Origin of the sequence: Janibacter sp. GXQ6167, assembly GCF_041365945.1 — a bacterium.
In the GTDB taxonomy this organism is placed as follows: Bacteria; Actinomycetota; Actinomycetes; order Actinomycetales; family Dermatophilaceae; genus JBGFSK01.
In genome coordinates, this window is record NZ_JBGFSK010000002.1 from 349,321 (window position 1) to 406,591 (window position 57,271).

The 57,271-nt window shown below is 68.2% G+C and carries 54 protein-coding genes and 1 tRNA gene (2 of these 55 running past the window's edge); 42 read left to right on the forward strand and 13 right to left on the reverse strand.

Annotation, left to right across the window (positions count from 1 at the left end; genetic code table 11):
• The 4 genes in view from AB8K43_RS04490 to AB8K43_RS04505 are tightly spaced (at most 33 nt apart) and all read left to right on the forward strand, a layout consistent with a single transcriptional unit that may run on beyond the window.
• Positions 1-1,086, forward strand: the 3' portion of a protein-coding gene (locus tag AB8K43_RS04490; protein ID WP_370891898.1) for a cation:proton antiporter. Its footprint begins 231 nt before the window's first position; the window shows 1,086 of its 1,317 coding nt (coding positions 232-1,317); its start codon lies off the left edge, out of view; the stop codon is at positions 1,084-1,086.
• 30 nt (positions 1,087-1,116) lie between these two features.
• Positions 1,117-2,370, forward strand: coding sequence for a DUF445 domain-containing protein (locus AB8K43_RS04495; protein WP_370891900.1), 1,254 nt, complete (start codon positions 1,117-1,119; stop codon positions 2,368-2,370).
• A 33-nt stretch (positions 2,371-2,403) separates the two neighbouring features.
• Positions 2,404-4,101 carry a SulP family inorganic anion transporter gene (locus AB8K43_RS04500; RefSeq protein ID WP_370891902.1) on the forward strand — a complete coding sequence of 566 codons (1,698 nt, stop codon included), beginning with the start codon at positions 2,404-2,406 and terminating at the stop codon, positions 4,099-4,101.
• 23 nt (positions 4,102-4,124) lie between these two features.
• Positions 4,125-5,435 (forward strand): alpha-amylase family glycosyl hydrolase, encoded by a 1,311-nt coding sequence (locus tag AB8K43_RS04505; protein WP_370891905.1) that lies wholly within the window; start codon positions 4,125-4,127, stop codon positions 5,433-5,435.
• 38 nt (positions 5,436-5,473) lie between these two features.
• On the opposite strand, the gene AB8K43_RS04510 is transcribed toward AB8K43_RS04505, so the two are convergent.
• A tRNA-Lys gene (locus AB8K43_RS04510) sits at positions 5,474-5,549 on the reverse strand.
• 108 nt (positions 5,550-5,657) lie between these two features.
• Positions 5,658-6,701, reverse strand: coding sequence for an Lrp/AsnC family transcriptional regulator (locus AB8K43_RS04515; protein ID WP_370891907.1), 1,044 nt, complete (start codon positions 6,699-6,701; stop codon positions 5,658-5,660).
• 105 nt (positions 6,702-6,806) lie between these two features.
• Here AB8K43_RS04515 and AB8K43_RS04520 point away from each other — a divergent pair, with 105 nt between their 5' ends.
• From AB8K43_RS04520 to AB8K43_RS04540, 5 genes are all read left to right on the forward strand, one after another.
• Positions 6,807-8,072 carry a M20 family metallopeptidase gene (locus AB8K43_RS04520; RefSeq protein ID WP_370891909.1) on the forward strand — a complete coding sequence of 422 codons (1,266 nt, stop codon included), beginning with the start codon at positions 6,807-6,809 and terminating at the stop codon, positions 8,070-8,072.
• Positions 8,073-8,074: 2 nt separating this feature from the next.
• Positions 8,075-9,409, forward strand: coding sequence for an MFS transporter (locus AB8K43_RS04525; RefSeq protein WP_370891911.1), 1,335 nt, complete (start codon positions 8,075-8,077; stop codon positions 9,407-9,409).
• Positions 9,406-10,878: an amidohydrolase gene (locus AB8K43_RS04530; RefSeq protein WP_370891912.1), complete on the forward strand. Its 1,473-nt coding sequence runs from the start codon at positions 9,406-9,408 to the stop codon at positions 10,876-10,878. Before AB8K43_RS04525 ends, AB8K43_RS04530 begins: the two co-directional genes overlap by 4 nt.
• Positions 10,875-11,900 carry an ornithine cyclodeaminase gene (locus AB8K43_RS04535; RefSeq protein ID WP_370891914.1) on the forward strand — a complete coding sequence of 342 codons (1,026 nt, stop codon included), beginning with the start codon at positions 10,875-10,877 and terminating at the stop codon, positions 11,898-11,900. The genes AB8K43_RS04530 and AB8K43_RS04535 overlap by 4 nt, the downstream gene beginning before the upstream one ends.
• A gap of 148 nt (positions 11,901-12,048) precedes the next feature.
• Positions 12,049-13,509 carry an alanine/glycine:cation symporter family protein gene (locus AB8K43_RS04540; protein ID WP_370891916.1) on the forward strand — a complete coding sequence of 487 codons (1,461 nt, stop codon included), beginning with the start codon at positions 12,049-12,051 and terminating at the stop codon, positions 13,507-13,509.
• Positions 13,510-13,964: 455 nt separating this feature from the next.
• Here AB8K43_RS04540 and lysX read toward each other — a convergent pair whose 3' ends face one another.
• Complete coding sequence (lysX, locus tag AB8K43_RS04545) at positions 13,965-17,324, reverse strand: bifunctional lysylphosphatidylglycerol synthetase/lysine--tRNA ligase LysX (protein ID WP_370891918.1); 3,360 nt, start codon at positions 17,322-17,324, stop codon at positions 13,965-13,967.
• Between the two features lie 127 nt (positions 17,325-17,451).
• Between lysX and AB8K43_RS04550 the strand changes: the two genes are divergently transcribed.
• From AB8K43_RS04550 to pstB, 6 genes are all read left to right on the forward strand, one after another.
• Positions 17,452-18,174, forward strand: a complete 723-nt coding sequence (locus tag AB8K43_RS04550; RefSeq protein ID WP_370891920.1) for an enoyl-CoA hydratase/isomerase family protein — start codon at positions 17,452-17,454, stop codon at positions 18,172-18,174.
• A 1-nt stretch (position 18,175) separates the two neighbouring features.
• A complete protein-coding gene (locus tag AB8K43_RS04555; protein ID WP_370891922.1) occupies positions 18,176-18,778 on the forward strand; it encodes a hypothetical protein in 603 nt (200 codons plus the stop codon).
• A gap of 264 nt (positions 18,779-19,042) precedes the next feature.
• The gene (gene pstS, locus AB8K43_RS04560) at positions 19,043-20,116 is read left to right on the forward strand and encodes a phosphate ABC transporter substrate-binding protein PstS (protein WP_370891924.1); all 1,074 of its coding nucleotides are present in this window, start codon (positions 19,043-19,045) and stop codon (positions 20,114-20,116) included.
• 109 nt (positions 20,117-20,225) lie between these two features.
• Positions 20,226-21,176 (forward strand): phosphate ABC transporter permease subunit PstC, encoded by a 951-nt coding sequence (gene pstC, locus AB8K43_RS04565; protein ID WP_370891925.1) that lies wholly within the window; start codon positions 20,226-20,228, stop codon positions 21,174-21,176.
• Positions 21,176-22,270: a phosphate ABC transporter permease PstA gene (gene pstA / locus AB8K43_RS04570; protein ID WP_370891927.1), complete on the forward strand. Its 1,095-nt coding sequence runs from the start codon at positions 21,176-21,178 to the stop codon at positions 22,268-22,270. The genes pstC and pstA overlap by 1 nt, the downstream gene beginning before the upstream one ends.
• Positions 22,271-22,295: 25 nt before the next feature.
• Positions 22,296-23,075: a phosphate ABC transporter ATP-binding protein PstB gene (pstB, locus tag AB8K43_RS04575; RefSeq protein ID WP_370891929.1), complete on the forward strand. Its 780-nt coding sequence runs from the start codon at positions 22,296-22,298 to the stop codon at positions 23,073-23,075.
• A gap of 112 nt (positions 23,076-23,187) precedes the next feature.
• Here the strand turns inward: pstB and AB8K43_RS04580 are convergent, their stop codons facing one another.
• The 5 genes from AB8K43_RS04580 to AB8K43_RS04600 all read right to left on the reverse strand — a co-directional run bounded on the left by AB8K43_RS04580 (position 23,188) and on the right by AB8K43_RS04600 (position 27,577).
• A complete protein-coding gene (locus AB8K43_RS04580; RefSeq protein WP_370891931.1) occupies positions 23,188-24,186 on the reverse strand; it encodes an anion permease in 999 nt (332 codons plus the stop codon).
• A 6-nt stretch (positions 24,187-24,192) separates the two neighbouring features.
• A complete protein-coding gene (locus AB8K43_RS04585; protein WP_370891933.1) occupies positions 24,193-24,816 on the reverse strand; it encodes a DUF47 domain-containing protein in 624 nt (207 codons plus the stop codon).
• 185 nt (positions 24,817-25,001) lie between these two features.
• On the reverse strand, positions 25,002-25,961 hold the full coding sequence (locus AB8K43_RS04590) for an NUDIX domain-containing protein (protein ID WP_370891935.1): 960 nt from the start codon (positions 25,959-25,961) through the stop codon (positions 25,002-25,004).
• 57 nt (positions 25,962-26,018) lie between these two features.
• Entirely contained in the window at positions 26,019-26,885 is an 867-nt protein-coding gene (gene mshD, locus AB8K43_RS04595) for a mycothiol synthase (RefSeq protein ID WP_370891937.1), read from the reverse strand.
• The gene (locus AB8K43_RS04600) at positions 26,882-27,577 is read right to left on the reverse strand and encodes a DNA-binding response regulator (RefSeq protein ID WP_370891939.1); all 696 of its coding nucleotides are present in this window, start codon (positions 27,575-27,577) and stop codon (positions 26,882-26,884) included. The genes mshD and AB8K43_RS04600 overlap by 4 nt, the downstream gene beginning before the upstream one ends.
• A gap of 121 nt (positions 27,578-27,698) precedes the next feature.
• Here AB8K43_RS04600 and AB8K43_RS04605 point away from each other — a divergent pair, with 121 nt between their 5' ends.
• Both AB8K43_RS04605 and AB8K43_RS04610 read left to right on the forward strand, forming a co-directional pair.
• A complete protein-coding gene (locus tag AB8K43_RS04605; protein WP_370891941.1) occupies positions 27,699-28,550 on the forward strand; it encodes a hypothetical protein in 852 nt (283 codons plus the stop codon).
• Between the two features lie 40 nt (positions 28,551-28,590).
• The gene (locus AB8K43_RS04610; protein ID WP_370891942.1) at positions 28,591-29,085 is read left to right on the forward strand and encodes an FABP family protein; all 495 of its coding nucleotides are present in this window, start codon (positions 28,591-28,593) and stop codon (positions 29,083-29,085) included.
• A 22-nt stretch (positions 29,086-29,107) separates the two neighbouring features.
• On the opposite strand, the gene AB8K43_RS04615 is transcribed toward AB8K43_RS04610, so the two are convergent.
• On the reverse strand, positions 29,108-30,118 hold the full coding sequence (locus AB8K43_RS04615; RefSeq protein WP_370891944.1) for an LCP family protein: 1,011 nt from the start codon (positions 30,116-30,118) through the stop codon (positions 29,108-29,110).
• A 61-nt stretch (positions 30,119-30,179) separates the two neighbouring features.
• Here AB8K43_RS04615 and AB8K43_RS04620 point away from each other — a divergent pair, with 61 nt between their 5' ends.
• The 8 genes from AB8K43_RS04620 to AB8K43_RS04655 all read left to right on the forward strand — a co-directional run bounded on the left by AB8K43_RS04620 (position 30,180) and on the right by AB8K43_RS04655 (position 35,391).
• Complete coding sequence (locus AB8K43_RS04620) at positions 30,180-30,617, forward strand: Fur family transcriptional regulator (protein ID WP_370891946.1); 438 nt, start codon at positions 30,180-30,182, stop codon at positions 30,615-30,617.
• On the forward strand, positions 30,614-31,654 hold the full coding sequence (locus AB8K43_RS04625; protein ID WP_370891948.1) for a folate-binding protein YgfZ: 1,041 nt from the start codon (positions 30,614-30,616) through the stop codon (positions 31,652-31,654). Before AB8K43_RS04620 ends, AB8K43_RS04625 begins: the two co-directional genes overlap by 4 nt.
• 187 nt (positions 31,655-31,841) lie before the next feature.
• Positions 31,842-32,291 carry a helix-turn-helix domain-containing protein gene (locus tag AB8K43_RS04630; RefSeq protein WP_370891950.1) on the forward strand — a complete coding sequence of 150 codons (450 nt, stop codon included), beginning with the start codon at positions 31,842-31,844 and terminating at the stop codon, positions 32,289-32,291.
• Positions 32,288-32,920 (forward strand): hypothetical protein, encoded by a 633-nt coding sequence (locus tag AB8K43_RS04635; RefSeq protein ID WP_370891952.1) that lies wholly within the window; start codon positions 32,288-32,290, stop codon positions 32,918-32,920. The genes AB8K43_RS04630 and AB8K43_RS04635 overlap by 4 nt, the downstream gene beginning before the upstream one ends.
• 154 nt (positions 32,921-33,074) lie before the next feature.
• Entirely contained in the window at positions 33,075-34,073 is a 999-nt protein-coding gene (locus tag AB8K43_RS04640; RefSeq protein WP_370891954.1) for an asparaginase, read from the forward strand.
• A gap of 15 nt (positions 34,074-34,088) precedes the next feature.
• Entirely contained in the window at positions 34,089-34,523 is a 435-nt protein-coding gene (gene dtd / locus AB8K43_RS04645; protein WP_370891955.1) for a D-aminoacyl-tRNA deacylase, read from the forward strand.
• A gap of 93 nt (positions 34,524-34,616) precedes the next feature.
• The gene (locus tag AB8K43_RS04650; RefSeq protein WP_370891957.1) at positions 34,617-34,937 is read left to right on the forward strand and encodes a DUF2516 family protein; all 321 of its coding nucleotides are present in this window, start codon (positions 34,617-34,619) and stop codon (positions 34,935-34,937) included.
• 79 nt (positions 34,938-35,016) lie between these two features.
• Positions 35,017-35,391, forward strand: a complete 375-nt coding sequence (locus AB8K43_RS04655; RefSeq protein WP_370891959.1) for a phosphomannose isomerase type II C-terminal cupin domain — start codon at positions 35,017-35,019, stop codon at positions 35,389-35,391.
• On the opposite strand, the gene AB8K43_RS04660 is transcribed toward AB8K43_RS04655, so the two are convergent.
• Positions 35,379-36,191, reverse strand: coding sequence for a class I SAM-dependent methyltransferase (locus AB8K43_RS04660; RefSeq protein WP_370891961.1), 813 nt, complete (start codon positions 36,189-36,191; stop codon positions 35,379-35,381). The two genes, AB8K43_RS04655 and AB8K43_RS04660, sit on opposite strands and share 13 nt — an antisense overlap.
• Before the next feature lie 47 nt (positions 36,192-36,238).
• Here AB8K43_RS04660 and AB8K43_RS04665 point away from each other — a divergent pair, with 47 nt between their 5' ends.
• Genes AB8K43_RS04665 through AB8K43_RS04680 form a run of 4 tightly spaced genes read left to right on the forward strand, consistent with a single transcriptional unit; the run spans position 36,239 to position 39,588 of the window.
• Entirely contained in the window at positions 36,239-37,015 is a 777-nt protein-coding gene (locus tag AB8K43_RS04665) for a hypothetical protein (protein ID WP_370891962.1), read from the forward strand.
• Positions 37,012-38,283 (forward strand): D-inositol-3-phosphate glycosyltransferase, encoded by a 1,272-nt coding sequence (gene mshA / locus AB8K43_RS04670; protein WP_370891964.1) that lies wholly within the window; start codon positions 37,012-37,014, stop codon positions 38,281-38,283. Before AB8K43_RS04665 ends, mshA begins: the two co-directional genes overlap by 4 nt.
• Before the next feature lie 38 nt (positions 38,284-38,321).
• On the forward strand, positions 38,322-38,801 hold the full coding sequence (locus AB8K43_RS04675; protein ID WP_370892095.1) for a YbjN domain-containing protein: 480 nt from the start codon (positions 38,322-38,324) through the stop codon (positions 38,799-38,801).
• Between the two features lie 55 nt (positions 38,802-38,856).
• Positions 38,857-39,588: a phosphoglyceromutase gene (locus tag AB8K43_RS04680; RefSeq protein WP_370891967.1), complete on the forward strand. Its 732-nt coding sequence runs from the start codon at positions 38,857-38,859 to the stop codon at positions 39,586-39,588.
• Between the two features lie 222 nt (positions 39,589-39,810).
• Here the strand turns inward: AB8K43_RS04680 and phoU are convergent, their stop codons facing one another.
• The gene (phoU, locus tag AB8K43_RS04685) at positions 39,811-40,500 is read right to left on the reverse strand and encodes a phosphate signaling complex protein PhoU (RefSeq protein ID WP_370891969.1); all 690 of its coding nucleotides are present in this window, start codon (positions 40,498-40,500) and stop codon (positions 39,811-39,813) included.
• Positions 40,501-40,704: 204 nt separating this feature from the next.
• Between phoU and AB8K43_RS04690 the strand changes: the two genes are divergently transcribed.
• On the forward strand, positions 40,705-42,054 hold the full coding sequence (locus AB8K43_RS04690) for a sensor histidine kinase (RefSeq protein ID WP_370891971.1): 1,350 nt from the start codon (positions 40,705-40,707) through the stop codon (positions 42,052-42,054).
• A complete protein-coding gene (locus AB8K43_RS04695; RefSeq protein ID WP_370891973.1) occupies positions 42,051-42,731 on the forward strand; it encodes a response regulator in 681 nt (226 codons plus the stop codon). Before AB8K43_RS04690 ends, AB8K43_RS04695 begins: the two co-directional genes overlap by 4 nt.
• A gap of 159 nt (positions 42,732-42,890) precedes the next feature.
• Here the strand turns inward: AB8K43_RS04695 and AB8K43_RS04700 are convergent, their stop codons facing one another.
• Entirely contained in the window at positions 42,891-43,406 is a 516-nt protein-coding gene (locus tag AB8K43_RS04700) for a hypothetical protein (RefSeq protein ID WP_370891975.1), read from the reverse strand.
• 123 nt (positions 43,407-43,529) lie between these two features.
• Here AB8K43_RS04700 and AB8K43_RS04705 point away from each other — a divergent pair, with 123 nt between their 5' ends.
• From AB8K43_RS04705 to ispF, 10 genes are all read left to right on the forward strand, one after another.
• Positions 43,530-44,012 (forward strand): CarD family transcriptional regulator, encoded by a 483-nt coding sequence (locus tag AB8K43_RS04705; RefSeq protein WP_370891977.1) that lies wholly within the window; start codon positions 43,530-43,532, stop codon positions 44,010-44,012.
• Between the two features lie 66 nt (positions 44,013-44,078).
• Entirely contained in the window at positions 44,079-44,741 is a 663-nt protein-coding gene (gene ispD / locus AB8K43_RS04710; protein ID WP_370891979.1) for a 2-C-methyl-D-erythritol 4-phosphate cytidylyltransferase, read from the forward strand.
• A gap of 154 nt (positions 44,742-44,895) precedes the next feature.
• Positions 44,896-46,266 carry an MFS transporter gene (locus tag AB8K43_RS04715; RefSeq protein WP_370891981.1) on the forward strand — a complete coding sequence of 457 codons (1,371 nt, stop codon included), beginning with the start codon at positions 44,896-44,898 and terminating at the stop codon, positions 46,264-46,266.
• A complete protein-coding gene (locus AB8K43_RS04720; RefSeq protein WP_370891983.1) occupies positions 46,266-48,473 on the forward strand; it encodes a molybdopterin oxidoreductase family protein in 2,208 nt (735 codons plus the stop codon). Before AB8K43_RS04715 ends, AB8K43_RS04720 begins: the two co-directional genes overlap by 1 nt.
• Positions 48,470-49,885 (forward strand): FAD-dependent oxidoreductase, encoded by a 1,416-nt coding sequence (locus AB8K43_RS04725; protein ID WP_370891985.1) that lies wholly within the window; start codon positions 48,470-48,472, stop codon positions 49,883-49,885. Before AB8K43_RS04720 ends, AB8K43_RS04725 begins: the two co-directional genes overlap by 4 nt.
• A gap of 69 nt (positions 49,886-49,954) precedes the next feature.
• Complete coding sequence (gene nirB / locus AB8K43_RS04730) at positions 49,955-52,552, forward strand: nitrite reductase large subunit NirB (RefSeq protein WP_370891987.1); 2,598 nt, start codon at positions 49,955-49,957, stop codon at positions 52,550-52,552.
• Positions 52,549-52,920: a nitrite reductase small subunit NirD gene (gene nirD, locus AB8K43_RS04735; protein ID WP_370891989.1), complete on the forward strand. Its 372-nt coding sequence runs from the start codon at positions 52,549-52,551 to the stop codon at positions 52,918-52,920. Before nirB ends, nirD begins: the two co-directional genes overlap by 4 nt.
• On the forward strand, positions 52,917-53,675 hold the full coding sequence (gene cobA / locus AB8K43_RS04740; RefSeq protein WP_370891991.1) for a uroporphyrinogen-III C-methyltransferase: 759 nt from the start codon (positions 52,917-52,919) through the stop codon (positions 53,673-53,675). The genes nirD and cobA overlap by 4 nt, the downstream gene beginning before the upstream one ends.
• A gap of 11 nt (positions 53,676-53,686) precedes the next feature.
• On the forward strand, positions 53,687-54,817 hold the full coding sequence (locus AB8K43_RS04745; RefSeq protein ID WP_370891993.1) for a uroporphyrinogen-III synthase: 1,131 nt from the start codon (positions 53,687-53,689) through the stop codon (positions 54,815-54,817).
• A gap of 47 nt (positions 54,818-54,864) precedes the next feature.
• On the forward strand, positions 54,865-55,350 hold the full coding sequence (ispF, locus tag AB8K43_RS04750; RefSeq protein WP_370891995.1) for a 2-C-methyl-D-erythritol 2,4-cyclodiphosphate synthase: 486 nt from the start codon (positions 54,865-54,867) through the stop codon (positions 55,348-55,350).
• 169 nt (positions 55,351-55,519) lie between these two features.
• On the opposite strand, the gene AB8K43_RS04755 is transcribed toward ispF, so the two are convergent.
• The gene (locus AB8K43_RS04755; protein WP_370891997.1) at positions 55,520-56,227 is read right to left on the reverse strand and encodes a type 1 glutamine amidotransferase; all 708 of its coding nucleotides are present in this window, start codon (positions 56,225-56,227) and stop codon (positions 55,520-55,522) included.
• A gap of 171 nt (positions 56,228-56,398) precedes the next feature.
• Between AB8K43_RS04755 and AB8K43_RS04760 the strand changes: the two genes are divergently transcribed.
• Positions 56,399-57,271, forward strand: partial view of a cation diffusion facilitator family transporter gene (locus tag AB8K43_RS04760; protein WP_370891999.1) — the 5' portion only. It continues 48 nt past the right edge of the window; the window shows 873 of its 921 coding nt (coding positions 1-873); it begins with the start codon at positions 56,399-56,401; its stop codon lies beyond the right edge, outside the window.

Consider the following 57,271-nt stretch of genomic DNA (forward strand, 5'->3'; position numbering starts at 1 on the left):
GTCCTCCTCTTCGCCGGCGCGCTCGGATTGGATGCCCGATCGGTGATGCGCCAGTGGCGGCCGATCCTCCTCCTCGCGACCGTCGGCACCATGATCTCCACGGTCGTGATTGGTGTCCTCTCCTTTGGCATCTTCGCCCTCGTGGGGCTGGCGGTACCGCTGGTCTGGGCGCTGCTCTTCGGAGCGCTGATCTCACCCACCGATCCGGTCGCGGTCCTTGACCTGCTCAAACGCGCAAAGGTGCCCGGCCGCCTACGCGATCTCATCGCGGGCGAATCACTGCTAAACGACGGCGTTGGGGTCGTCCTCTTCCTCGCCCTCGCCGGAGTCGCGAGGCTGGCCCAGGGCGAAGAGGTCGACCCGACCGCGCAGGGGGTGGCGCTGCTCTTCCTCCGAGAGGCCGGTGGCGGCGTGCTGCTCGGGCTCGTGATCGGCGTCGTCGGGTGGTACCTCACCAAGACGATCGATGGCTATGTCGTCGAACTCCTCATCACCTTCGCCATGGTGATCGGCGGCTATCTCCTCGCGAGCGAACTCGGCGTCTCCGGGCCGCTCGCCATGGTGCTCGCGGGCCTCGCGATGTCGCTCGGGAAGGACGCGTTTTACTCCGAGACCCGCGAACTCGTCGAGGACTTCTGGGAGACCCTCGATCAGATCCTTAACGTGCTCCTCTTCGCCTTCATCGGCCTCGACGTGCTGCTCACCGAAACCACCTGGCCACAGGTCATCGCCGGCGTGCTGCTGATCCCGGTCTGCCTGCTCGGCCGCCTGGTCGGCGTCGGCGGCCCGATCGCGCTGGTGCGGCGCAGCGCGCAGCTCGGGCCGGGGACGGTGCGGCTGCTGACCTGGGGAGGCCTGCGTGGGGGTATCGCGATCAGCCTCGCGCTCGGCCTGCCCTATGACGCCCCGTATCGCACCCATGTCGTGACGGCGACGTATATCGTCGTGCTCTTCTCGATCGCGGTGCAGGGTCTCACGGTCATGCCAGCCGTGCGCCGGGCGGCGGCTGGGCTGCCTGACGCGGGCGGTGGCGAGCCGGCTGAAGAGGCGACGCTCCCCCCTTCGCCGAAGACCCCGCATGCGTAAAGACCGAAGCGAAGGGGGAGGATCGGCACCGTGGACTTCCTGACCGAGACCCCCGCGGATGCCGAGCGTCGGCGCGGGCTGCGCAAGATGCGGATCGTCGCGACCTCGCTGCTCGGACTCGCCGCGGTCGTCTACGTCCTCACCCTGCCGTACGCCGATGGGGGGTGGGGCTACGTCAACACCGCGTCCGAGGCCGCCATGGTCGGCGCGATCGCGGACTGGTTCGCGGTGACGGCACTCTTTAAGCACCCCCTCGGCCTGCCCATCCCACACACGGCCCTGATCAAACGGCGCAAGGACGAGCTCGGCCGGAACCTCCAGGAGTTCGTCAGCGACAACTTCTTGACCGAAGAGATCGCTCGGGATCGGCTGCGTTCTGCCCACGTCGTGGAGCGCGTCGGCGTCTGGCTGCGCCGACCGGAGTCGCGCGAGCGGGTGCTGACGGAGACCGTGCGGGTGGCGAACGCCGGGCTCATGCGCGTGCGTGATGACGAGGTGCGGGACTTCCTCGACGAGATGCTGCTCCCGCGGCTCGTCCAGGAACCGATCTCTCCGATCGCCGGAGCGCTGCTCGATGGCATCGTCGATGCCGGGAACCACACCGGGGTCGTCGATCTCGGTCTCGACCAGATGATCCACTGGCTGGAGGACAACCCCGGCGTCTTCGCCGACGTGATGGGCGAGCGCGCCCCATGGTGGAGCCCGCCTTGGCTGGACCAGCGGGTCATCGACTGGGGCTACAAGCAGGTGATGACCTGGTTGCAGGACATCCGCCATGACCCCCTTCACCCGGCGCGGCAGGCTCTCGACCGCCTGCTCCACCAACTCGCTCACGACCTGCAGCACAACGAGGACGTCCAGGCGAGCGCCGAGGCTCTCAAGGAGCGCTTGCTGACGCACCCGCAGGTCCCCGAGACCGTCGTAGGGCTCTGGCAGTCCTTCCGGACCTCGCTGCTCTCGGCGATGGATGATCGGGAGAGCTACTACTGGAAGCGCGGCGACGTCCTGCTCACCCATCTCGCCGAACACCTGGCGACCAATCCCGAGTGGCAATCGCGGATCGAAGGGCACCTGGGCGACGCGGTCGCCTTCGCGGTCAATACCTATGGCAGCGAGCTCGCCGAGGTCATTTCGATCACCGTCGACCGGTGGGATGCCGAAGAGGCGAGCCAGCGGATCGAACTCTTCGTCGGCAAGGACCTGCAGTTCATCCGGATCAACGGCACGGTGATCGGTGCGCTCGCGGGCCTGGTCATCCACACCCTGAGCCAACTGATCCACTGACGGCCCGGTCGGGGGCAGGAGCACACTAGGCCGGTGAGCATCGTGCCGACCTCGCTGCGCGGGTATCGCCGCGAATGGTTGCGCGGCGATCTCCTCGCGGGGCTGACCCTCGCCGCGATCGCGATCCCCGAGCAACTCGCCAACGCCCGCCTGACCGGGGTGGCGCCCCAGGCCGGCTTCGTCGCTTTCGTCGCGGCAGCGATCGTCTTCGCGGTGGTCGGCGTGAACCGGGTGATGTCGGTGGGTGCCGATTCGACGATCGCCCCGATGGTGGCCACGGCGGCGCTGGCGGCCGGGGCGGTGGGCACGGCAGAAAACGCGGGGGCCGTGGTCCTCGTCGCGATCATGACCGGTGCGATTCTTGTTGCCTTCGGCCTCGCCCGGCTCGGGTGGCTGGCGCGCTTCATCTCTCGCTCCTCGCTCACGGGCGTGCTCGCCGGGATCGCCGTGACGATCGTCGTCCACGCCCTTCCGGCTGCGCTGGGGGTCGAAGGGGGCGAAGGCCATGTGCCGCAACGACTTCGGGCCCTGATGGAGAACATCGGGGGCGTGTCGCTCTGGTCGGTGGTCGTGGCCGTGGGGGTGTTGGTCGTGACCCTCGCGGGGGCGCGGATCTCCCCGCGGCTGCCGGCCGCCCTGGTGGCGGTGGCCGTCGCGACCGCTGCGGTGTGGCTCCTCCACCCCGAGGGTGTCGTGACGGTCGGTCGGATCGAAGGGGGCTTTGCGGGCTTCGGCGTGGCGTGGCCCGGGTGGCCTGCGGTCGCTGCGCTCGCGCTTCCCGCCCTTCTCATCGCCCTGGTCTGCCTCGCGCAGACGGCGGCGACCGAGCAGGCCACCGGGGAGCTCGGAGCCCTCGGCGGGCCCGAGGACCCGGCGCGGCGGCTTGACCGGGACATCACCGCGATCGGGTTCAGCAATATCGCGGCCGGCCTGGCGGGCGCGATGCCGGTCAACTCCAGCCCGCCGCGCAGCGCCGCTCTCGTCTCGTCGGGCGCTCGCTCGCAGATCAGTGGCCTCATCGCGGCCGCCGTGGTGGCGGTCATCGCGCTCGCGGCGATGGGGGTCGTCGCCCACCTGCCGCAGGCGGCGTTGTCGGGGATCCTCTTCTACATCGCGACCCATCTGCTGCAGCCGGGCCAGTGGCGTGCGATCGCCCGTTTTGACCGGGTGGAGTTGGGCGTCGCGATCGTGACCGCGATCGTGGTGATGGGCTGGGGGATTCAAGCCGGAATCGTCGCGGCGATCGCGTTGTCGCTTGCCGATCGGATTCGGCGGGAGGCTCGACCGCAGTCTTATGTCCTCGGGCGGGTGCCGGGGACGAGCCACTGGATCCCGCAAGACGTCGGGGTCGCGACCGAGACCGTCCCGGGCCTTAGCGTCTACTTCCTCCAATCGCCGCTCTGGTACGCCAATGCCGACGCCGTCGTCGAGGAAGTGCGCGACCTCGTGCGTGCCGAGCGCACCCGGATCTTGGTCATCGACGCGGCGGGGATCTCGGACGTGGATTTCACTGGGGCGCAAGCCTTGAGCGCCATCGCGGAGGACCTTCGGGAGCGGGGGATCGCGGTTGCGGTCGCGAGAGCGTCTCACCTGGTGCGGCACGACCTCGCCGATTCGGGCATCGAGAAACTGATCGGCGCCCAGCGCATCTACCCCACGGTCGCGGCCGCCGTCGAGGCCGAGGTCGGGACGGCCGGCAACGAGTCGGCGTCCGGGTCGCCCTCTTCGTAGGGCGAGGCGGATACGGTCGGGGCATGGGTTCGGAGCACACGCCCCCTTCGTGGGTCGCGCACAGCATCTGGTGGCACGCCTACCCGCTTGGCTTCCTCGGAGCCGACACCACCGGCGGCGACCGGAACGCGCGGCGCACCCTGCGCGACCTCATCGCGTGGCTCGACTATGTCGTCGACCTCGGCTGCTCCGGACTCGCGCTCGGGCCGATCTTCGCCTCCAGCACCCACGGCTATGACACGACCGACTTCTTCCGGATCGACGAACGGCTCGGGGACGAGTCGGACTTCGACGCGCTGGTCGCGGCCTGTCACGAGCGCGGGATCAAGGTCATGCTCGACGGCGTCTTCAACCACGTCGGGCGCGATCACGTCGCCTACCGCGAGGTGCTCGAGCGCGGGTGGGAGGCCCCGAGCGCGCCTCTCTTCGCTCTGCACGACGAAGGGGGTCAGCCGCGCGCGCGGACCTTCGAAGGTCACGATCTGCTGGTCGAGCTCAATCACGACGCCGACGCAGTACGCGATCTCGTCGGTGACGTCATGACTCACTGGTGCGCGCGCGGGGTCGACGCCTGGCGACTCGACGCTGCGTACGCGGTGCCCCCGCGCTTCTGGTCCGGGGTCCTCCCGCGGGTACGGGCCGACTACCCCGAGGTGTACGTGTGCGGCGAAGTGATCCACGGCGACTATGCGCAGATCGTCGCCGAGTCGGGGATGGACGCGGTCACGCAGTACGAACTGTGGAAGGCGACCTGGTCGGCCCTGAACGACCGCAACCTCTTCGAGCTCGCGCACGCGCTGGGGCGCCACGACGAGATGCTCGCCTCCTTCGTCCCATGGACCTTCCTCGGCAACCACGACGTCACCCGGATCGCCTCGCGCCTGGACGATCCGCGCCTGCTCGAGCACGCCCTGGTGGTCTTGATGACCGTCGGTGGGACGCCGGCGATCTACGCCGGGGACGAGCAGGGGTACACCGGAGTGAAGGAGGAGCGCTTCGGCGGCGATGACCAGGTGCGGCCGGTCATGCCCGAGTCGCCGGAGGAGTTGTCGCGGATCGGCGAGCCGACGCTGCGCCTTCACCAGCGCCTGATTGGTCTGCGGCGACGCCACTCGTGGCTCCACGCGGCCCGCGTGACGCAAGAGCACCTGACGAACGAGCACCTGGTCTATCGCGTTGCGGGAGAAGGGGGTTCGCTCGTCGTCGCGCTCAACGTCGGCGAGTCGGACGTCTCGCTCCCGGCCGCTGGTGGCTCCCGGGTTATCGAGGGAACTGGCGCGGTCGAGGGCGACCAGGTGCGCCTCGCCCCCTTCGGCTGGGCAGTCCTCGAATAGCGCGGTAGCGGGACGAACGCCGTCCGCACCCCCTCACGTGGTGGGCCCCGTCGGGCTCGAACCGACGACCAACGGATTAAAAGTCCGGAGCTCTACCAACTGAGCTAGAGGCCCTTCGGCCTCGATAGTAGGCGACGGTCGGGGCCGGGCCGTACAGGTGCCGCGGAAACTGCTCTCGGACGCGGTTATCACCGCGCCCAATGGCAGGGACCGCGGCGGACGTCAGGGGCGGCGTTCGAGGCCTCCGATGGTTTGAGGGTGAGGCTGCCAGGGGAGTGGTTGGCCCCGATCGTTGAGGATTCGTCCCATCCGCTTGCGCGTCCGCAGATGGATCAGCCGGCCCCGGATCTCGGCGCCTGGCAGGGCCTCGAGCAACCTCTGCTCGGTCGAAATCGAGTCCTCCAGCGTCCGGCTGAGCGTCGTGATCCCGAGCCGCTCGGCACCGGTCATGGTCGCGGCGAGTCGCACCTCGCGCAGGCCACGGAGCCTCGCGGCGATCACATCGTCACTCAGCGGTGGCGCCGAGAGCAGCCAGGTCCGTTCAATGGGCCAACCGGCGAGGCTCGGCGCGAGGTCGCAGCGCAGCCGGACCTGACCCTCGGCGATCAGACGGCGCAGCGCTCGCCGCAGTGTCGAGGGGTGTGCTCCCAACTGTCGGGACAATTCAGCGACGCTGGCGCGCGGACTCTCGATGAGCGCAGCGATCACCTCGTCATCGCCGTCCTGGCGAGGCGAGGGTCGCATCGGCCCCGGAGATAAGGACGCCGCCGCCGACTGTTCTTCGGCGCTCAGCGCGTCGAGACGCCAGTGGGACGCCTCCGCATGCACCTTGACGGCGATCCGCGCGACACCGCGGATTGCGGGTGCCACGGCCGGTAGATCGTCGAGCAGGAAACGCTCCAAGGTGGTCCAGTCGGGCACGAGCACGATGGTCGAAATGTGCTGCAGCAGATCGGTTTCGCTCAGCCCAAGGACTTCGGGCCGGGCGCAGAGGGCGTCGATGACCTCGCCCCGAGAGCGAGAGCAGGCGGTGGCGTCGACCTCGACGAAGACCGTGAGCCATCCGCTGGTCGCGATATCGGGGTACACGGTGATCCAGGCCGCGCCGCCCTCAGAGAGGCGTTGCCATCGAGCCGCGAGCGTCGTTCGCGACACCCCGAGGATCCGTGCGCCCTCGGACCAGGCCACGCGTGGAGCGATTTGCAGCAGATGGATCAGGCGCCGATCCAACTCCGACAAACTCAGCCCATCTGACGCAAGTGTCATGCGGGTGACCCTCCGCGTGCACGAAGTGCGCTGATCATCTCGCAATTTTGCAGGTAATGGCGAGATTTATGAAGGGGGTGCGAACCGGGCCGGATCGTTTTTGCCATGGACAAAGACGTCGATGCCCGACCCGACCTCACCCACCGGATGACCCGGATTCGCCGGGATCTGCACCGCCAGCCCGAGATCGGCCTGCACCTGCCGAAGACCCAGGCGCGGGTCTTGAGCGAGCTCGAAGGGTTGCCCGTGGAGATCACGACGGGCGAAGCGTGCTCCTCGGTCACCGCGGTGCTGCGCGGAAGCGGCGGTCCGGGGGGACCCGTGGTCCTACTCCGCGCCGACATGGATGCCCTTGCCGTGCAGGAGCAGACGGATCTCGAATACCGCTCCGAGGTCGATGGCGCGATGCATGCCTGCGGGCATGACCTCCACACCGCGATGTTGGTCGGGGCCGCTCACCTCCTCGCCGAACGACGCGCGGAGCTGCCCGGCGACGTGGTGCTGATGTTTCAGCCCGGCGAGGAGATGTGCGACGGGGCCGCCGTGATGCTGGACGAGGGTCTCCTCACCGCGGCGGGTCGTCGACCGGATGCGGCGTTCGCCCTTCACGTCTTTTCATCCCGCTTGCCTCAGGGCACCTTCGTCACCCGATCCGGATCGATGATGGCGGCGGCCGATGGCCTTGTGGTGACGATTCGCGGACTGGGCGGTCACGGGTCCGCGCCTCACCTCGCGATCGATCCGGTGACGGTCGCCGCCGAGTGTGTCCTCGCGTTGCAGAGCTTCGTCACCCGCCAGTTCGACGTCTTCGACCCCGTCGTGGTCGGGATTGGGTACTTCGGCGCTGGCGACCGGCGCGCCCCGAACGCCATCCCCGAGACCGCGGAGTTCAGTGCCTCGGTGCGCTTTTGGTCCGAGCGCTCTCGCGCTCACTTCAGGGAGCACGCGCAGCGTCTGGTCGCGGGCATTGCCGAGGCACACGGCGCCAGAGCCGAGATCAGGTATGTCGAGGGCTATCCGGTCACGATCAACGATCCGGTCGAGACCGACCTGGCGCTACAGACGCTCATCGACCTCGTCGGGGCGGATCGCGTGAGCGAACTGCAGACCCCGCTCTCCGGTTCAGAGGATTTCAGCCGAGTTCTCGGCGAGATCCCGGGCACCTTCGTCTGTCTCGGCGCCGCACCCATGGGCGTGGATCTCGCTCATGCCGCCGATAACCACAGCCCGCAGGCGCTCTTCGACGATGCGGTGCTCCTCGACGGTGCGCGGGCCTACACCGAGCTCGCTACCCGACGCCTCACCCAACTCGCCCTCTCTCAACACAACACCACCACTGCCCACCTCGTGGGCGTTCACCAGGAGGATTGACCATGACCGCACACACCGAGCACATTGCCCCCGTGCGCAGAAACGGCTCGCTCGCTGGGACGGGGGTGGGGAACGCTCTCGAGTGGTTCGACTGGTCGATCTACGCGACCTTTGCGCCCTTCTTCGCCGCCAGCTTCTTCTCGGCGACCGACCGGCTCTCGGCGTTCCTCGCCAGCCTGGTTGTCTTCGCCGTCGGCTTCCTCGCACGGCCGGTGGGCGGATTGATCTTCGGGCGCCTCGCCGACGCCATCGGGCGCAAGCGGACCCTCGCGATCACGGTCACCCTCATTGCCTTGAGTTCGGGGTTGATCGGGATTAGCCCGACGTACGAGAGAATCGGCGTCTTCGCCTCGGTCATCCTCGTGGTCGCCCGCCTGGGACAAGGACTGGCCTATGGGGGCGAACAGCCAGCCGCCGGCTCCTACCTCTCCGAACAGGCACCTCCCGAGCGCCGTGGGCTCTGGTCGTCGATGATCTACGGGTCGGGGACGATTGGCGCCATGGCTGGCCTCGCGCTCGGCGCCGTCCTCACCGCCACCCTCGGACGTGCTGCGGTCGAGGCCTGGGCCTGGCGGATCCCCTTCCTCATCGCGGCCCTCGGCGGATTCTTCGCCCTGTACATGCGCACTCGGATGCATGAGTCCGCCGCTTTCACCGCCGAGGCGAAGGGGGAGGCCGAAGGGCGTCCTGGGCTCGGCCGCCAGATGTGGCAGATGCGGCGCTCGGCGCTGATCGTGTGCGGGCTGAGCGTGGGCCTCACGGTCGTCTACTACTACTGGGTCGTCGCCGCCTCCGGCTTCTCGATCTCGGTCCTGCAAGCCGACCCCACCAAGGTCTTGATCGCGGGGCTGCTCGCTAACACCGTCTTCGTCGCGGTCCTGCCCCTCTGGGGCGCCCTGTCCGACCGGATCGGGCGCCGGCCGGTGATCCTCATCGGCGTGATCGTCTCGATCCTGCTCCTCTTCCCGCTCTCCCGACTCATCAACGGCGACCCCGTGCAGCTCGGTGTGGCCATGACGATCGCCAATATCTTCATCGCCGCTCCGTGCGCCATCGCCCCGGCAGTGATGGCCGAGATGTTCCCGACGCACATGCGCACGGCGGGCGTCGCCGTCCCGCTGGCCGTGACCGTGGCCCTCTTCGGTGGGACCTCCCTGTACCTGCAGACCTGGCTCAGCACCCGGTTCGGGCCGTCGGCCTTCCTGGGGTACGTCGTCGTCCTGCTGCTCATCACCGCCGCTACTGCCGTCGCGATGCCGGAGACGCGCGGACGGATTCTGCACAGCGTGCGCGCCAGCGAGGAGGTCCGGGCCGAGGACACGCGGGTGGCGGCATGACTCGAGCGCTCGTCGTGACCGACGTGCGGCCGGTCGACCTCGCCACCGGGACCATCGACCCACGCACCTGCCTACGGATCCGAGACGGTGTGATCACCGATCGAGGTGATCTCACCCCCGGACCGGATGAGGAGCTCCTCGACGGCGCTGGCGGCTACGCCCTTCCTGGGCTCTGGGATCGGCACGTGCATCTCGACACCTGGGCGTCGATGGCCGCGCGGCTCGACCTCTACGACACCAGCAGCGAAGAGGAGGTCCTGGACGCGGTGGCGCAGCACCTGGTGACCGCCGACCCCTCCGCGGCGGTGATCGCGATGGGCTACCGCTCGTCGAGCTGGGATCACGTACCCCTCACATCGGCCCTCGACGCCGTCGCTGGCGATCGACCGGTGGCGCTGATCTCTGGAGATGGTCACAACGGTTGGCTGAGTTCGGCCGCGCTGCGGATGCTCGATCTCGACCCCGCTCGCCACCCCACCGCGTTGCATGAGGACGAGTGGTTCCCGGTGCTCGGATCGATCGGCGAGCTCGAGCCGGCCGAAGTCCTCGACGCGAGGGTGCGGCAGGCTCTGCGCGACGCGGCGAGCTTGGGCGTCACCGGGGTGGTCGACATGGAGTTCGGCGACGCGCCCCAGCGGTGGGCGCGGCGAGGCATCACCGGCGTGCGCGTCCGAGCTGCGGTCTACCCCACCGATCTGCGCGGTGCTATCGCCGAAGGGCGGTCTACCGGCACTCCCTTCGGGCCGCTCGCGCATCAGGGTCCACTCAAGATCATCAGCGACGGATCCTTGGGGACGTTAACGGCCCACTGCTGTCAGCCGTACGTGACGCCCGCGGGCGACCGCCGCTTGCTGGCTCACCCGTGCGGGCTTCAAAACGTCCCCGCCGATGAGCTCGCGGGACTCTTGGCGTCGGCTCGTCAGCACGGGCTCGAGGTGGCGGTGCACGCCATCGGCGATGCCGCAGTCGATATCGCACTGGACGCCTTCGAGGCGACCGGCGCGGTCGGCGGGATCGAGCACGCCCAACTCATCAGTGCCGGCGCTGCCTCGCGCATGGCGGCTCTCGGGGTCGAAGCCAGCGTCCAACCCGCTCATCTTCTCGACGATGCGACGACCATGGACCGGGTGTGGGCTGACCGCACTGACCGTGCCTTTGCGCTGCGTGCGCTCCTTGATGAAGGGGTCGTGCTGGCTCTCGGTTCGGACGCTCCGGTCGCCCCGCTCAACCCCTGGCGGGCCATTGACGCGGCCGTCGATCGAGGACCGACCGCGTGGCATCCGGAGCAGGCGATCACCCGTCGCGAAGCGCTGCTGGCCTCGACCGATGGGGTCTCGACGCTGGCGCCCGGCGGACCTGGAGACCTCGTGATCGTCGACGACGACCCCCTTCGCGCAAGCCCTGCCGGCGCGGTCCGCAGCACCGTCTGCGCCGGCACGACGACCCACCGTCAGGAGAACGCCGCATGACCACCTTCGTTGGAGTCGCCGACATGGTGACCTGGATCCGCGCGCTCGGGCCGCAACGCATTATCGCTGAGATGTCGCGGGTTATCGAGGAGGACTTCGCCCGGTGGCCCTCCTTCGACCTCGTCTCGCGAGTGGCGAGCCACACCCCGATCGGTGTCATCGAACTCATGCCCACGAGCGACGGGAGGCTCTACGCCTTCAAGTACGTGAACGGTCACCCCTCGAATCCGGCCCGTGGCTTCCAGACCGTGACGGCCTTCGGGGCGCTCAGCGATGTCGACAACGGGTACCCCATCTTGCTCGCGGAGATGACGCTGCTCACCGCCCTTCGGACCGCCGCGACCTCAGCGATGGCCTCTCGGGTGCTGGCTCGGCCGGACTCTCGCACCATGGGCATGATCGGTGCCGGGAACCAGGCCGAGTTCCAGGCCTTGGGGCATCGTGCGGCGCTTGGGATCGAGCGGATCACGCTGTACGACATCGACGCCGCCGCCAGCCGGGTCACCCGAGACAACCTCACCGCTTTGGGCTTCGAGGTGCGGATCGCTGCCGACCCGCGCGACGCGGTGCAGGGGGTCGACATCATCACGACCTGTACTGCGGACAAGGCGTACGCGACGGTCCTCTTCGATCGCTGGGTGGCCCCCGGCGCTCACATCAACGCCATTGGCGGAGACTGCCCCGGGAAGACCGAGCTGGAGGCATCGATCCTCGACCGCGGACCGGTCTTCGTTGAGCACACTCAGCAGACGCGGATCGAAGGTGAGATCCAGCAGAAGGGGCCTGACTTCCCCGTCACGGAGCTGTGGCAGGTCGTCGCGGGCACGGCGAGGGGCCGCACCTCGCCGACGGACGTCACGATCTTCGACTCGGTCGGTTTCGCGATCGAGGACTTCTCCGCCCTTCGTTATCTCCATGCGAGCACCCGCGAGACCGGCCACTACAGCGAGATCGATTTGGTCGCCGAGCCCGAAGATCCGAAGAACCTCTTCGAGATGGTCGGAGCTCCCGTCCCGGCCTGAGCTTCGGGGTCGAGGCGCCGTGATCGGCGCGGAAACGGTCACCGGACGCGGCGATAACCGCGTCCGGTGACCGTTTGCACGACGACCGCCGAAGGGGGTGGCAGCGAGGTTTCTTCCCCGCGCGAAGGGCGGGTAGTAGGTTCCGGCCATGGACGCGCTGCTGAAGATCGTCGACTCGGTCAACGAGTACTACTGGTATCTCGTGATCGTGCTGCTCGTCAGCGCGGGACTGTGGTTCAGCTTCCGCACCTTCGTGGTGCAGGTCCGCCAACTGCCGGACATGTTCCGCGCGGTGACCGAAAAGCCGGTCGCGGACAAGACGGGCGAGGCCGGGATCTCGGCCTTTCGGGCCTTCACTATCTCGGCGGCCTCACGGGTCGGTACAGGCAATATCGCGGGCGTCGCGGTCGCGATCGCTCTCGGTGGCCCGGGCGCGGTGTTTTGGATGTGGCTGCTCGCGATCATCGGTGGCGCGACCGCCTTCGTCGAGTCCACGCTGGCCCAGCTGTACAAGGTGCGCGCGGACGGCAACACCTACAAGGGCGGCCCGGCGTACTACATCCGCGATGGCCTCAGGAAGCCGTGGATGGCGACCACCTTCGCCGTGATCATCACGCTCACCTACGGCTTCGTCTTCAACGCCGTGCAGTCCAACTCGATCTCCGCGGCGGTCCAGCACAGCGTCAATGACGACAGCACCTCCCTTCGCTTCCTCATCGGCCTCGTCCTCGCGCTCGTCGTCGGCGTGGTGATCTGGGGAGGGGTCCGGCGCCTGTCTGCCGTCACCGAGGTCATCGTCCCGATCATGGCTGTTTCATATGTCGTCGTGGCACTGGTGGTCGTCTTCTTGAACCTCTCGGAGATCCCGAGCCTCATCGGCACGATCGTCGCGCACGCCGTCGGCTTGAAGGAGATCACGGGCGCGGCGGTCGGCGCCGCGATCATGCACGGCATGCGGCGCGGCCTCTTCTCCAATGAAGCGGGGATGGGTTCGGTCCCGAACGCCGCCGCCACCGCCTCGGTTTCGCACCCGGTCAAGCAGGGGCTGGTCCAAGCGCTCGGCGTCTACTTCGACACCCTGGTGGTCTGCTCGGCGACCGCCTTCATCATCTTGCTGTCGAACCCGGAGTACGGTGTGTCGCCCGAAGGGGTCTCGCAGACCCAGGCCGCGCTTCAAGCACAGGTCGGGCAGTGGGCCGGGCCCTTCCTCACCGTCGTGATCTTCTTCCTCGCGTACAGCTCGATCCTCGGCAACTCGTACTACGGCGAGGCCAACATCAACTTCATCAAGAACTCGAAGGTGACGCTGCAACTCTTCCGCGTCGCGGTGCTCGTCTGCGTCGTGCTCGGGGCGATGGGTGAGGTCCAGTTGGTCTGGAGCCTCGCCGACCTCTTCATGGGCTTCATGGCGACGATCAACCTCGCGGCGATCCTGCCTCTCGGTGGCCTGGCGGTCGCCTTGCTCGGCAACTATCTGCGGCAGCGAGCGAAGGGCGATAACCCCGTCTTCCATCGCGACGACCTGCCTCAGGCGAAGGGCGTGCAGTGCTGGGACGGCAGCGACCCGATGACGATCGCCGTGGCGAAGGAAAACGCCGCCGAAAGCTGACCCCCCTTCTGCATGCCAGCCCTGGTGGTGGGGTGCGGAGGGTGCGGGTGGCGGCACCCTCTGCATGCCAGCGCTGGTGGTGGGGTGCGAAGGGCGCGTGCGGCGGCACCCCCTGCATGCCAGCTCGAGTGCCGGGGTGCGAAGGGCGCGGGTGGCGGCACCGACTGCATGCCGGCCCGAGTGCCGGGGTGCAGGGGGCGCGTGCGGCGGCACCCCCTGCATGCCAGCTCGAGTGCCGGGGTGTGAAGGGTGCGTGGGGTGGCGCCCCCTGCATGCCGGCCCGAGTGCCGGGGTGCAGGGGGCGCGTGCGGCGGCACCCCCTGCATGCCAGCTCGAGTGCCGGGGTGTGAAGGGTGCGTGGGGTGGCGCCCCCTGCATGCCGGCCCGAGTGCCGGGGTGCGAAGGGCGCGTGCGGCGGCACCCCCTGCACGCCGACCGGTGGGGTGCGAAGGGGGCTAGCGGTCGCCGGGGCGGACGAAGGGGAAGGCGAGCGTCTGGCGGATGTTCGCGCCGGTCAGCATCATCACCATCCGATCGACTCCGATCCCGAGGCCGCCGGTCGGGGGCATCGCGTACTCCAAGGCGGTGAGGAAGGCTTCATCCACTTCCATCGCTTCCGGGTCACCGGCCGCGGCCTTGATCGACTGCTCGGTGAGGCGGCGGCGCTGCTCGACCGGGTCGATTAGCTCGGAGTAGGCCGTGCCGATCTCGGCCCCCCACGCGACGAGGTCCCACCGTTCGGCAAGGGCGGGGTCACTGCGGTGGGTCCGGGTGAGCGGGGAGGTCTCAAGCGGGAAGTCGGTATAGAAGGTCGGCATCGTGGTCGCCGGTTCGACGAGCGCGTCGTACAGCTCAAGCACCAGCTCGCCGGACGACATGTCGGCTGGCGCGTGCACCCCTTCGGCCTCGCAGACCGCGCGGACCTCCTCGACCGTCGAGCGCGAGGTGACGAGCACTCCGGTTGCTCGGCTCACGGCCTGGTGCACGGTCACCGTCGGCCAGGGCACGTCGAGACGCACCCTCTCGACCACACCATCGGGGCCGGTTCGCACAGCCACCGGTTCGCCATGGACGGCGGTCGCGACCCGGAGGATGAGTTCGCGCGTGAGGTCGCGCATCGTGAGGTAGTCCGCGTGCGCCTGGTACGCCTCGACCGAGGTGAACTCGGGATTGTGCGTGGCATCGGCGCCCTCGTTGCGGAAGTTGCGGTTGAGCTCGAAGATCCGCGACATCCCCCCGACACAGAGGTGCTTCAGGTACAACTCCGGCGCGATCCGCAGATACAGGTCGGTGTCATAGGCGTTGATGTGGGTGCGGAAGGGGCGGGCGTTCGCGCCCCCGTGCACGGCCTGGAGCATCGGGGTCTCGACCTCCATGAAGCCGCGCTCTTCGAAGGCGCGCCGCATCGCCGAGATCGCCCGGCTCCGTGAGCGCATCATCTCCATCGAGTCGCGGTTGACGATCAGATCGAGATAGCGCTGGCGGACCCGCGCCTCCGGGTCGGTGAAACCCGCATGCGCGCCGGGAAGGGGGCGCAGGCACTTGCTTGCCATCTGCCACCGAGTGACCCAGACGGTGAGCGTGCCGCGATGCGAGGAGCCCACGGCCCCGGTGACCGAGACGAGGTCTCCGATATCGACCGTCGCGTGCCAGCTCGCCTTGGCCTCCGGGGCGGTGCGCTCGGTGGTGATCGCCACCTGGATCTCGGCGCAATCCTCTTCCAGCTGAGCGAAACAGACCCCGCCGAAGTCCCGCAGCGCCCGGACCCGCCCGACGATCGAGACGATGTCGTCGGTGATGACGTCGGCGGCGAGGCCATCGTGGGTGCCGATCACCGCAGCGACCGTCGTGGACCTCGGGACCGCGACCGGGTAGGGCTCGCCACCGCTGTCGGTGATCTGCTCCATCTTGGCGATCCGGACCCGTTGCTGATCGGTGAGCTTGCGGGCAGGCACGGGCGGTGTGAGGAGATCCGCATCCTGGGCGATCGCGGCGGCGGCGAAGGGGACGATCTGCGCCTGGTACATCACCTCATCCGGTTCGGGCCGATCCATGGGGTGCAGGGGCAAAGGGAGGAATCCCTCGGCCATCCCGGCGGCGACGGCGACCCGGACGAGCGCCATCGAGGAATCGAAACAGAGGTAGCGGGGCACCCACTCCGGCAGGTACTTCGCGTTGGCGCGGTAGAGCGACTCCAGCTGCCAGAAACGAGAGGCAAGCCCGAGGACCGCATCGGCGATGCGGACGAAGGGGCCCGCGCCGACGCGTTCGGCGCCGCTGAAGACCCCGCGGAACATCGCGAAGTTCAGCGAAGCGCGCCGGATGCCGAGCTCCGGTCCGTCACTGGCCAGGGTCGCGACGAGCGCTTCGTTGAGGCCATTGATCGCGTCCGGGTCGCGGCGCATCAGGTCGAGCGAGACTCCGCGAACTCCCCAGGGCACATAGGACTGGAGCCCGCGGATCCTCCCTTCGGCATCGCGCGCCAGCACCATGACGCTGCGGCCATCGGCGGGGTCGGCGAGCCGGTTGAGGGCCATCGAGAAGCCGCGGTCGGGCTCATCGCCACGCCACTGATCGGCAAGCACGCCGATCTCGGCGAGCTCATCGGCCGGGATATCGCGGTGGCGGCGCACGGTGATGTCGTAACCCGCCTGCCGAACCCGCCCGACCGCCCGCCGCACGGGCCGCATGTGCTTGTCCTCCAGGCTGAAGGACTCGAGATCGACGATGGCTTCATCGCCCATGACCACCGCCCGCAAGCCCGCGTCGACATAGGCTCGCGCGCCCTCTTCGGAGGCGGAGATGACCGCCGGGTACCAGCCATGCTCACGCGCGTCGTCGAGCCAGGCCGCGATCGCCGCTGGCCACTGATCGACCGGACCGAGCGGGTCACCGCTCGCGAGGCTCACCGACGCGACCGTGCGGTAGGTGACGGCAGCGCTTCGCTCGGGAGCGAAGGCCACCGACTTATCGCGCCGGGTCGCGAAGTACCCGAGCGAATCCCGCTCGCCGTTGGTGGCGAGAAGGGCGCGAACAGCGAGTTCGTCGGCGGCCGACATGAAGTCGCCCCTCCGCGCGGAGCGGAGGAAGACCAGCACGGCGGCCAGCAAGGCAAGGGCCGCCATGATCCCAGCGAGCACCGCCATCCAGTGGTGTCCAGCATGACCGCCGACGGTGACCGTCGGGTTGAAGCCGAAGCCGATCACCGCCGCCGCTGCCCATCGGGCCTGTTCCCCGACGCCATCAAGCGAGAGGGGGAAGAGGGAGGCGAGCGCAAAGGTCACGACGAAGGCGGCCGCGAGCCCCCCGAGCAAGGTGGCCGCTGCCGCGCGGAGCGACCCCCTTCGCAGGCGGGCGGGGAAGGCTCGCCGCGCCAGCCAGAGGCCGAGCGCCACGAGTAGGCTCGCGACGATCGATAGGGCAATCAGCCCGATTTCGAGGCGCGAAACGTCACCGAGTTCGGGGTCTTCGGAGCCGGAGAGTGCCCAATAGAGGAAGAGGCCGAGGGCCGAAAGCGCGGCATAGAGCAGCTCGAAGACGAACGCGATGGCCCACCCGATCCGCAGGCGCCGACGCAGTGCGCTGCCGAGGATGAGCAGGCTGATCGCGACGAAGAGGCTCGGGCCGGTCGGGATCCCAATCGCGGAGAAGGCGGTATCGACCCAGATCGGCCAGGTCATCCGCGACAGGGGGATGCTGAGCAGAGACCACAGCCCCGCGATCGTCACCATCCGTCCGGCCCACAATGGGGTGGCGCGACGCCACCCCTCCGCGGCCCGACGGACGAGGGGTTGTTCGGTGCTCGGCTGACTCACCCCCCGAGTCAATCATCTTGACCCTGATCGGGAGGATCGGCGGAATCGGGGGTCGAGCGGGCCGGACAGAGTGGACCGGCGGCGGGGGAGGTGTCACGTCTCGGAGCAAGCGTCTACGCTTCGGGAGATGGCAGTGACGTTAGAGGCAGCCGACCGCATCGCGACGATCACCTTGGACCGTCCCGACGCGGGGAACGCACTCGATCTTGAGACGACTCGCGAGTTGCGTGACCAGGTCCGGCACGCGCTCGAAGACCCCTTCGTCGACATTCTCGTGCTGAAGGGGGCCGGCAACGACTTCTGCGTCGGCTCGGACACCTCTGCCGCCGAGGAATCAAACGACCCCACGACTCACGTCTTCGAGCTCGCGGCGGCCCTCGACGACCTCTTCGGCACCCTCGACCAGTCCAGCAAGCCGATCGTCGTCGGCGTGCGAGGCCTCGCCGCCGGATCCGGCCTCGGCTTGGTGCTCGCCGGCGATCTTGCCCTCTGCTCTCCCGGGGCGACCTTCGAAGTGGCACCACGGGGTGGGCCCGGTGCCCCCGACGCCGGGCTCGCGTGGCTGCTGCCGCGCGCGATCGGCCAGCAGCGCGCCCTGTCTTTCGCGCTTGGTCGCCAAACCCTGGACGCTGAGCGCGCCCAGGACTGGGGCATCGCGACGATCGTCGCCGACGACGAGATGGACGAGCGCCTCCGGGAGCTCGCCGAAGCCCTAGGCGGCGAACACCTGTGGGCCAGCGGAGAGATGCGCCGGCTCCTTCGCACCTCGTGGGATACCTCTCGCCAGGACCTCTCCCAATCCGAGGCGGTCGTCCTCGTGCGCGCCTTGCTCAATCGGGCGAGCCGCTGACGTGAGTGAGGAGCCTCGCCGCCCGCGCCGTCCGATGCACTTTGGACCGGACGCGATGGAGGCCTACGGCGGCACGACTCCGGGGCCGGCCGAGACCGCCGAGGCCGCCCATGCCGCTGCCCTCACCGTGGTCCAAGCCGGAAGGGAGGGCGCCGGCACCACCTCCGAGCGGCTGGTCCGCCTAGTCGATGATGTCGGCCTCGACACGCTCGCGCAGTTGTGGTCGGCCCGCCCGGCCCGCAGTTTGCCCGGTGCGCTCTGGCGGCTCTACATCGTGCGCGAATGGGTCCAACGTCAACCGGTCGAGGCTTCACGGCAATATTCCGCCGGAATGCGCTCCGCCGAGGTCTCTCACGTGATCGCCGGGATCGGCGAACCGCCCACGGCCGAGCAGGTGCGGGTCCTCGCCGACCGCATCCTGACCGGTGTCTTCGACGGCGATCTCGCCGTGGCTTTGGAGCGGTGCGCTGCCTTCTGCCGAGTGATCGCCACCGGTCGGGCCGAACTCGACGACGGCGACGTCGTCTCGGCCGCAGCCATGCTCGCGACCGCGGAAGACCTGGAGGCGAGCGCCACGCTGTGGCGCGCTGGCTCCCTTCACTAATCGGGTGCGGGGACCGAACACGCCGTACCTCCGCCCGAAGGGGGGCCACCTCGCCCTACCGCAAACGCGCCGTGTGATGTGACGCACGACCCGGTTTCTCTACACAGTGTGCAGACCTCGTTTACCGGGGGTTCACCGTTAGCGCGCCATCAGGTCACCGAGCGTCCCTAGCGTGCGGATCGTGCGGCCAACCTGACGTCCGCGCCGACTTTCCCCTGCGCCACTCTTGGCGGCGCGAAACCCCTTCAGAGAGGTCTTTTCGACGTGAAGCGCACCATCTCCCGTGCGGTCCCGGCCGCCCTCATGCTCACCCTCGCCCTCACCGCCTGTGGCGAGTCGGGCTCGACCGAATCCGGCGCCACCGACGCGGGCGTCACCGGCTCCATCAAGGGCATGGGCGCCAGCTCGCAGCAGGCGGCCGTGGTCAGCTGGAAGGCGGCCTTCGAGGGCGCCAACTCCGGCGTCACCGTCGACTACGACCCGCAGGGCTCCGGCGCGGGCCGCGCTCAGTTCGCCGATGGGGCCGTCGACTTCGCCGGTACCGACTCGGCCTTCAAGGACGAGGAGCTCGACAAGGCCAAGGAAGCCTGCGGCGGCGACATCGTCCAGGTCCCGGTCTACGTCTCGCCGATCGCGGTGATCTACCACCTCGAAGGTGTCGACAAGCTGCAGCTCTCGCCCGACACCCTGGCCAAGATCATGGACCGCAAGATCACCAAGTGGGATGACGCCGCCATCAAGGCGGACAACCCCGGTGTCGACCTGCCGTCGACCGCCATCGCCACGGTGAATCGCTCGGATGACTCCGGCACCACCAAGAACTTCGTCGAGTACCTCGGCAAGGCCGCCCCCGACGCGTGGTCCTACGAGCCCGAGGACAAGTGGCCGGTTTCCGGTGGCAACGCCGCCAAGGGCACCTCCGGTGTCGTCGACGCCGTCAAGCGCGGTCAGGGCACGATCGGTTACGCCGACTTCAGCCAGGCCAAGGATGTGGGCGTTGCCTCGCTCAAGGTCGGCGACGAGTACGTCGAGCCGTCCGCCGAGTCGGCCGCCAAGATCCTCGACGCCTCCAAGGCCAAGAGCGAGTCCGAGACCGACCTCGCGGTGGATGTCGCCAAGGACACCAAGGAGGCCGGCGTCTACCCGAACGTGCTCGTCTCCTACCAGGCCGCGTGCCTGAAGTACAAGGACGCCGAGAAGGCCAAGGTCGTCAAGGCGTGGCTCGAGTACGTTGCTGGCGAAGAGGGCCAGAAGGCCGCTGCCGATGCCGCTGGCTCGGCCCCGCTCCCGGCCAGCTGGATCGAGAAGAACAAGGCCGCGATCGACAAGATCAGCTGATCCTTGCTTAGGTGCTGACGACGCGGGGCGGACTCGGGCGTGATGCCCGGGCCGCCCCCCGTCGGGCACCAGGACCGTTCATCCTTCCCCTGTCTTCGGAGTGTCTCGCGTGACTGCAACCCCCGCCAAGGCGGTAACCCCCGCCAAGGCCGTGCGGCGGCCGGCCGACAAGATCTTCGCCGGCCTCTCGACGGCGTCCGGCCTGGTCATCTTGACCGCCCTCGTGCTGGTGGCGCTGTTCTTACTGCTGCAGGCCTGGCCGGCCCTGGTGGCCGACCCCGCCGATGTCCGCGACGGACAGGGGCTGGCGTACTACATCGGTCCGCTCCTCTTCGGGACGATCTATGCGGCGCTGATCGCGGTGATCATCGCGGTCCCGCTCTCGATCGGGATCGCCCTGTTCATCTCCCACTACGCCCCGCGGCGGCTCGCCACGGTGCTGGGCTACCTCGTCGACCTTCTGGCCGCCGTCCCCTCCATCGTCTTCGGCTTCTGGGGTCTTTCGATCGTCGGGCCGATGCTCGTGCCAATGAACAAGTGGCTCAACGAGCACTTCGGATGGTTCCCGCCCTTCGCTGGCACTCCCTCGACGATCGGTAAGACGATGCTGGTCGTGGGTGTGGTCCTCGCGATCATGATCCTGCCGATCATGACTGCCGTGAACCGTGAGGTCTTCTTGCAGACCCCCAAGCTGCACGAAGAGGCCTCGCTCGCCCTGGGGGCGACGCGTTGGGAGATGATCAAGCAAGCCGTCATCCCCTTCGGCAAGTCCGGCATCATCTCCGGGGTCATGCTCGGGCTCGGGCGCGCTCTCGGAGAGACGATGGCGGTGGCGCTGATCATCTCGCCGACCGCGCGGTACTCCTGGGAGTTGCTCTCTGGGTCCAGCTCGTCGACGATCGCTGCGGACATCGCGCTGAAGCTGCCTGAGAGCCCCGCCGGCTTGCAGACCAACACGCTCGTCGCGTCCGGCTTGGTGCTGTTTGCTCTCACCCTGATCGTCAACATGCTGGCCCGCTGGATCGTCGCCCGCCGGTCCGAATTCTCCGGAGCGAACTGATGACTCTCACTGAAGCTCAAACCCCCGTGCCCAACGCCCCGGAGGAACCCAAGACTGGCCAGTTGGCGAGCCAGGGGACGCTCCAACGCAACGTGCGACTGGCCATCCTCGCGGTCTCGGCGGTGATCGGCGCCGGCATCATCTTCGCCTTCTTCGGCTTTTCGATCCTGCCGATGGTCTTGGTGTCCGCGCTGATCTACTGCGTGGCGATCTACACCGTCAGCCGCATCGTCGAGGGCAGCCGACACGCCTCGGATCGGCTGGTCACTGGGGTCGTCACGACCTTCTTCCTGCTCGCGCTGATCCCGCTGGTCTCGATCATCGTCGATGTGGTGTCCAAGGGCACCCGGCGTCTGGACGCCGAGTTCTTCACGACCTCGATGCGAGGGGTGGTGAGCGAAGGGGGTGGCATCGCCCACGCGCTGCAGGGCACCCTGATGATCACCGCAGTGACCACCCTCATCGCGGTCCCGATCGGGATCCTCGCGGCGATCTACCTGGTCGAGTACGGCCAAAAGAACCGTCTCTCGCGGGCCCTGACCTTCTTCGTCGATGTCATGACGGGGATCCCCTCGATCGTCGCCGGTCTCTTCGCCTACGCACTCTTCACCCTCATCGTCGGCCCCGGATACAAGGCGGGCATCGTCGGTGTCGTCGCCCTCACCCTGCTGATGATTCCGGTGGTTGTCCGCTCCACCGAGGAGATGCTGCGCCTCGTCCCGAACGAGCTCCGCGAGGCGTCCTACGCCCTCGGGGTGCCGAAGTGGCTCACCATCGTCAAGGTGGTCCTCCCGACCGCCATCGCTGGGATCGCGACCGGCGTGACGCTCGCGATCGCGCGCATCATCGGTGAGACCGCCCCGCTGCTCGTCACGGCCGGCTTCACGACGAACCTCAACCCCAACCTCTTCCAGGGGAATATGTCGACCCTGCCGGTGGAGGCGTACTACGCGCTCACCCAGCCCGGTTTGAGCCCCGAGCCGTCCTACGATCGCGCCTGGTCGGCGATCCTGGTGCTGATCGTGCTCGTGATGGCGCTCAACATCATCGCCCGACTGATCTCTAAGTTCTTCGCCCCCAAGACCGGTCGCTGACGAGCGACCAATAAAGGAAAACGACGTGTCTAAGCGCATCGACGTCACCGACCTCGACATCTACTACGGCGACTTCCTCGCCGTCCAAGGCGTCAACATGGTCATCGAGCCCCGCACCGTCACGGCCCTCATCGGCCCGTCCGGCTGCGGGAAGTCGACCTACCTCCGGTCGATCAACCGCATGCACGAGGTCATCCCGGGCGCGTACTGCGAGGGCGACATCGTGATGGACGGCCAGAACCTCTACGGCAAGGGCGTCGACCCGGTGCTCGTGCGCCGCAAGATCGGCATGGTCTTCCAGCGGCCGAACCCCTTCCCGACCATGTCGATCCGCGAAAACGTCCTCGCCGGCGTCAAGCTCAACAACAAGCGGATCAACAAGAAGGACGCCGACGAGCTCGTCGAGTCCTCGCTGGTCGGCGCGAACCTGTGGAACGAGGTCAAGGACCGGCTGGACAAGCCCGGTTCGGGTCTCTCGGGCGGTCAGCAGCAGCGCCTCTGCATCGCGCGGACCATCGCGGTCAAGCCGGACGTCGTCTTGATGGACGAGCCGTGCTCGGCGCTCGACCCGATCTCGACCCTCGCGATCGAGGACCTGATCGATGAGCTGAAGTCCGACTACACGATCATCATCGTGACCCACAACATGCAGCAGGCGGCTCGCGTCTCGGACAAGACCGGCTTCTTCAACATCGAGGGCACCGGCAAGCCCGGCAAGCTCGTCGAGTACGACGACACCACGAAGATCTTCAACAACCCGGACCAGCAGGCGACCGAGGACTACATCTCGGGCCGTTTCGGCTGATCCGCGGCGGGCGAAGGGAGCCCACCGGCCCCTTCGCCGCCCCACAAGACCCGGCCCGGGTTGATCCAACAGGGGGGATCAACCCGGGCCGTGGCATGTCCGCGCGCGGGCCTCAGAGGAAGGCGAGCCGGGCGAGGACCGCGACGAGGGCCGCGGCGATTGCGGCGCCGGGGAAGGTGAGGACCCAGGCTCGCACGATGTCGCGGACCAGACCCCAACGGACGCGGCGGACCCCCTTCGTCGTCCCGGCGCCGACCACGGCCGCGGTGATGACATGCGTGGTTGAGATCGGGGCGCGCAGTGCCGTCGCGGCGAGGAGGACGATAGCCGCGGTCGTTTCGGCGGCGAACCCCTGGGTCGGGGTGACCGGGACGATCCGGCGACCGAGGGTGCGCATGAGCGGCCAGCCGCCTGCCCACGTGCCGAGCGCCATCACGAGCGCACAGAGCGAGATGACCCAGAAGGGGATGGACTGGTCGTTGGGGTGATGGAAGCCCCCGACGGTGAGAGCGAGGACGATCACCCCGGCCGTCTTCGCGGCGTCTTGCATCCCGTGCCCGAAGGCCATCGCGGCCGCCGATCCGGTCTGCAGGGCCCTAAAGCCCCGCCGCACTCGCGCGGGATCGACGTCGCCGAGGACCCGGTACACCCCGCGCATGAGCAGTCGCGCGAGGACCAGGCCAATCGTCGGGGAGACCAGCATGGGGATCACGACGAGGGTGAGAATCCCTTGCCATTCGACGCGCGCGCCAAGGGCGAGGGCCGCGCCGCCCAGCCCCCCGACGAGCGCGTGGGTAGCCGACGATGGCATGCCGAGGCGCCAGGTGAGCAGGGACCAGGCGGTCGCGCCGATCAGCGCGGCGGCGCAGAGAAGGATCCCGAGATGGCCCGACGGGGGGTCAATGATGCCGCTGCCGACGGTCTCGGCCACCCGCGTCCCGAAGAACGCGCCGATGAAGTTCGCGCCAGCCGCCATCGCCAGGGCCGCGCGCGGCGTGAGTGCCCGGGTCGAGATCGACGTCGCGACGGCATTGGAGGCGTCGTGGAAGCCGTTGGTGTAGGTAAAGCCCATCGCCAAGGTGATGACAACAGCGATCGGGAACCACTCCACGAGGGCTCAGGCCTCCGTGACGGCGATGAGTTCGACGAGGAGCGCAACCTCTTCGAAGGAGTTCGCCGCGGCCTCCAGCCGCTCCAGGACGTCACGGTGGCGCATGACGGCGATCGGATCCGTGATCCGTCCGCCAAGGAGCAGGGCGAGGAGGCGTCGGTAGTGCATGTCAGCCTGATTCTCCAGCCGGCTCACGGACTCCCAGTATTCGCGCAGCGCCTGGGGTTTGCGCAGTTGCGGCATCGCTTGGGCGGTGAGGTCGGCCATCCGGGCGATGACCTCGAGTTGCTCGGTCGTCCCCGGAAGGGGGTCGCTGAGGTGGTAGCGGACGAGCATGTCGCCCGCGCCCTCGAGGGTATTGACGCAGCGGTCGAGGGCCCGGGCGAGCGAGACGAGGTCACGGTGGTCGATCGGGGTGACGAAAGCGCGGGCGGCTCGCGCAATGAGCTCGTGGGTGAGGGCGTCGGCGGCGCGCTCGATCTCGGTCAGCTCGCGGACGATCCCGTCGCGCTCGGACGGCGGAGCCGCAAACAAGGTGGTGAGGACGCGCGAGGCAGTGACGGCGTGCCGGGCGATGCCGGTGAGGAGGTCGTCGTAGCGGTGATCCGGGCGGGTGAGGCGTAGGCCCACGGGCGGCTGCTCCCGAAGAGTGTCGGCGGTGATCGGACGCTGGCGGACAGCAGCCTACGGGGTGCGCCGGGCTGGGAGCGCCTCTCGGCACGTGGCCGCTCGCAGCGGCGAATTTTGGGACCCGGGGCTACCGCAGCCCGGCGCACCAGACACTGTAACCCGATCCCCCCACGGTTCCATTCCCATCAGGCGCGATCGAGCGGATGGTGCCGCTCGGCGGCGACGATGCGCGCGCTCGCGCCGGTCCCCGCGACGTGCACGATGAGCGCTTCCCCCTTCGTGATTCCCTTCAGCAGCGCGTGCTCGATGACCGACTGGGCGACCTGACCCTGCTGATACCGCTCGTCGACGAGGAGGAGGAGCAGGGCGACGAGATCGGGCAGCACCGGTCCGTGGCTGCACAAGGCGGTGGGCTGGCCGCGTTCGACGATCCGGCGGAGGTGGTGGGCGGCCTTGGTCGGATCGGCCGCGAAACCCTCTTCGGAGAGACCCTTTTTGAGTTTCATCTCGGCCCCGAGCTTCTTCGCGTAGGGAGCGAGGGTCTCGGTCGCTCGCACCGAAGGGGAGGAGACGAGGCGTTCGATCCCATACGCGGCGAGGAGGGGCACGAGGTCTTGGGCTTGTTCGCGCCCACGGGCGTCGAGAGGGCGAAGCCAATCGTCGTCGGACCACCGGGCCCGAGGATGCGCCTTCGCGTGCCGGACGATCGCGAGCGGCCAGGTCGTGAGCGAGCCCTGCCGGTCGGCGTTAGCGAGCGCGAGGAGTTGCTCCTGGTCGCGCTGGTAGGTGAGGCGCCAGGCGGCCTCTTCGGCGCTCAGCCACGCCACCTCGTCGATTTCGTGCTCGAGACGGCCATGGCCCCCCACGACCTCGGCGGCCCAATACCGCACGTCCTTGATCGACGGGCGACCGTTGCGGTCTCGTAGAGCGTAGGTGGAGGTGGGAAGGGGGCGACCCAGCCGGACCTCCAGCCCGGTCTCCTCGGCCGTCTCTCGGGCGGCGGCGACGGGGAAGATCTCCCCGCGGTCGAGTTTGCCTTTGGCCCACGACCAATCCCGATACTGCGGACGGTGGACGAGAGCCACCTGGAGTTCCCCGCGGCGACGACGCCAGGGCAGCGTCCCGGCAGCGAGCACGGTCGCCATCAGCGGTCGCCGATCATGGTCGGGGCGGGTCGCTCGGCCATGGCTCTATCTTGTCAGTCAATCACCGAGGGCGTACATCACGTGGACCGCCCGACGCGTGAAACCGGCGCGCGCGTAGGTCGCGAGTGCCGGGGTGTTGTCCCCTTCGACATAGAGGATGACGTCGCGCAGACCGCGTCCGGCGAGGTGAGCGAGGCCAAGCGCCGTGAGGGGGCCGCCGAGGCCGCGCCCTTGGGCGTCCGGGTGGACCCCAACGACATAGACCTCGCCCGTACCGCTCGCGTCGTCTTCCACCTTGGTCCAGTGGAAGGCGACGGGCTTGCCCCCTTCGTCCTCGATGAAAATCAGCCCCGAGGGGTCAAACCACGCCTGCTCCATCCGGGCCCGGAGCCCATCTCGATCGAGCCGTCCCTGTTCGGGGTGATGGGCGAAGGCGGCGGCATTGATCGCGAGCAGAGTGTCCTCGTCCTGACCGACGACGAAGGGGCGCGCCCGGTAGCCGTCCGGCAGGGTGGGTGCGGTGCTGTCGTCCTGGCCGAGGGGCCGGCCGAGGACGAGCAGCTCGCGAATGACCTGCATGCCCCGTGCGCGCCCGAGCTCGCGGGCGGCAGCGAGGTCTCCGTGGGACCAAACGCGCGCATCCGGACGGCGCTCGAGGACCCCGTCGAGGAGGGCGCGACCATGACCGGATCGCCGGTACTCGGGAGTGACGGCGAGTTCGCTCGAGCCGTCCGGTGCGAGTTGCGCGTAGCCGATCAGCGCGTCGGCGTCGCGGATGAGCCAATGGACCGCATCGCCTCCGCGTAGGCGCAGCAGGAAGTCCTCGCCGAAGGGGGAGACGCCGTCAGTGGTCGTCGCGGCGGCGGCAAGCGCCTCCACGGCGGCGGCGTCGGCGCTGCTCAGGTGGTCGACCGGGTCATTCACGCCAGCGAGTCTTGCAGGTCCTCGGCGGCATCCGGGACGAACCGGTATCCCACGTTGCGGACCGTCCCGATGAGGATCTCGTTTTCGGTGCCGAGTTTGGCGCGAAGGCGCCGCACGTGGACGTCCACCGTGCGGGTACCCCCGAAGTAGTCGTACCCCCAGACCTCCTGGAGGAGTTGGGCTCGGGTGAAGACCCGTCCCGGATGCTGCGCGAGGTACTTCAACAGTTCGAACTCTTTATAGGTGAGGTCGAGTCGTCTGCCGTCGAGCCGCGCGGAGTAGCTCCCTTCGTCGATCGTGAGGCCACCGGCGGTAATCCGGTCATCGGCGGCGTCCTCGGCGTCGGGGCGGGCGCTCGCGAGCCGGATCCGGGCCTCGACCTCGGCGGGTCCAGCGGTATCCAAGATCACGTCGTCGACTCCCCACTCCGCGGTGAGCGCGGTGAGGCCGCCCTCGGTGAGGATCGCGACGAGGGGAGCCGTACTACCGGTCGTGCGAATGACCCGGCAGAGTGATCGGGCCTGGGCCAGTTCTCGGCGGGCGTCGACGAGGATCACGTCGACCGCAGGCGCGTCGATCAGCACGGATGCCTCGGCGGGCATCGTGCGGATCTTGTGCCCGAGCAATCCCAGCGCCGGGAGGACCTCGGCGCTCGGCGCCAGGTCATCGGTGAGGAGGAGCAGCTGGGCCATTAGTCCCCAAGGATACGTTCTGGCGAGCGCCCCTCCTTCGGCCGTGACCGATCTCCCATCGGGGGGTCCGCTCGATGGGCGAAGAGGTGGCGGCCGGGGTGGGACGCGCTAGTGTCGAAACGTGCTCGACGAGACCGAACCGACCACCCGCTCCGCGCTGCGTGCTGCGCGCCGCGGAGGATCGACGTCGACCTCGCGCGAGATCAGCATCGCGAGCGTGCCCCTGCGGCCGCGGCCGGTGGTGGTCGCGGCGACGGTCGTCACCGCTGGAGCGCTCGGGGTTGCGGCGATGACCTCGGCGCTCGCGGCGGTGGTCGCGGTCGTCGGCGTGGTCGGGCTCGCGATCGTGGCCGGGTGGCCGGCACTGAGCGGTTCGCCCGTGCCTCGAGGTCAGGCGGTGGTGCTCGCCATCACGACCGTCGCCGTCCTCGCCGCTCTTCTCTTGGCCCCTGACACCGCCCGGCTGGAGCCGGTTCCGGCCGCCATCGCCGTCGGAATCGTGGCGATGTGTGTGCTGCCGTTAGCGGTCGAACGCGCCCGAACCGACCTCAGCGAGGGGCTCGCGCAAACGGCGGCGGGGATCGCGCTGATCGCCTGCGCCGCCCCCTTGGTCGCGGTCGCCGAACTCGCCCCGCGAGCGCTCGCGACGGCGATGATCGCGGTCGCCCTCACGAGCCTGATCGATTTGCTCTCCGGCCGACCCGGCATCATGCGGTGGTTGTGGCCGATGGCGGTCGTCGGAGGTGCTCTTGGCGGCATGATCGCCGGGCTCGCCCTCCTGGGCTCGGTGCGCCCCTGGGCCATCCTCGCCGGGATGCTGAGCGCGAGCGTCGCCCTCGCGCTGCGCGCCATCCTGAGCCGCCGCCCCGCGATCGAGGGGACCTGGCCGTCGGTCGCGTGCGGAGCCGGGTCGGTCCTGATCACCGGCCCGGTGATCTACGTGCTGGTGCGAGCCATGGGCGGCCTGGGCTAAGAGGCTCTGCGGGATCGGCAGGCCGCGTACGCTGTCGTGCGTGTTTACCATCGATCCGACCTTGAACCCCGAGATCGCGCCCTTGGCCTGGCTCGTCGGCACCTGGGAAGGGGCCGGCGTCGTCGGCTATCCCACGATGGAATCGGCGAACTTCGGCCAAGAGATCGTGTGCAGCCACGACGGGCGCCCGTTTTTGAGGTGGGAGTCGCGGACCTGGCTGCTCGATGAGAGCGGGGAGAAGGTCCGTCCGCTTGCGACCGAACTCGGCTTCTGGCGACCCGGGGGCGATGGAGAGGTCGAATTGCTTCTGACCCACCCGACCGGCTTCCTCGAGATGTATTACGGCAGCGTCGAGCCGGCGAAGATCCAGTTGCGAACCGATGGCGTCCTGCGCAGCCCACACGCCAAGGAGTACACCGCCGCCCAGCGCCTCTACGGCCTCGTGGAGAGCAACCTCATGTGGGTGATGGACATGGCCGCGGTCGGCCAGCCGATGACGAGCCACGTCTCGGCCGAACTTAAGCGCGTCGAGTAACCGCCGCGGCGAAGGGGGCGTCCTACTCCGTGTAGTTCGCCATGTCGTCGCTCTGCAGGGCGTCTCCGAGCCGGTCCATGGCGGCCTCGTCGAAGATGTCGATCGACGCGCCGGACGGGCTCGTGCCGAAGCCAGCGAAGGGCGCGGTGATGAAGTGAATATCCCCGCCGCGGATGCCGCGCATCTTCAGGGCCTCAGACCTGATCTTCTCCGAGCTGAGCGTTTCGTCGAGCACGGTGTACCGGCCGCCCGCGTCCATGACATTGGCGAGTGTGATCGGGTTGAGCAGGACGGCCGGGTCGAGGGTCTTGTCCATGATCGCCCGCAGCCATTCCTGCTGGCGCTGACCGCGAGAGATATCCCCTTCCGAGAGGGCATAGCGCTCCCGGACGAAGGCGAGGGCCTGGGCGCCGTCGAGATCGTTCCACCCCTGCTGGAAGCCCGGGCTCGCCTCGACGGCGTTCACCCGGACGCCACCGAGCGCATCGGTGAGGGCCTTAAAGCCCTCGAAGTCGGTCTTCGCGACGTGGTCGATCTTCACGCCGACGAGGTTTTGCACCGTCTCGGTAAGCAGCGGTGCCCCCCCGAAAGCGAAGGCGGCATTGACCTTGTCCTCGCCATGACCGGGGATCTCGACATAGAGATCGCGGGGGAAGTGGATCAACCACACCGCGCTGTGATCCTTCGGGACGTGCACGAGCTGGATGACATCGGCGCGGGCACCCACTCGGTCGGGTCCAGCGTCCGAGCCGATCAGCAGGTAGTTGGTGCCCTGCCCCGTGACGAGCTTCTTGCCGTCGGCATCGGTCGTGGCCGTCGGGAGCATGGGTTCGCGCGCGATGTTGTCGAGCTTGCTGTTGAGGAACCACGCGTACCCGAGGATCCCGATGAGGAGCACCGCGAGGAAGGAGGCGATGACGATCAGGATCCGGCGTCGCCGACTGGCGGGTCGACGCGCGGCCCCGCGGCGAGCAGCCCTGCGGCGCTCACGTCGAGATTCGGTCGGAATCTCCTCCATCATCTCGTCCAGCATGACTGCGAGTGTAAGTCGCGACCCTGACCCGCACGCCGGGATGAGACGTAGCATGCAGGCCATGGCTGATCTCGGAGCAGACGTCGGCGACCGCCTCCGGCGGCGCGGGATGCGGATGACCGATCAACGTCGCCGCGTGATCAACGCCCTGGCCGGTCATGCCCACCGCACCCCGGAGGAACTCACCGCCGCGGTCGCCGAGGACGGCGGCGCACCTCTTCCCCCGTCAACGGTCTATCGCACTCTTGAGGCACTCGAGCAGATCGGGGTGGTGCGCCACACTCACCTCGACCACGGCGCGCCGACCTATCACCTGGAAGATCACGACGGTCATCTCCACCTCGTCTGCCGGCGGTGCGGAGCGGTCCTTGAAGTGCCGGCGAGCCACGCCGGGAGCTTTGTGGAACAGATCAGCGCGCAGACCGGTTTTATGGCTGACCCCACGCACATGGCGATCCACGGCCGGTGCGCGACCTGCCACGAGGAGCTCTCGTCATGACCACCCTTACCCCGTCTCCTTTGATCGACCGCCCGCGAGCGGTGGCGGCCGAGGGGGTCGACGCGGGCGTGGCGGCGCACTACGGCGACCCGGGTCGCGAACAGCGGCTGCTCACCGAGGGTCTCGCGGTGGTCGACCTCTCCCATCGAGGGGTGATTGCGGTGACCGGCAGTGACCGTCTCCGGTGGCTGCATTCGTTGACGAGCCAGCACCTCAGCGATCTCGCCCCGCGAACGAGCGCGGAATCGTTGATCCTCACCCCGAAGGGGCATATCGAGCATGTCCTCCACGTCGTCGACGACGGTGAGACGACGTGGTTGACGGTCGAGCCGGGGACCTCGGCCGAGGCTGCGGCCTGGCTCGATTCGATGCGCTTCATGCTCGATGTCGCCGTCGCCGATGTCACCGAGTCGTGGGCTGTGCTTGGTGAACCGATCGGGCGCGAAGGGGGAGAAGGGGAGCCTGTCTCCTGGGTGGATCCCTGGCCGGGTCCCGTCGGGGATACCGCTCCCTATGGGCCGGTCGACGCCCACCCCGGTGCCGACTGGGCCTGGCGCGAGACCCTCGTCCCGCGCGCGGAACTCGATGCGGCCGTCGGGGATCGAGAGCTCGCCGGGACCTGGGCCCTGGAGGCGCTTCGCGTCCACGCCTGGAGGCCGCGCTTCCACCTCGAGACCGATCACCGCACGATTGCTCACGAAGTGGACTGGCTCCGCACAGCGGTCCACCTCCACAAGGGCTGCTACCGCGGGCAAGAGACCATCGCGCGAGTTCACAACCTCGGGCGGCCGCCGCGCCGCATCGTGTCCTTGCACCTCGACGGGTCGGGCCACCTACTGCCCGAGGCGGGCTCGCCCCTCTTCGTCGAAGGGGGGACGCGCCCGGTGGGTCAGCTCACGAGCGTTGCCCGGCATCACGAGGAGGGCCCGATCGCGCTCGCGGTCATCAAGCGCAACACCGACCCCGGCGCGACCTTGAGGATCCCCACGCCGAGCGGCGATGTCACCGCAGCGCAGACGGTGATCGTCGCGCCCTGACGGGGTGGCCGCGAACGGGGTGAGGGCCTCACCCTGTTGGTCACGAATAACCCTGGCGCGCAACGGGTTACATCGGCATGATGGTTACTAGGCGTCCAGCGCCGGCCGCCGTCGAGCCGATGTCGACTACGTCACAATCGCTTGCCAGAGTTTGCAAAGTGCTAACTAGAGCAAGCACAATAGAGGCATGGCACGGAATCCGCTCGGGGACCTAGGGAACAACCTGGGTGAGTACCTCCGTGAGCAGCGGAAGAACGCCGAACTCTCCGTCCGCCAGCTGTCCGAGGTGGCCGGGATTTCGAACCCGTACCTCTCGCAGATCGAGCGAGGGGTCAAAAAGCCCAGCGCGGAGATCCTGCAGGCCCTCGCCAAGGGATTGTCGATCTCGGCGGAAACGCTCTACATCCAGGCCGGGCTCCTCGACCCCGACGACTCGTCGGCGAAAGAGCGGCTCACCACCCGCGAGTTGCTCATGGTCGACCCGAAGCTCACGAGCCGACAGCGCCAGACCCTGATCGATATCTATGACTCCTTCGTCGGCGACACCGATGAAGGCCAGGCCCCGGGGGAACCGGACGCCACGCAGACCAGTACCAGCAAACCACGCAAGCGACCCACCAAGAGGAGCACGAAATGACCGTCACCACGACCGTCAAGAAGATCGTCACCGACAACACCTACGCCGTCGTCGGGGTCACCGACTACGCGGTCGAGCAGGTCCGCAACGCCGGCACCCAGCTTGACGCTGCTCGCGCCGAGCTGCGCACCCAGGTTCAGACCGTGCGCTCCGAGTACGCCCCGAAGAACATCCCGGCCAAGGTTGCCGAGCTGCACGCCGACCTCGCCGAGCGTGGCGAGAAGCTCGTCCAGCGCGTCCGCAACCAGAAGGCGACCCAGGACCTGGTCCACCAGGCCGAAGCCACCGTCGCGCTCGGCAAGGGCGCCATCACCACCGCCCGCAAGGCTGCCGATGACATCGAGCGGTCCGCGAAGGCCACCGTGACCACCGGTCGCCACGAGGCTGAGAAGGCCGTTGCTGGCGTCAAGAAGGCCATCAAGGTCGAGGTCGACACCGACGCCGCCGAGAAGGCCGTCGCCGACGCCGCCAAGCGCACCCGCACCGCCGCCAAGCGGACCAGCACCACCGCCAAGAACAGCGCCGCTCGCACCAAGACCGCCACCAAGGCGACCGCGACCAGCGCCCGCAAGACCGCGGCGAAGAGCGCCAAGGCCACCGAGAAGGCTGGCGAGAAGGTCGGCGACTGATCTCGCCTCGATGACGAGCGGCGTCCCTCGCCGCTCACCGTCACCTCGCGCGAAGGGGGTCGGCTCCGTCGATCGGAGTCGGCCCCCTTCGCCGTCGGTAGGTGGCATCCGCCAAGGATCCGCCCGAGTGACGAAGGGAGATACCGTCGCCTTCGTGAGTGAGAACCCTCCCTTCGGCGCCCGCGCGGTGGAGACCGCGCCGGTGCTCGTCCATGCGACCCGCGGGGCGATGGTCGAGTCGGCGCACCGTGCCACCCTCGTCGTGACCGCACCGAACGGCGAAACCTGGCTAGAGCGCGGCGCGGTCAACGAGCCGATCCTGCCTCGCTCGTCGCTCAAGCCGCTACAGACGCTCGCGATGCTTCAGCACGGCCTGGATCTGCCGCCGGATCTCCTCACGCTCGTGAGCTCGAGCCATTCCGGCGAAGAGGTCCACCGTCACGGTGTGCGGCGCATCCTCGCGACGGTTGGCCTCACCGAGGACGCGCTGCGCAACACCCCGTCCCTCCCGATCGGAGAGGTCGAGCACGCGCGCTGGCTCGCGACCGGTCGGCCCGCCGCCTCGATCGCGCAGGACTGTTCCGGCAAGCACGCCGGGATGCTCGCGACCTGCGTGATCAACGGGTGGCCGGTCGAGGGCTACCTCGACGGGGATCATCCCCTCCAGCGGGCGATTGCCGACCTGGTGACCAGGTGGTGCGGCCCGATCGCGTTCACGGCAGTTGATGGGTGCGGCGCGCCGGTCCCGACGACGCCGTTGGCGGCGCTCGCCCACGCCTTCGGGCGCCTGGCGACGGCGCCTCAGGGCACTGACGAGCACCGGATTGCCGAGGCGATCCGGGCGCACCCCGAGATGCTCGGCGGCGACGGGCGTGACGTGACAGCGGTGATCCGAGCGCTCCCTGGCGTGATCGCCAAGGATGGCGCGGAGAGCGTCTATGCCGCGGGGACGGCCGATGGCTACGGTGTCGCGGTCAAGGTCACCGACGGCGCCCCCTTCCCCCGGGCCCGACAGGTCCTCCTCGCGAGCGCTCTCACCCGAGTGCTGGAAGCCTCGGGTGCACAGGTCCCGGCCGCGCTCGAGGCACTGACCACCGTGCCGGTCCTCGGGCATGGCCAGCCGGTCGGTAGCGTGCACGTGGTTGGGTTCTAGGCGAAGGGGGCGAAGGTGCGAGCGGTCCTGCAGCGGGTGACCGGCGCGAGGGTCAGTGTCGACGACGAGGTCGTCGGGTCGATCGGGCCGGGCCTCGTGGCGCTCGTCGGGGTGACCCATGGTGATGGGCCGACGGAGGTCGAGGCCATCGCCCGCAAGATCGCGACCCTACGGATCCTGGACGGCGAGCGCTCGGTGGTCGACGTCGGTGCGGAGGTGTTGGTGGTCAGCCAGTTCACCCTCTATGCCGATACCCGCAAGGGCCGTCGCCCTTCGTGGGGTGCCGCCGCGCCGGGACCGCAGGCCGAGCCGCTCGTCGCGGCTGTCGCCGAGGCCCTTCGGGCCGAGGGGATTAGCGTCGCCGAAGGTCGCTTCGGCGCCGAGATGCAGGTCGCCCTCGTGGGCGACGGACCGGTCACGATCCTGCTGGATCACCCGCCGCAGGCTTGACCCCCTTCCCCCTTCCGGTGGCCGAGGGCGAGCGGAAGGGGAAAGGGGATACGTCCAGCGCGCCCCCAGGGTCCATCTCATAAGGTGTGCCGCATGGGTTTCGTCTACAACCTCCAGGGGTACATCGTCATCGGGCTCGGCCTGCTCGCCCTGGCGACGGAGGTCTACGCCTTCGGGCATGCGCTCACCCAGCGACCCGATGCCTTCGAGGCGGCCGGGAAGAAAACCAAGCAGTTTTGGCTGCTCGTCCTCGGACTCGCGGTGCTGATCGGCTTCGTGACGGTCTTTAACGTGCTCGGTCTGATCGGGCTGCTCGCGATCGTGGCGGCCGGGATCTACCTCGCGGACGTCAAGCCCGCGCTGGAGGAAGTGCTCGGACGTGGCGGACGTAACCGTTCGCATGGGCGCTGGTAGGTCGAAAATGAGGTGACCTGTCGGTCACAATGGTCGGCGAGCCGCGCCCTGCGGTCGCTAGATGACTTCGAGGGGAATCATGACTGCACCGACCGAGCTGCCCGACCCGCGCGAGGGAATCGTGACCTCGCAGCGCCCCTGGGGTGACTTCGAGCAGTTTGCGGTGAACGAATCGGTGACGGTCAAGGTGATCACCGTCGAGCCGGGGCATCGGCTCTCGCTCCAGACCCACCGGGACCGCGCTGAGTTGTGGGTCGTGCTGGACGGTCCGATGCAGGTGACCGTGGGTGAGCAGACCTGGGATGCCCAGCACGGCGAGCGGGTATGGGTCCCCCAAGGCGCGGTCCACCGGATGGCCAACGCGAGCGAGGCCCCGGCTCGGATCCTCGAAGTCGGCTACGGGCACTTTGACGAGGACGACATCGTGCGCCTCGAGGACGACTACGCCCGCTGACCGACCGGCGCGACCGCGCGCCAGTCCACGCTCACCTCGCCGAGGCGCCACCGTTTCGCCCCGCCCCGGATCGGCCAATCCTGGGCGAGCGCCTCGACCGCCGCGATCATTCGCTGGCGCGGGCCGAAGGGGGCGATGGCGCTCGCGTGTGCCCACGCCTGGTCGAGATCCGCGAGCAGGGCGTGAATCGGCTCTCCGCTGACGTTGCGGTGGATCAGCACCTTCGGCAGTCGTTCGGCGACGATCGACGGCGGGAGCGACTGCTCGGTGAGGTCTCGAAGCCGCCAGGACAAGGTGAGGGTGAGCGGACGCTCGCGATCGAGCACGACCCACGAGCCGAGCCGACCGAGTTCGGAGCACGTGCCTTCGATGAGCAGGCCATCCGGATCGAGGCGGCGCTGCATGCTCTCCCAGGCCGGGGCGACCTCGTCCTCGCCGTATTGGCGCAGGACATTGATCGCGCGGATGACCCGAGCGGATCGCCCCTGCAGCGGAACCTCGAAACCGCCGCGCGCGAAGCTCAGCCCCTCGCGGGCATACGGCAGCGCTGCCTCCACTCGTGCCGGGTCGATCTCCAGTCCGACGACCTCGACATTCGGCCGTACCGCTCGAAGGCGGGCGTGCCATTCGGCGCTCGTGACTCCGGACGCGCCGTACCCGAGATCGACGACGACCGGCGGCTCCGCGCCCTTCGTCAGGACCTCCCCATGGCAGGCAATCAGCCAGCGATCGATCCGACGAAGGCGGTTGGGGTGCGTCGTGCCGCGGGTGATCACGCCCTCGGTCCGCTCGTTCCCCACCCGAGGGAGCGTAAGGGGTCGAGGGTGGCCCGAACTAGGCTGTCGACGTGCAGCGCCAGGAGTCGAGGGTCAGCAAGAGCATGGTGGCATTGCTCCTGTCCCTCACCGGCGCGTTGATCATCGGCCTGATCAACTGGGTGCCACCGCTGATCGGACACGGCAGCGGCGTCGATGCGATCCAGCCCGGACTGATCATCGTCAGGTCCCAAGCGGTCGGCGTCATCACCCTCGGGGAGGGCCGATCGGTTTCTCTCGATGGGCGGGGGCTGCGGATTCGAAACGGTGCCGAGACCCTCTTCCAAACCCCGCGCGCCGGGTCGCCGATCTCGGTGCTCTACGGGTCGGTCCGGGGCGAAGGGGGTGACCGCACCGAACGGATCGAGCAGGTGTGGTCCGATGTCCGCTTCGATCGGGTCGTGACCGGCGCGGGGAGTGCGGAGTACACGGGAGTCGTGCTCGCCGACGAGCGGGAGATCCCTTTCACGTTCTCCGTGACGCTCGATGGAGATTGGATCCGGATGGCGGCCTCGGTCGAGGGCGCCGACGGCATCGTGGTCCACGGCGCCGAGGAGTACGGGACCCGGGGGGTTCCGCCAGCGCTGCCAGACCGTCCCCTCCGCGGTGACGGATGGTGGGTGAGCCCGGGCATCGCGGCGGGGCTGCCGGCGTACCGCACCGGTCTCGGGGCGATCGTCGTCATGGGGCCAGTGCGCACCGACCGCGCCGTGGATGCCAGCGACCGTGGGCGGATCGGCCTGCATGTTTGGGGCCCGCGCGCGGAAGTGGTCGTCACGAGCCGTCTTCTGCCTCAGGGGACCTCATGAGCAAGACACCCCGTATCCGCCGCGTCGCCATGCTCAGCGTGCACACCTCGCCGCTCGCGCAGCCAGGGATGGGCGATGCGGGTGGGCTAAACGTCTACGTCGTCGAGTCCGCACGCCAACTCGCCGCGAGGGGGATCGAGGTCGAGATCTTCACCCGTCGAACCTCGGCGGACCAGCCCGACCGGACCGCCCTCGAGCCGGGTCTCGCCGGGATCACCGTGCATCACGTCGATGCGGGCCCCTACGAGGGTCTGGTCAAGGAAGATCTGCCCGGTCAGCTGTGCGCATTCACCGCTGGGATCATGCGCGTCCTCGCGGGGGTACGGCTCGGGTACTACGACGTGGTGCACTCCCACTACTGGCTCTCCGGACAGGTGGGCTGGCTCGCCGCCGAACGTTGGCAGGTGCCCCTCGTCCACACGATGCACACGATGGCCCGGGTCAAAAACGCCCTCCTCGCCGACGGTGACGTCCCAGAGCGGCCCGGCCGGGAGATCGGTGAGGCGCAGGTCGTGACCGTCGCGGACCGGTTGATCGCCAACACCGAGCGCGAGGCGCAGGAACTGATCGAGCTCTATGACGCGGATCCGGCGAAGGTCGTCGTCGTCCCGCCCGGCGTCGACCTCGCCCGATTCACGCCCGGCGAGATGTCCGCTGCACGCTCGCGCGTCGGTATCCGCGAGGACGCGGTCATGCTCCTCTTCGTCGGTCGGATCCAACCCCTGAAGGCCCCCGACGTGCTGCTCCGAGCGGCGGCCGAGCTGCTGCGGCGTCGGCCCGAACTGCATGACCGGCTCGTGGTCGCGATCCTCGGAGGTGCATCCGGCCGCGGGGTGGACTCGCCGACCTGGCTGACCGACCTCGCCGACGAGCTGGGCCTGACCGACGTGCTCCGCCTCGGCCCGCCCGTCGATCGCGACACCCTGGTCCAGTGGATGCGCGCCGCTGACGTGGTCGCCGTCCCGTCGTATAACGAGTCCTTCGGGTTGGTCGCGATCGAGGCCCAGGCGAGTGGCGCTGCGGTCGTCGCTGCCGATGTCGGCGGACTCCCGACGGCGGTCGGTGACGCGGGGATTCTCGTGCCGACCCACGACCCGGTGGACTGGGCCGAGGCGATCGCCTCGATCATTGATGATACAGGCCGTGCCGCGGAGTTGCGGCGTCGGGCCGCCGAGCACGCCCAGCAGTTCGGGTGGGAGGGGACCGCCGAGCGCCTCCTCGACGTCTACCGTGGAGCTGTCCGAGAACGCCGAAGCACCGAGGAGTAGCGGTGACCGATCGTGACCAGCCCGATGCCGTCTTTGCGATGATCTCGCGCTACCTGCGCGAGCAGGAGCTGGAGACCGAAGGGGGTGCGCGCGATGGCGAGATCGTGGTGACCCTGCCGGGCGAGAAGAAGCTCAAGACGGTCACCTCCCTCGTCGTCGGCAACGAGGCGCTGTCGGTCTCGGCCTTCGTCATCCGTAACCCCGATGAGCAGCACGATGAGGTCTATCGCTATCTGCTCCGCCGCAACCTCCGCCTGCCCTATCTCGCCTATGCGATCGATGGGTCCGGCGACGTCTATGTGCGCGGGACGATCCCCCTTCGGGCGGTCGACGAGCATCTCCTCGACCAACTGCTCGGGGTGGTCCTCGAGGCGGCGGATGCCCCCTTCAACGAACTCCTCGTCCTCGGCTTTTTGACTTCCATGCAAAAGGAGTGGGACTGGCGGGTGAAGAACGGCGAGTCGCTGCGCAATCTGGAGGCCTTCCGCTCGTTGCTCGAGCACGATCGCGACCAGTAGAGACCGGTAAAGACCCTGACCTGACGGGCGTCTCGGGCAGGGCTAGGGTGAAGATATGGCCACGCTGATCCTGCTCCGTCACGGACGCTCCGACTGGAACGAAAAGAACCTCTTCACCGGGTGGGTGGATGTCGATCTGATCGATAAAGGACGTGCCGAGGCGGTGCGCGGCGGCGAGTTGCTGAAGGAGGCCGGCATCCTCCCCGACGTCGTCCACACCTCCCTGCTGCGCCGCGCAATCACGACCGCGAACCTCGCCCTGGACACCGCCGACCGGCACTGGATCCCGGTCCGGCGAGACTGGCGGCTTAACGAACGCCACTACGGCGCCCTCCAGGGCCTCGACAAGGCCGCCACGCGAGAGAAGTACGGCGACGACCAGTTCATGCTGTGGCGCCGCTCGTTCGACACCCCGCCGCCGCCGATCGATGAGGACAACGAGTTCTCCCAGACCGGGGACCCCCGCTACGACGGCATCGAGGTCCCGCGCACCGAGTGCTTGAAGGACGTGATCGTCCGCCTGATGCCCTACTGGGAGGGGCCGATCCAAGACGACCTGCGCGAGGACAAGACCGTCCTGATCGTCGCTCACGGCAACAGCCTGCGAGCGCTCGTCAAGCACCTCGACGGGATCAGCGACGAGGACATCGCGGGTCTAAACATCCCGACCGGGATGCCGCTCGTTTACGAGCTGGACGATGCGTTTATGCCGACCAAGCCCGGTGAGTACCTCGACCCCGAAGCGGCTGCCGCGGAAGCAGCGGCGGTCGCGAGCCAGGGGAAGTAGGGCTCTGTCGGCTCCACCAATGCCAAGAAGGGGGCGGGGCGTGCGCGAGGCACGAACCACCCCCCTCCCCTTTGGGGNGCGGCTGCCGCGGAAGCAGCGGCGGTCGCGAGCCAGGGGAAGTAGGGCTCTGTCGGCTCCACCAATGCCAAGAAGGGGGCGGGTCGTGCGCGAGGCACGACCCGCCCCCTTCTCGTTGGGCGGTAAAAGAAACCGTGAGGGTCGTCAGGCACCCGCCGGCAACTGGTCGCCGCGATCCAGATCGTCAGCGGACTCAGAGAACTCGCCCGTCACGAGGAAACGCATGCGCCGCGCAACCGAGACGGCGTGATCGCCGAACCGCTCGTAGTACCGGCCCAGCAGGGCCATGTCGACGGCGGACTGGGTGCCGTGCTGCCAGTGGCCATCGACGAGCACGGCGAAGAGGTCGCGCTGGAGGCTATCCATCTCGTCGTCGACCTGCTCGATCCCGCGGGTCTCTTCCAGGTCCTGAGTGACGAGCACCTGGGCCACCAGCTCGACGAGGCGCTCGCCGACCTGGCCCATCTGCAGGACGGGGGCGCGCAACTCGTCGGGGACCGCGGCCTCGGGGTAGCGCAGGCGGGCCAGTTTGGCGACGTGGCGGGCGAGATCCCCCATCCGCTCGAGGTCGGCGGACATCCGCATCGCCGTGACGACGACCCGCAGGTCGGTCGCGACCGGAGCCTGCCGAGCGAGCACGTCGATCGCGTGCGCGTCGAGGTCATGGCGCTTGAGGTCGATCGCCTGGTCGGCTTCGATCACCGAGTCGGCCAGCTGCACGTCAGCATCGAGCAACGCCGTGGTCGAGCGGGCGATCGCCGAGCCGACCCGGTGAGCCATCTCGACCAGGTCGTCGGTGATCCTCTGCAACTCGTCGTGGAAGACTTCGCGCATCGTGTGAGGGTCTCTTTTCCGGTGAAGGGGGTTCCAGGGGCCGGTGGCGGTGATCGCTCGCCGCGAACGCACCTGGTACGGCCACGGCAACCTAACCGTGGACGGGTGAACGAACTCTGGCGGTCAGGTGAACATCGCGCCCGGTCGGCTGTGGTCTCGGGCACGCGGTTCGAGTCTGCCGAGCCGCCGCGTACTCTCGGTGACGTGCAGCCGACAACTGCGGCAATTCTTGGTTGCCTGGCGGGACTGATCATCGCCGGGCTGGCCTGGGCTGCCGTCTGCTGGTCGGATCGTGACACAGCGCTCGCGGAGCCGCCCGAGCCGGAGCTGCCGCGCGGCGTCGGGGACGTCCTCGCCGTGCTCCGCTCCAGTGGGATCGTGATCGATCGCGCGGGCCACGTGGTGAACAACAGCCCGGCCGCCGTCGCCTATGGGCTCGTTCGCCACGGGCGGATCGTGAACCCGGAGTTGCGCGAACTCGCCGAGCGAGTGGTCGCCGATGGGGTGATTCGCGAAGGGGAGTTCGACCTCACCCGCCCGTCCAGCGGAGCCAGTTCGCGCATGCACGCACGGGTGGCGCCGCTGTCCTCGGAGCACATCCTGCTGCTTGTCGAGGACCAGACGCAGGCCCGGCGGGTCGAAGAGGTGCGCCGCGATTTCGTCGCCAACGTCAGCCATGAGTTGAAGACCCCGGTGGGTGGGCTCTCCCTTCTCGCCGAGGCGGTCATGGACGCCCGAGACGACCCGGTGGCCGTCACCCGCTTCGCGCAACGGATGCAAAGCGAGGCACACCGGCTCTCGCAGTTGATCAAGGAGATCGTCGACCTCTCGCGGCTGCAGGGCACCCCGGTGCTGCAAGACCCCGAGGTCGTCGATATCGAACTCGTCGTGAGCCAAGCGATCGAGCACCTTCGGATCGAGGCCGACGCCAAACACATCGCGCTCGCCGATAAGTGCAGCGACGATCTCTACGTGCTCGGCGATCACGACCTGCTGGTTACGGCCGTGCGCAATCTCGTCGGGAACGCCATCGCCTACTCCGACCCCGACACCCGCGTCGGGGTGGGGGCGCGCCTCGTCGGGGATACGGTCGAAATCGCCGTCACCGACCAGGGGCCTGGCATCCCGCTCGAAGAGCAGGGCCGGATCTTTGAGCGCTTCTACCGGATGGACGCCGCGCGTTCGCGGGCGACGGGTGGGACCGGCCTCGGGCTCTCGATCGTCAAGCACATCTGTGCCAACCACGGCGGCGAGGTGTCGGTGTGGAGCGAGGCGGGCCACGGTTCCACCTTCACGATCCGGCTGCCGGCCGCTCCCGAGACCCTGCGCGCTCACCCCCAACCGTCGCCGCCCCTCGGCAGCCTGCCGTGGACGTCGATGCCACCGCGCCTCACCCAGGTCGAGGACAGCCGCCTCGGTGAAGGGGGTCCGCCGACCGATCCGCTCGCTGGCAGACTCGTGCCGCGAATGGCCACCTCTCGTCCCGTCTCCACGCCATCTGCGACTCCGCCACCCGACCCACCGGTCTCCCCACAGAAGGAATCATCGCCATGACGCGCATCCTGGTCGTCGAGGACGAGATCTCGTTCTCGGACCCCCTGTCGTACCTGCTCAGCAAGGAGGGATACGACGTCGAGGTCGCCGACAACGGCCCGGCGGCGATCACCGCCTTCGATGCTCAGGGCGCCGACCTCGTGCTGCTCGACCTGATGCTGCCGGGCCTCTCGGGCATCGACGTCTGCCGTGCCATCCGTCAGCGCTCCAACGTCCCCGTGATCATGTTGACCGCCAAGGATGGTGAGATCGACAAGGTCGTCGGGCTCGAGATCGGCGCCGATGACTACGTCACCAAGCCCTACTCCTCGCGTGAGCTCTTGGCCCGGATCAAGGCGGTCTTGCGTCGCGGCGCCGAGCCGGAGGACCTCGTGCCGGCGACGGTCGAAGGGGGCCCGGTCCGGATGGATGTCGAGCGCCATGTCGTCACCGTGCGCGGCGAACCGACCGCGCTGCCGCTGAAGGAGTTTGAACTCCTCGAGATGCTGCTGCGCAACTGCGGTCGCGTGCTCACCCGGGTCCAGTTGATCGACCGAGTGTGGGGCAGCGACTACGTCGGCGATACCAAGACGCTCGATGTCCACATCAAGCGGTTGCGGGCCAAGGTGGAGTCCGACCCCGCGAACCCGGTTCACATCGTGACCGTGCGCGGTTTGGGGTACAAGTTCGAGGCCTAGGCGGCCGGGGCGCGGCCAGTGCCGCGGAAGAGGTCATCGGACGCGGAAACATCCGCGTCCCCTGCCCGTTTCCCCGTCCGGATCGGGCTCGGCGCATGACGAAGGGCGAATCCCTGGTGGGATTCGCCCTTCGTCATGGTGCGCGCTAAGCGGTCCGTTTTAGGAGCTGGGGCTCGCGTCCGGGCTGGGAGAGTCGCTCGGGCTCGCGGGCGCGGTGGGCGCGTACTCCTCGTAGTAACCGGTCGCCGGGCGGACCGGGGCCGGGGCCTGGCTGGTCGCGCCGGTGGTCGAGGTCAGCATAAGGTCGGCGTTCTCGCCAGGACCCTGCTCGATCGTGACCTGCAGGCGCGGTCCCTCCTGGGAGAGGAGGACGGCGCTGTTGGCCTTGACCTGCGCGGTGACCTGGGATTCGCCGGCAGCAATCGTGACCGTGGCATCCTTCGAGCCGGTGTTTTCGACCGCGCCAGTCACGGTGGCGGGACCCCCCTTCGCGTCGCTGACCAACGCGAGGTTCTTCACCTGGACCACGCCGAGGTCGACCGGGATGCCATCCGCGGGTGACCCGGGAGTCTCCATGGTCTGCATCGGGGAGGTAGCCGTGCACCCCACCAGAGCGGCGGACACGGCGACGACGAGGGCTGCCCCGCGCGTGCGGGTAAGGAGAGAGCGCTTCACGGGGGTCAGCCTAGCGGCGACCCGGGAGGTCGTGCGCAGGGGATCGTGAGGACGGTCGCACCAATCTGGCTGTCAAGCGACACGCCGTGTTAATCTAGAGGTCGCGAAAGGGGACATCTCTACATGGTTTTTAAGGTCGGCGAGACAGTTGTGTACCCGCACCACGGGGCCGCACTGATCGAAGAGATCAAGACGCGCACGATCAAAGGCGAGGAGAAGTTATACCTCAAACTCAAGGTCACCCAGGGTGATCTGACGATCGAGGTACCCGCAGAAAATTGCGACCTCGTCGGCGTGCGAGACGTCGTCGGCCAGGAAGGCCTGGACAAGGTCTTCGAGGTGCTGCGCACGGAGCACGCCGAGGAGCCGACCAACTGGTCGCGCCGGTACAAGGCGAACCTCGAAAAACTCGCCTCGGGCGATGTCATCAAGGTGGCCGAGGTCGTTCGCGACCTGTGGCGCCGTGAGAAGGACCGGGGCCTGTCGGCGGGCGAAAAGCGGATGCTGGCCAAGGCCCGTCAGATTCTCGTCTCCGAATTGGCGCTCGCCGAGAAGACCGATGAGGACCGCGCTGAGGTCATCCTCGACGAGGTTCTCGCTTCCTAGGGATCGACCCTGACCCCACATTTCACCGATGACGCCGGCACCCCCTCGGGTGTCGGCGTCATCGTCGTGGCGGCGGGTTCCGGCACCCGCCTCGGCGCGGATCGGCCGAAGGCCTTCGTCGAGGTCGCCGGGCAAACGCTGCTGGAGCACGCTGTCGACACCGCCGTCGCCGCCGGCGCCGATGCCGTGGTGGTGGTGGCACCGGTGACGCACCTCGATCAGGCGCGGATGTCCCTCGAGCGGCGAAGCGGGCTCGGTCGGCCCGAGCTGATCGTCGTCGCCGGGGGCGCGGAGCGCTCTGACTCTGTCGCCGCGGGCCTCGCGGCCCTCGATCGACCCGACATCGACGTGATCTTGGTGCACGACGCTGCGCGGGCCTTCACGCCTGCCGAGGTCTACGGGCGGGTGATTGACGCCGTGCGCGCTGGCGCCGACGCAGCCATCCCGGCCCTGCCCGTGGTCGACACGATCAAGGTCGTTGATGACGAAGGGGTGGTGCGCTCCACTCCCGACCGGGCGAGCCTGCGCGCCGTCCAGACTCCGCAGGGTTTCGGTGCAGAGGTGTTGCGGGCCGCCCACGCCGATGGCAGGCACGCCACCGATGACGCCGCTCTGGTCGAAGCGATGGGCCGACGCGTCGTCGTGGTCGACGGCCACCCCGACGCCTTCAAGGTGACGACGCCCGCAGACCTCGCCGGGGCCGAGGGAGCCTTCCGGCGGGGGCGATAGACCGCGGGCCCTGGCGCTTCTCACAGTGGGTCGAAAAGCCTTGTGAGAGTACGGTTACGGACGTTTAACGACCGTTGAATCATGCCGGAAACACGGCGCACGCAATCTGGTCTGCATCCGGCCCTGCTGTGGGGCCCAGACCAGGAGCACCGTCATGACGCTCACCACCAACGGCCCGCAAACGAGTCCGCCCGCCGTCGCCGCACCCCCGAAGGCGACTGGGCTGATCCATACCCCAGGGCGGTGGATCGAAGGCTGGGACCCGGACGACCCATCGCAGTGGGAAGGGGGCGGCCGACAGATCGCTCGCCGCAATCTCGCCTGGTCGGTCCTCGCTGAGTTCCTTGGGTTCTGCGTGTGGGCGGTGTGGAGCGTGGTGGTGCCCCGACTGCCGGAGGCCGGGTTCTCGCTGACGCTTGACCAACAGTTCTGGCTGATCGCCGTCCCCGCGTTGGTCGGTGCGACGTTGCGGATCCCCTACACCTTTGCCGTTCCCGTCTTTGGTGGAAGGAACTGGACGGTCATCTCCTCACTCCTCCTGCTGATCCCTGCTGGAGCGCTGGCCTGGGCGGTGTCCTCGCCCGGCACCCCCTTCGGTGTGCTCCTCGCTTGCGCCGCGCTAGCCGGCTTCGGAGGCGGGAACTTCGCCAGTTCGATGACGAACATCTCGTTCTTCTTCCCAGAAGCCGAAAAAGGGAAGGCACTCGGGCTCAACGCCGCCGGAGGAAACCTCGGCACTGGCATCGTGCAGCTTGTCGTACCCCTCGTCGTGGTGACCGGGGCGGGCCTGAAACTAGAGCGCGCCGGTTTGATCTTCATCCCATTGGCGCTGCTCAGCGCGCTCGCGGCCTGGCGTTTCATGGACAATCTGCGCGGTACGACGGCCGACCCAGGAGCGTTCGCCGCGGCGGTTAAGCACCCGCACACCTGGATCATTTCGTTCCTCTACATCGGGACTTTCGGGTCCTTCATCGGGTACGCCGGAGCCTTCCCCACGCTGCTCAAGACTCAGTTCCCCGCGGCCCCGGCGACCCTGGCCTTCCTGGGAGCGCTCATCGGGGCGGTAGCCCGCCCCCTCGGTGGGATGGTTGCCGATCGCGTTGGCGGCGCACGCCTCACCATCGGTGCTCTCTTCCTGCTGGCGCTCGGCGCGGTGGGCGCGATCGTCGGCTTGAAGCAGCACAGCTTCGCCCAATTCTTCGCCGCCTTCCTCGTCCTCTTCGTTGCGGCAGGGATCGGGAACGGCGCGACCTACCGGATGATCCCGGCAGTTTTCCGAGCAGGCGTGGACGCCGCAGATCTCCCTCGGGCGCGTAAAGGTGCTGCCGGATGTATCGGCATCGCTGGCGCGATTGGTGCCTTCGGGGGCTTCTTCATCCCGCGTGGTTTTGCGATCTCGCAGAGTTCGGCGGGTTCGCTCGTACCAGCCCTTGGCACCTTCATCGCCGTGTACCTCGTGATGGCCGTCGTGACCTGGGCGCTCTATCTGCGCCGCGGCGCGCGGCTTGCGACCGAGTCGATCTGATGCCGGTGGACCCACGCTTGGATCAGGCGGGGGTCGATAGCCACTGTCCGTACTGCGCCCTGCAGTGCGGACAGCGGCTATCCCCCGGACCTGGACCCGTCCCGGTCACGGCGCAGCCACGTCCCTGGTCCACCAGTGGAGGGGGGATGTGCCAGAAGGGGTGGACTTCTCCCGAGGTCCTATCGGCTCCCGGACGCCTCACGACACCTCTGATGCGCTCGTCGAAGGAGAGCCCGCTTCGGCCGGTCTCGTGGGACGCCGCGCTGAACCGCATTGTTGGAGAAGTCATCGCAATCCAGCGCGATAGCGGACGAGACGCGGTGGCGGTTTTCGGGGGCGGCGGCCTCACAAACGAGAAGGCATACACCCTTGGGAAGTGGACCCGCGCGGTATTACGAAGTCGCATGATCGACTACAACGGGCGGTTTTGCATGGCGAGCGCGGCAGCCGGTGCCAACCGTCAGCTCGGGATGGACCGCGGCTTGCCGTTCCCGCTCAGCGACCTCCAGGGCGCTGACGCGGTGGTGCTCCTAGGGAGCAACCTGGCCGAAACAATGCCGCCGGCCGTCGCACATCTTGCTGGGGTGCGAACGCGCGGGGGCCTCATCGTGGTGGACCCCCGCCGGAGCGCCACGGCTGACCTGACCGAAAACGGCGCCGGTCACCACCTCGCCCCGGTGCCCGGGACCGATCAGGTGGTATTGCTCGCCCTCGCGCATGTCGTTCTCGCTGAAGGACTCATTGACAGGGCGTACCTCGAGGCTCGGACCGAGGGACTCGAGGCATTGCGGCGCAGCGTGACCTCTTGGTGGCCTGAGCGTGCCGAGCAGGTGAGCGGCGTCCCGGCATCGACCCTACGGACGATCGCACGCCACCTCGCAGCAGCATCCCCTGCGGGTGGCGGACGAGGGGCCTATCTCCTCACCGGCCGGGGGGTCGAGCAGTCCACCCACGGCACGGACACCGTGTCCGCGGCGATCAACCTGGCCCTTCTTCTTGGCCTTGTGGGGAGAGATGGCAGCGGGTACGGAGCGATCACCGGCCAGGGCAACGGTCAGGGAGGACGCGAGCACGGGCAGAAGGCCGACCAACTCCCCGGATACCGCTCGATCGAGAACCCGGCTGCTCGGGCCCACGTCGCCCGTCATTGGGGTATCGATCCTCACGACCTGCCAGGTAAGGGTTTGTCGGCGATCGAACTGCTTCGCGCGCTCGGTGAACCGAGCGGGCCGCGGGCCCTGTTCGTCCATGGCTCGAACCTGCGGATCAGCGTGCCCGGCGTCACTGGCCTAGAGGAGCGTCTGCCTCGTCTCGATCTCTTGGTCGTCAGCGACGTGGTGATGTCAGAGACAGCTCAACTCGCCGATGTCGTCCTCCCGGTGACCCAGTGGGCCGAGGAAGAAGGCACGATGACCAACCTCGAAGGGCGGCTCATTCGACGCCGCAAGGTGATCGATCCTCCACCGACGGTCCGTTCGGAGCTGTCGATTTGGAGCGACCTCGCCTCCCGAATGGGATCGCCTGTCGTGATCGAAACCGACCCCCGACTGGTGTTTGCCGAACTCGCCGCGGCGAGCGCGGGAGGGATCGCGGACTACTCGGGGATCACCTACGAACGGCTGGACGAGGGGGAGGAGATCTATTGGCCGTGCCCTACTACTGCCGACGGGACTCGCCATCCGGGAACCCCACGGCCGTTCGCGACCTCCTTCCCGACGGCGAGCGGCAGGGCCCACTTGGTCCCGGTGTCTTACCGACCACCAACCGATGACCTCCGCCCGGGGGCTCCTGTGCGACTCCTCACGGGCCGTGTCCTCGCGCATTACCAGTCTGGTGCGCAGACGCGACGTGTCCCATCCCTCCAACAGGCGAGCCCTCACCCCTTCGTCGAGATTCACCCGGTCCAGGCGGCAGATCTTGGTCTCGCGAATGGGGATCTGATCACCCTGCGTAACGAGCGCGGTCGAGTTGTCGCGCCCGCGCAGATCACCGATCGGGTCCGGCCGGGCGAGGTCTTCATGCCTTTCCACTGGCCGGGGCTTGGGCGCGCCAACACGCTCATCGGCGACGCGCTCGACCCGGTATCTGCGATGCCCGAACTGAAGTTGGCTGCGGTGACGGTGCACGTCGCCACCTCAGCAGATGTCGCTGATTGGTGTCATGACGCACCCGGCCAGGCCACAGAAAGTGAAGGGGATATCCCATGAGAGTTGTCGTGATCGGGGCTGGCATGGTTGGTGCTCGGTTCGCCGAGGATCTGATCTCGCAGGATGCCGAGGGACGCATCACGGTGACGGTGCTGAAGGGGGAGCCCGGCCCGAGTTACAACCGCGTTCTGCTCTCGGACGTCGTGTCCGGACGCGCCAGCGTTGAATCGATCATGACCGAGCCGATGGAGCATCCTCGCCTGCGGTGGGTGTCGTCTCCGGCAGCGGCGGTCGACCGGGCAGATCGGGTCGTATTCGACGCGGGGGGTGGCAGACACCGGTACGACTTCCTCGTCTTTGCTACCGGCGCGGAAGCCGTCGTGCCACAGTGGTCAGCACTTCGGGAAGGACGGCCCGAGGGGCTCCATGTCCTCCGGTCCCTGTCCGATGCGACGAGCATTGTTGAGGCCGCCGCCAATGCCCGTCACGCCACCGTCGTTGGCGGAGGTGTTCTTGGCCTGGAGGTCGCTACCGGCCTCAGCGACCGGCGGCTTCAGGTGGACATGGTCCATCCGGTGGACTCCGTCATGCACCGTCAGTTGGGTGCGATCGCCGGAGGCGTGGTCGGGGAGACCATCGGTGAGCTCGGGATTGGACGGCACTTTGGGACCACGGTGCGCGACCTGGTGTGCGTGTCCGGGCGCGTCGTCGCCGTCACCCTGAGCGACGGTCGAAGCCTCGACACCGATTGCGTGGTCGTGACGGCCGGCACGGCGCCGCGGACGGCTCTCGCCGCCTCATGTGGTCTGCCGATTGATCGCGGCATCGTCGTCGGCGCGGACCTCGCCTCTCCGCGTGATCGGCGCGTCTTTGCCATCGGCGACTGTGCTGCCCCTCCCGAAGGGGGAGCTGGCTTGGTCGCCCAGGGATGGGCTCAGGCTGATCGGCTGGCGAGCCGGCTTCTTCGCCGCCTGCCAGCACCGGAGACCGCGGCTCCCTCTCTGCGCGACGACGTCGTCAAGGTGAAGTCGCGCGGGCTGGATGTCGTGACGATGGGGATCACCGGGGAGTCGAGTCGAGAAGCAAACGATCGTGTGATCACGTTGAGCGACCCCACCGCCGGACGTCACGTCGAAATCATCACGAGGTCGGGACGGTTGATTGGCGCGACGTGCATAGGCGCCGGAGACCTCGCGACGCGCCTGGTCGTGACCTACACGCGCGGGGAGATGATGCCGACGGACCCTGCGCACGTCATGCTTCCCATCCGGCAGGCGCAGGAAGCGTCGACGGACCTGGTGTGCCGGTGTTCGGGGGTTGGTCGCCGCGACATCGCGGCTGCGATCGACGCGGGCGCGGCCAGCCTGCGCGAGGTCAGTGCCGCAACGCGTGCGGGGACCGGCTGCGGAGGGTGCCGGGACGAAGTATGCGCGATCCTCGCAGATCTCACGGTGGTGTCGGCCAATGCGTGAGGACAGGTTTACTCCCGTGAAACGCGAAGTTGCGGCTCGGCGAAACACCACGTTCTTAGGTTCATCGTCATGAACGAAATGGCTCCCAATGCTGTCGGCGCAGAACATGTCGTGGTGGTCGGCGGTGGCATGGTCGCGCGCCGTCTTGTGGATGCGCTCCATGATCGCCGCGCCGAGCGAACCCTCAGGGTGACGGTGCTCGCCGAGGAACCGCGGGCACCGTACGACCGGGTGGCGCTGACCTCCTACTTCAGTGGCCGCGACCCAGCAGATCTCGCGCTTGGTGACCAGGACCTCTGGGAGCAGCCAGGCATCGAGTTGCACCGGGGGGTGAGGGTTACCGGACTCGACCGCGACAAGCGGATCGTGCAGACCGACATCCTCGGAGAGATTGCGTACGACCGCCTGGTGCTGGCCACGGGGAGCTCCGCAGCGGTCCCACCGATCCCTGGTGTCGACCTCGATGGTTGCTTCGTCTATCGCACGATCGACGACGTCGCTGCCCTGCGGGAGGACGTCGAACGTCGGCGATCGCGTGTTGGTGACCGGCCGGTGCGGGGCGTCGTCGTTGGCGGAGGCCTCCTCGGGCTTGAGGCAGCAGGCGCCCTTCGCGCCCTCGATGTCGACACCACGGTTGTCGAATTCGCGGACCGTCTGATGCCCCTGCAAGTGGATGCCGGTGGGGGCGAGGCTCTACGACGACTCATCACCGCGATGGATGTGGACGTGAGGACGTCAACCGCGACCCGCGAGATCGTCGGCGACCGAGGCCGGGTACGCGCGATGCAGTTCTCCGATGGTGCCGAGATAACGGTCGATGTGGTCGTGCTGGCGACGGGGGTCCGGCCTCGCGACGAGCTGGCGCGATCCTGCGAACTGGCGGTAGGAGAGCGGGGCGGAATCGTCGTCGATGAGAGGTGCCGAACGGCCGACCCCTTCATCTTCGCGATCGGCGAGGTCGCGTGCGTGCAAGGGCGGGTGTGGGGGATTGTCGCTCCGGGCTACGCCATGGCCGAGGTGGTCGCTGACCGGCTCCTCGGTGGCACGGCGGTCTTTCCCGGCGCGGATACCGCGACCAAACTGAAACTCCTCGGAGTCGACGTCGCGAGCTTCGGCGATGCGTTCGCGACCGAGCCCGGATCACTCGAAGTGACGGTGAGCGACCCGGTCGCGGGGGTCTACAAGAAACTCGTGATGAGCGACGATGCCCGCACACTGCGTGGCGGAATGTTAGTGGGGGACGCGAGTGCTTACGCCGCTCTGCGGCCGATGGTGGGTCGCGAACTGGCCGGCGATCCGTCGGCGTACCTGGTGGCCGAAGGGGTGTCGGTCCCAACCGGTGATGGCCTGCCGGACGACGCCGCCGTCTGTTCGTGCAACAACGTCACCGCGGGGACCATCCGCTCCGCGGTGACGGACGGAGGGTGCACGGACCTCGCGGCTGTGAGCGGATGCACTAAGGCCGGCACGTCGTGCGGTTCCTGTCTACCGCTCGTGAAATCGCTGGTCACCGATGAGCTCGCCAAATCGGGCATTGCGGTGAGCACAGCTCTCTGCGAGCACTTCGAGCTCTCCCGTGCTCAACTCTTTACGGTCATCAGGGTTTCCGGACTCACGACCTTCTCGGAGGTGGTGGCTCGACATGGTCGAGGGCGTGGCTGCGACATCTGCCGCCCGACCATTGCTTCCATTCTCTCGTCCTTGGAGCGCGGGCACGTCCTCGATGGTGAGAACGCCGCCCTGCAGGACACCAATGACCACGTGATGGCGAACCTGCAAAAGGACGGGACCTACTCCGTCGTGCCGCGGGTGCCTGCCGGTGAAATCACTCCCGAGGGACTCATCGTGATCGGTGAGATCGCCCGCGACTTTGGGCTCTACACCAAGATCACTGGTGGACAACGGATCGACCTCTTCGGTGCCCGACTCGACCAGCTCCCGGCGATCTGGCAGCGCCTCGTGGCTCACGGGTTCGAATCCGGCCACGCGTACGGGAAGTCCTTGCGCACGGTGAAATCGTGCGTTGGGTCGACCTGGTGTCGGTTCGGAGTTCAGGACTCGGTTGGGTTGGCGGTCGAGTTGGAGTTGCGTTACCGGGGCCTGCGCAGTCCGCACAAGATCAAACTCGGCGTGTCGGGCTGCGCCCGAGAGTGCGCCGAAGCCCGCGGCAAGGATGTCGGGATCATTGCCACCGATAAAGGGTGGAATCTTTACGTGGGAGGCAACGGCGGGTTTACCCCCCGTCACGCGGTTCTCTTCGCAGAGGATCTCGATACCGAAAGTTTGGTCGAAACGGTCGATCGGTTCCTCATGCATTACGTCGCGACCGCCGATCGGTTGCAGCGCACCGCATCGTGGGTCCAGGACTATGAGGGCGGTATCGACGCCCTTCGTGACGTCATCATCGGTGACTCGCTCGGCATCGGTGCCGACCTCGACGCGATGATGGCCACGCACGTGCAGGCCTACCGCGACGAATGGGCGGAAACCCTGAACGACCCGGAGAAACTGGCCAAGTTCACCGCCTTCGTCAATGCGCCCGATGCGATCGACACTTCGCTCGCGTACGTGACCGAACGAGGCCAACCCCGGCCCGCGACGGCCGAGGAACGCGCCTCGACCGGTCCGCTGCTGGTTGCGGGCACCACCTTGGAGGTCCGCTCATGAGCGCCCCGGCGACGACAACCTCGGTCGATATCTGCGGCTGGAGCGATCTGGTGCCGGAGCGAGGAGTAGCCGCACTGGTGGACGGCCAGCAGATTGCGATCTTCCGGTTGCACGACGACCGGGTCGTCGCGCTGCAGAATGAAGACCCCTATTCGGGGGCGATGGTCCTCTCGCGTGGCCTGATCGGGACGAAGGGAGACCGCACGGTGGTGATCTCGCCGATGTACAAGCAGGCCTTCGACGTCGTGAGCGGCGAGTGTCTAGAGACGAAGGGCGGCGACCCGCGCTCGGTCACCGTATACGCCGTGCGGGTCGTCGATGGGCGGGTTGTGCTCGAGGTGACCCGTCGGACGGGGGTACAGCTGTGAGTGATGTCGGCCGGGTGTGGATCGTCGGTGGCGGCCCGGGTGCGGGTGACTTGATCACCGTGCGAGCGGCCCGTGCCCTGGCCGGAGCCGATGTAGTGGTGACCGACCGGTTGGGCCCAAGTGCGCTGTTGAGCGATCTCGGGCCACACGTCGAGATTGTTGACGTGGGTAAGGCACCCGGGCATCACCGCGCCAGTCAGGAGGAGATCAACGACCTTCTCGTGGAGCGAGCTCGCCGCGGCTTATCGGTGGTGCGTCTCAAAGGCGGCGACCCCTTCATCTTCGGCCGGGGAGGCGAGGAGGTCCGGGCATGCCGCGCCGCCGGAGTCCCCGTCGAGGTCGTCCCGGGGGTCAGTAGTGCCCTGGCGGTACCAGCACTGGCAGACGTGCCGTTGACCCACCGCGGACTGGTGTCGGGGGCGTTGATCGTCCATGGACATGACCGCCTGCCCTCATCGGCGTGCGCGGTCGCGGCATCCGGAGACTGCACCATCGTGATCTTGATGGGGGTGATGTTCCTTGCTCGGCACGCTGCCGACCTGGTCGAGTCGGGCGCAGATCCGGCGACACCTGTCGCGGTAGTGGAGCGCGGAAGCACATCGCGCCAGCGGATCGTGCGCTCGGACCTGGCCAACATCGCGCAGGTGGCAGGAGACGCGAACGTGCGGTCTCCGGCGGTCATCGTGATCGGGGCCGTGGCCGCAGGGGAGTTCCTCGGACCCTTGGACGCGGTCGTTCACACGTCGATCGCCTAACCTCCATGCCTATGCTCGGCCAGACCCTCGTCGGGGTCACTATCTTGGTGACTGCTGATCGGCGCGCAGACGATCTGCGCGCCGCGCTGGAACGGCGCGGGGCTCGGGTCTTGCACACCCCGGCGATGACGATCATTCCGACCACTGAGGACGCGCGTCTGCTGAATCAGACCCGAGCGTTGATTGCCAACCCGCCCGATGTGCTCGTCGTGACCACAGCGATCGGGCTGCGCGGATGGGTGGAGGCCGCCGACGCCGCGGGTCTTGAGGGAGCTCTCCTTGACGCACTCGAGGGCGTTCGCGTCATCGTCCGGGGGCCGAAGGCTCACGGTGCAGCGCTTGCGGTGGGACTAACGCCCGACTGGGTCGCCGAGTCCGAGACGACCTCCGAGATCACGAGCCTGTTGCTCGATGAGGGAGTCCAGGGACGACGGGTTGCGGTCCAATTCCATGGAGCCGGCGCGGACGGCCTCGACGAAGCGATCGCCGCAGCAGGGGCCGACGTCGTCTCCGTAGAGGTGTACCGCTGGGGTCCGGCGCCAGACCCAGAGGCGGTCGATCTAGGCCTCCTACAGGTGGCCGGGGGGCAGGTTGACGTGGTCGTCTTCACCTCGGCGCCTGCCGCGGAGGAATGGTTGCGCCGCGCCGAGGCTCTCCACGTCCTCCCCCTTCTGCGTGACGAGCGGCCTGAAGTCACCTATGCCGCGGTCGGAGCAACAACGGCGGCCCCCCTTCGTCGCCGTGGGATCGAACCCATCCTTCCCGACCGGAGTCGACTCGGCGCGTTGGTGCGCACCGTGGTGCACCACGTGGAGGAGCAACGGGAGGCCGCCGTTGCCACGGTCGGCGGCGTGGTCCACGTGCGCTCGGCAGTTGGGCTGCTCGACGACCGCGTCCTGGCCCTTAGCCCGTCGTCGCTGGCGGTGCTCCGGCTCCTCACCCAACGCCGTGGTGGAGTCGTCAGCCGTGACGAGGTCCTCGCGGTGCTGCCGGGAACCTCGGATGACCCGCATGCGGCAGAGGTGGCGGTGGCTCGTCTGCGTGATGCCATCGGTGACCGGCGAGTCGTCCAGACCGTGGTCAAGCGCGGTTATCGGCTGGCGGTGACCGGTCAGCAGACGCACTGCGATCGCCGCGCCTAAAACTCCCTTCGTCCCGCGGCGGCCGATCGGCACGCGAAGATGGGGCCATGCAGATGCCTCGGGTCGGGATCGGAGTCGACGTTCATGCGCTCGCGCCGGAAGGGAGCGAGCGCGAGTTGTGGGTCGCCGGCCTGCTGTGGCCGGGGGAGCGCGGCCTGGAGGGGCACTCCGACGCCGATGTCGCCTGTCACGCCTGCTGTGACGCCCTTTTCTCGGCGGCGGGGATCGGTGACCTCGGCGCCCACTTTGGTGTCGACCGCCCAGAACTCGCGGGTGCTAGCGGGCTCACCCTGCTCGCGGAGGCTGCCCGTCTGGTGCGCGCGGCGGGTTACGAGATCGGCAACCTCGCCGTGCAGGTGGTCGGCAATCGACCCAAGATTGGGACGCGCCGTGAGGAGGCGCAGGTGGCGATGGGCGCGGCGTGTGGGGCTCCCGTGGCCGTGAGCGGCACGACGACGGACGGGCTAGGCCTCACCGGACGCGGTGAGGGCGCGGCCGCGATCGCGACGGCGCTGGTGGTCGCGCGCACCTGATCCATTCTCGGCGAGGAGTGCGGCGAAGTGTCGGTTTGTGGCAGGTCGGGGGCCTTTCCGCCGGTTGTGGTGCGGGGGAGTGTCGGTAAGTGACAGGTCGGGGGCCGTGCCGACGGTTGGGGTGGGGGGAAGTGTCGGTACGTGACAGGTCGAGAGCCTTGCCGACCCTTTAGCGCAGCTGCTCGGCGAAGGCCTGAGCCACCGGCTGCCAGGCAGCATCGAGGGCGTCCTGTTGCGCTCGAATGTCGGCGACGATGTGACGGGCGTGTTCGGGAGTGATCGCCCCCTTCGCGATGTCCGTGACGAACCACGTGTCGATGATCTTGGCGTCGATCTCGGGATGCCCCTGGATGCCCCAGACGGTCTCGGCGAAGCGCGCGGCAACCACCTCGCCCCCTTCGCCGCGACCGAGCAGCTGCGCGCCGTCCGGGAGCCGGGTCACGATGTCGTCGTTGGCGTGGATGAGCGGTTTGGTCTGCTCGGCGGCCGGGGCAAAGACCGGGTCCGCGCCGCTCCCGTCTTGCCATTGCACAATTCGCACGCCGTAACTTGATCCCGCGGGATTGCGCCCGACCGTGCCGCCGAGCGCGACGGCGACAATCTGATGTCCGAGGCAAATCCCAAGGACCGGCCTGCGCTGCTGCGTGCAACGACGCACCAGGTCGCGGGTCGCCGGGAGCCACGGGGCGCGGTCATCCTCTTCGCATCCCATCCCCCCGCCGAGCACGAGCAGCGCGTCGACCTCGGACGGGATGGGTTCGCCACGGTAGGGCCGGCAGATCGACAGCGACCCCCCGGCATCGGCGAGCCAGCGCCCAACCCGAGCGGGCGGGCAATCGGCTTGGTGCTCGATCACGGTGAGATGCGAAGGGGCCACGGCGACAGTCTGGCACCAGGCTCACCCCCTTCCGTGGCGACGCTGCCACGCCCATGAGGTCCCCGGAAGTTCCGAGCTTCTCGTGGAAGTCCCGGGGATTTCGGGAGTTTCCGGAGACGGTGCCCGGGCGGAGGAAGGGAGGACCGCGCGCGTCGGGCGAGAATAGGACCCATGCGTACCGAGTCCCAGGTCCTGCGCAGCTCGCTGATCGTCGGGCTCCTCGTGGCCTTCCTTGGCATCGGCTTCGGCCTCCTGGCGGGGTCCTTCTCGATCACCTTCGACGGCATGTTTGGCCTCGTCGATGCGGCCATGACCGGGTTGTCACTGCTCGTGATCAACCTGATCACGCGGTCGGTGATGGCCGGACGCACCTCGCGGATCAACACCCGCTTCTCGATGGGGGTGTGGCACTTCGAGCCGATGGTGCTCACCCTCAACGCGACGATCCTGCTCGGCGTCACCAGTTACGCGCTGATCAACGCGATCCTGACCATCCTTGCGGGCGGCCGCGATATCGACTTCGGCCCGGCCCTGGTCTACGCGGTCGTGGTCGTCGCGATTTCCTTCGTGATCGGCCTGATCGAGCACCGCGCGAACCGCAAGCTGAAGTCCCAGTTCGTGGCGCTCGACGTCAAGGGTTGGCTGATGGCTGGCGGGATCAGCTTCGCGCTTTTGGTCGCCTTCGGGATCGGCGCGCTGCTCGATGGGACGACTTATGCCTGGATCCGGCCCTACGTCGACCCGAGCGTCCTCGCCTTCGTCTGCGTCGTGGTGCTCCCCACCCCGGTCAGCAACCTCTGGCCGGCGCTGAAGCAACTCCTCCTCATGACGCCGGGCGACCTGCGCGAACAGGTCGAGGCGATCGCCGCGCAGGTCGCCCGGGACGAGGGCTTTACTGACTACCGCGCCGCGGTCGCCCAGGTCGGGCGCAGTGCCCAGGTAGAGCTCTTCTTCCTCGTGCCCGAAGGGAGCCCCGCCCGCCCGATCGAGCACTGGGATGACCTACGCAACCGCATCGACGCCGCGATCGGCGAACCCAGCCCG

Coding starts and splice junctions, on each gene's coding strand:
- AB8K43_RS04505 (WP_370891905.1), top strand. CDS start 4,125: ATGGGTTCGGAGCACACGCCCCCTTCGTGGGTCGCGCACAGCATCTGG.
- AB8K43_RS04515 (WP_370891907.1), bottom strand. CDS start 6,701: ATGACACTTGCGTCAGATGGGCTGAGTTTGTCGGAGTTGGATCGGCGC.
- AB8K43_RS04520 (WP_370891909.1), top strand. CDS start 6,807: ATGGACAAAGACGTCGATGCCCGACCCGACCTCACCCACCGGATGACC.
- AB8K43_RS04525 (WP_370891911.1), top strand. CDS start 8,075: ATGACCGCACACACCGAGCACATTGCCCCCGTGCGCAGAAACGGCTCG.
- AB8K43_RS04530 (WP_370891912.1), top strand. CDS start 9,406: ATGACTCGAGCGCTCGTCGTGACCGACGTGCGGCCGGTCGACCTCGCC.
- AB8K43_RS04535 (WP_370891914.1), top strand. CDS start 10,875: ATGACCACCTTCGTTGGAGTCGCCGACATGGTGACCTGGATCCGCGCG.
- AB8K43_RS04540 (WP_370891916.1), top strand. CDS start 12,049: ATGGACGCGCTGCTGAAGATCGTCGACTCGGTCAACGAGTACTACTGG.
- AB8K43_RS04550 (WP_370891920.1), top strand. CDS start 17,452: ATGGCAGTGACGTTAGAGGCAGCCGACCGCATCGCGACGATCACCTTG.
- pstA (WP_370891927.1), top strand. CDS start 21,176: ATGACTCTCACTGAAGCTCAAACCCCCGTGCCCAACGCCCCGGAGGAA.
- AB8K43_RS04590 (WP_370891935.1), bottom strand. CDS start 25,961: ATGGCGACCGTGCTCGCTGCCGGGACGCTGCCCTGGCGTCGTCGCCGC.
- AB8K43_RS04600 (WP_370891939.1), bottom strand. CDS start 27,577: ATGGCCCAGCTGCTCCTCCTCACCGATGACCTGGCGCCGAGCGCCGAG.
- AB8K43_RS04615 (WP_370891944.1), bottom strand. CDS start 30,118: ATGCTGGACGAGATGATGGAGGAGATTCCGACCGAATCTCGACGTGAG.
- AB8K43_RS04620 (WP_370891946.1), top strand. CDS start 30,180: ATGGCTGATCTCGGAGCAGACGTCGGCGACCGCCTCCGGCGGCGCGGG.
- AB8K43_RS04625 (WP_370891948.1), top strand. CDS start 30,614: ATGACCACCCTTACCCCGTCTCCTTTGATCGACCGCCCGCGAGCGGTG.
- AB8K43_RS04630 (WP_370891950.1), top strand. CDS start 31,842: ATGGCACGGAATCCGCTCGGGGACCTAGGGAACAACCTGGGTGAGTAC.
- AB8K43_RS04635 (WP_370891952.1), top strand. CDS start 32,288: ATGACCGTCACCACGACCGTCAAGAAGATCGTCACCGACAACACCTAC.
- AB8K43_RS04650 (WP_370891957.1), top strand. CDS start 34,617: ATGGGTTTCGTCTACAACCTCCAGGGGTACATCGTCATCGGGCTCGGC.
- AB8K43_RS04655 (WP_370891959.1), top strand. CDS start 35,017: ATGACTGCACCGACCGAGCTGCCCGACCCGCGCGAGGGAATCGTGACC.
- mshA (WP_370891964.1), top strand. CDS start 37,012: ATGAGCAAGACACCCCGTATCCGCCGCGTCGCCATGCTCAGCGTGCAC.
- AB8K43_RS04675 (WP_370892095.1), top strand. CDS start 38,322: ATGATCTCGCGCTACCTGCGCGAGCAGGAGCTGGAGACCGAAGGGGGT.
- AB8K43_RS04680 (WP_370891967.1), top strand. CDS start 38,857: ATGGCCACGCTGATCCTGCTCCGTCACGGACGCTCCGACTGGAACGAA.
- phoU (WP_370891969.1), bottom strand. CDS start 40,500: ATGCGCGAAGTCTTCCACGACGAGTTGCAGAGGATCACCGACGACCTG.
- AB8K43_RS04695 (WP_370891973.1), top strand. CDS start 42,051: ATGACGCGCATCCTGGTCGTCGAGGACGAGATCTCGTTCTCGGACCCC.
- AB8K43_RS04705 (WP_370891977.1), top strand. CDS start 43,530: ATGGTTTTTAAGGTCGGCGAGACAGTTGTGTACCCGCACCACGGGGCC.
- AB8K43_RS04715 (WP_370891981.1), top strand. CDS start 44,896: ATGACGCTCACCACCAACGGCCCGCAAACGAGTCCGCCCGCCGTCGCC.
- AB8K43_RS04720 (WP_370891983.1), top strand. CDS start 46,266: ATGCCGGTGGACCCACGCTTGGATCAGGCGGGGGTCGATAGCCACTGT.
- AB8K43_RS04725 (WP_370891985.1), top strand. CDS start 48,470: ATGAGAGTTGTCGTGATCGGGGCTGGCATGGTTGGTGCTCGGTTCGCC.
- nirB (WP_370891987.1), top strand. CDS start 49,955: ATGAACGAAATGGCTCCCAATGCTGTCGGCGCAGAACATGTCGTGGTG.
- nirD (WP_370891989.1), top strand. CDS start 52,549: ATGAGCGCCCCGGCGACGACAACCTCGGTCGATATCTGCGGCTGGAGC.
- AB8K43_RS04745 (WP_370891993.1), top strand. CDS start 53,687: ATGCTCGGCCAGACCCTCGTCGGGGTCACTATCTTGGTGACTGCTGAT.
- ispF (WP_370891995.1), top strand. CDS start 54,865: ATGCAGATGCCTCGGGTCGGGATCGGAGTCGACGTTCATGCGCTCGCG.